General features: G+C 61.3%; 51 protein-coding genes and 2 tRNA genes (1 of these 53 cut by a window edge). 17 read left to right on the top strand and 36 right to left on the bottom strand.

Annotated features, from left to right (window positions below; translation table 11 throughout):
• Positions 1 to 130: 130 nt before the first annotated feature.
• The 4 genes from Q7C33_RS23575 to Q7C33_RS23560 form a co-directional block, all read right to left on the bottom strand.
• Positions 131 to 1,420: a virulence factor family protein gene (locus Q7C33_RS23575; protein ID WP_407684235.1), complete on the bottom strand. Its 1,290-nt coding sequence runs from the start codon at positions 1,418 to 1,420 to the stop codon at positions 131 to 133.
• Entirely contained in the window at positions 1,420 to 4,062 is a 2,643-nt protein-coding gene (mprF, locus tag Q7C33_RS23570) for a bifunctional lysylphosphatidylglycerol flippase/synthetase MprF (RefSeq protein WP_407684234.1), read from the bottom strand. The genes Q7C33_RS23575 and mprF overlap by 1 nt, the downstream gene beginning before the upstream one ends.
• Before the next feature lie 150 nt (positions 4,063 to 4,212).
• Positions 4,213 to 4,289, bottom strand: a tRNA-Met gene (locus Q7C33_RS23565).
• A gap of 207 nt (positions 4,290 to 4,496) precedes the next feature.
• A tRNA-Met gene (locus Q7C33_RS23560) sits at positions 4,497 to 4,573 on the bottom strand.
• Positions 4,574 to 4,855: 282 nt separating this feature from the next.
• On the opposite strand from Q7C33_RS23560, the gene dinB reads away from it, so the two are divergent.
• Complete coding sequence (gene dinB, locus Q7C33_RS23555; protein ID WP_407684233.1) at positions 4,856 to 5,923, top strand: DNA polymerase IV; 1,068 nt, start codon at positions 4,856 to 4,858, stop codon at positions 5,921 to 5,923.
• A gap of 202 nt (positions 5,924 to 6,125) precedes the next feature.
• On the opposite strand, the gene Q7C33_RS23550 is transcribed toward dinB, so the two are convergent.
• The 4 genes from Q7C33_RS23550 to Q7C33_RS23535 form a co-directional block, all read right to left on the bottom strand.
• Positions 6,126 to 7,079 carry a hypothetical protein gene (locus Q7C33_RS23550; protein WP_030139423.1) on the bottom strand — a complete coding sequence of 318 codons (954 nt, stop codon included), beginning with the start codon at positions 7,077 to 7,079 and terminating at the stop codon, positions 6,126 to 6,128.
• Between the two features lie 17 nt (positions 7,080 to 7,096).
• A complete protein-coding gene (locus tag Q7C33_RS23545) occupies positions 7,097 to 8,812 on the bottom strand; it encodes a proline--tRNA ligase (protein WP_030139422.1) in 1,716 nt (571 codons plus the stop codon).
• Between the two features lie 129 nt (positions 8,813 to 8,941).
• Entirely contained in the window at positions 8,942 to 10,513 is a 1,572-nt protein-coding gene (locus Q7C33_RS23540) for an AmpG family muropeptide MFS transporter (protein ID WP_030139421.1), read from the bottom strand.
• Between the two features lie 44 nt (positions 10,514 to 10,557).
• Positions 10,558 to 10,911, bottom strand: a complete 354-nt coding sequence (locus Q7C33_RS23535; protein ID WP_198797658.1) for an MGMT family protein — start codon at positions 10,909 to 10,911, stop codon at positions 10,558 to 10,560.
• Between the two features lie 157 nt (positions 10,912 to 11,068).
• Here Q7C33_RS23535 and Q7C33_RS23530 point away from each other — a divergent pair, with 157 nt between their 5' ends.
• Entirely contained in the window at positions 11,069 to 12,076 is a 1,008-nt protein-coding gene (locus Q7C33_RS23530; RefSeq protein ID WP_198797659.1) for a DUF481 domain-containing protein, read from the top strand.
• A 193-nt stretch (positions 12,077 to 12,269) separates the two neighbouring features.
• On the opposite strand, the gene Q7C33_RS23525 is transcribed toward Q7C33_RS23530, so the two are convergent.
• Positions 12,270 to 12,479: a cold-shock protein gene (locus Q7C33_RS23525; RefSeq protein WP_002554837.1), complete on the bottom strand. Its 210-nt coding sequence runs from the start codon at positions 12,477 to 12,479 to the stop codon at positions 12,270 to 12,272.
• 353 nt (positions 12,480 to 12,832) lie between these two features.
• On the opposite strand from Q7C33_RS23525, the gene dcd reads away from it, so the two are divergent.
• Both dcd and Q7C33_RS23515 read left to right on the top strand, forming a co-directional pair.
• Positions 12,833 to 13,399 (top strand): dCTP deaminase, encoded by a 567-nt coding sequence (gene dcd / locus Q7C33_RS23520; RefSeq protein WP_017126297.1) that lies wholly within the window; start codon positions 12,833 to 12,835, stop codon positions 13,397 to 13,399.
• Between the two features lie 103 nt (positions 13,400 to 13,502).
• Complete coding sequence (locus tag Q7C33_RS23515) at positions 13,503 to 13,709, top strand: hypothetical protein (RefSeq protein WP_030139418.1); 207 nt, start codon at positions 13,503 to 13,505, stop codon at positions 13,707 to 13,709.
• A 35-nt stretch (positions 13,710 to 13,744) separates the two neighbouring features.
• On the opposite strand, the gene pdeM is transcribed toward Q7C33_RS23515, so the two are convergent.
• The 10 genes from pdeM to Q7C33_RS23465 form a co-directional block, all read right to left on the bottom strand.
• Complete coding sequence (pdeM, locus tag Q7C33_RS23510; protein ID WP_030139417.1) at positions 13,745 to 14,401, bottom strand: ligase-associated DNA damage response endonuclease PdeM; 657 nt, start codon at positions 14,399 to 14,401, stop codon at positions 13,745 to 13,747.
• The gene (locus tag Q7C33_RS23505; RefSeq protein ID WP_030139416.1) at positions 14,401 to 16,887 is read right to left on the bottom strand and encodes a ligase-associated DNA damage response DEXH box helicase; all 2,487 of its coding nucleotides are present in this window, start codon (positions 16,885 to 16,887) and stop codon (positions 14,401 to 14,403) included. The genes pdeM and Q7C33_RS23505 overlap by 1 nt, the downstream gene beginning before the upstream one ends.
• 205 nt (positions 16,888 to 17,092) lie before the next feature.
• Entirely contained in the window at positions 17,093 to 17,857 is a 765-nt protein-coding gene (locus Q7C33_RS23500; RefSeq protein ID WP_181289279.1) for an ABC transporter ATP-binding protein, read from the bottom strand.
• Between the two features lie 13 nt (positions 17,858 to 17,870).
• Positions 17,871 to 18,989, bottom strand: a complete 1,119-nt coding sequence (locus tag Q7C33_RS23495) for a succinylglutamate desuccinylase/aspartoacylase family protein (protein WP_258648176.1) — start codon at positions 18,987 to 18,989, stop codon at positions 17,871 to 17,873.
• Between the two features lie 27 nt (positions 18,990 to 19,016).
• Positions 19,017 to 19,727, bottom strand: coding sequence for an ABC transporter permease (locus Q7C33_RS23490; RefSeq protein ID WP_198797661.1), 711 nt, complete (start codon positions 19,725 to 19,727; stop codon positions 19,017 to 19,019).
• Complete coding sequence (locus Q7C33_RS23485) at positions 19,724 to 20,452, bottom strand: ABC transporter permease (protein ID WP_198797662.1); 729 nt, start codon at positions 20,450 to 20,452, stop codon at positions 19,724 to 19,726. The genes Q7C33_RS23490 and Q7C33_RS23485 overlap by 4 nt, the downstream gene beginning before the upstream one ends.
• Positions 20,453 to 20,509: 57 nt before the next feature.
• Positions 20,510 to 21,292 (bottom strand): transporter substrate-binding domain-containing protein, encoded by a 783-nt coding sequence (locus tag Q7C33_RS23480; protein WP_198797663.1) that lies wholly within the window; start codon positions 21,290 to 21,292, stop codon positions 20,510 to 20,512.
• Positions 21,293 to 21,654: 362 nt separating this feature from the next.
• Positions 21,655 to 23,343, bottom strand: coding sequence for an ATP-dependent DNA ligase (locus Q7C33_RS23475; protein WP_030139410.1), 1,689 nt, complete (start codon positions 23,341 to 23,343; stop codon positions 21,655 to 21,657).
• The gene (locus Q7C33_RS23470) at positions 23,340 to 24,371 is read right to left on the bottom strand and encodes a ligase-associated DNA damage response exonuclease (protein ID WP_030139409.1); all 1,032 of its coding nucleotides are present in this window, start codon (positions 24,369 to 24,371) and stop codon (positions 23,340 to 23,342) included. Before Q7C33_RS23470 ends, Q7C33_RS23475 begins: the two co-directional genes overlap by 4 nt.
• A 235-nt stretch (positions 24,372 to 24,606) precedes the next feature.
• Positions 24,607 to 27,057: a penicillin acylase family protein gene (locus tag Q7C33_RS23465; RefSeq protein ID WP_407684232.1), complete on the bottom strand. Its 2,451-nt coding sequence runs from the start codon at positions 27,055 to 27,057 to the stop codon at positions 24,607 to 24,609.
• A 212-nt stretch (positions 27,058 to 27,269) separates the two neighbouring features.
• Between Q7C33_RS23465 and Q7C33_RS23460 the strand changes: the two genes are divergently transcribed.
• Positions 27,270 to 27,827 (top strand): cysteine hydrolase family protein, encoded by a 558-nt coding sequence (locus Q7C33_RS23460; RefSeq protein WP_030139407.1) that lies wholly within the window; start codon positions 27,270 to 27,272, stop codon positions 27,825 to 27,827.
• Positions 27,828 to 27,963: 136 nt separating this feature from the next.
• Here the strand turns inward: Q7C33_RS23460 and Q7C33_RS23455 are convergent, their stop codons facing one another.
• The 4 genes from Q7C33_RS23455 to Q7C33_RS23440 form a co-directional block, all read right to left on the bottom strand.
• Positions 27,964 to 28,167, bottom strand: a complete 204-nt coding sequence (locus tag Q7C33_RS23455) for an SEC-C metal-binding domain-containing protein (protein WP_030139406.1) — start codon at positions 28,165 to 28,167, stop codon at positions 27,964 to 27,966.
• A 5-nt stretch (positions 28,168 to 28,172) separates the two neighbouring features.
• A complete protein-coding gene (locus tag Q7C33_RS23450) occupies positions 28,173 to 28,658 on the bottom strand; it encodes an LEA type 2 family protein (protein WP_030139405.1) in 486 nt (161 codons plus the stop codon).
• A 69-nt stretch (positions 28,659 to 28,727) separates the two neighbouring features.
• A complete protein-coding gene (locus Q7C33_RS23445) occupies positions 28,728 to 29,204 on the bottom strand; it encodes a YchJ family protein (protein WP_217862087.1) in 477 nt (158 codons plus the stop codon).
• A gap of 14 nt (positions 29,205 to 29,218) precedes the next feature.
• Positions 29,219 to 29,716, bottom strand: coding sequence for a DUF6231 family protein (locus Q7C33_RS23440; protein WP_030139403.1), 498 nt, complete (start codon positions 29,714 to 29,716; stop codon positions 29,219 to 29,221).
• 193 nt (positions 29,717 to 29,909) lie between these two features.
• Between Q7C33_RS23440 and Q7C33_RS23435 the strand changes: the two genes are divergently transcribed.
• The 4 genes from Q7C33_RS23435 (at position 29,910) to Q7C33_RS23420 (ending at position 32,601) form a co-directional block, all read left to right on the top strand.
• Positions 29,910 to 30,605 carry an OmpA family protein gene (locus Q7C33_RS23435; RefSeq protein ID WP_030139402.1) on the top strand — a complete coding sequence of 232 codons (696 nt, stop codon included), beginning with the start codon at positions 29,910 to 29,912 and terminating at the stop codon, positions 30,603 to 30,605.
• A 90-nt stretch (positions 30,606 to 30,695) separates the two neighbouring features.
• Complete coding sequence (locus Q7C33_RS23430) at positions 30,696 to 31,421, top strand: OmpA family protein (protein ID WP_030139401.1); 726 nt, start codon at positions 30,696 to 30,698, stop codon at positions 31,419 to 31,421.
• Between the two features lie 156 nt (positions 31,422 to 31,577).
• Positions 31,578 to 31,850, top strand: a complete 273-nt coding sequence (locus Q7C33_RS23425) for a DUF1145 domain-containing protein (RefSeq protein ID WP_030139400.1) — start codon at positions 31,578 to 31,580, stop codon at positions 31,848 to 31,850.
• Entirely contained in the window at positions 31,843 to 32,601 is a 759-nt protein-coding gene (locus Q7C33_RS23420; RefSeq protein ID WP_030139399.1) for a hypothetical protein, read from the top strand. Before Q7C33_RS23425 ends, Q7C33_RS23420 begins: the two co-directional genes overlap by 8 nt.
• A gap of 137 nt (positions 32,602 to 32,738) precedes the next feature.
• On the opposite strand, the gene Q7C33_RS23415 is transcribed toward Q7C33_RS23420, so the two are convergent.
• Positions 32,739 to 33,203 carry a CopD family protein gene (locus Q7C33_RS23415; protein ID WP_030139398.1) on the bottom strand — a complete coding sequence of 155 codons (465 nt, stop codon included), beginning with the start codon at positions 33,201 to 33,203 and terminating at the stop codon, positions 32,739 to 32,741.
• Between the two features lie 99 nt (positions 33,204 to 33,302).
• Here Q7C33_RS23415 and dinG point away from each other — a divergent pair, with 99 nt between their 5' ends.
• From dinG to pdxH, 4 genes are all read left to right on the top strand, one after another.
• Entirely contained in the window at positions 33,303 to 35,447 is a 2,145-nt protein-coding gene (gene dinG, locus Q7C33_RS23410; RefSeq protein ID WP_030139397.1) for an ATP-dependent DNA helicase DinG, read from the top strand.
• A 103-nt stretch (positions 35,448 to 35,550) separates the two neighbouring features.
• Positions 35,551 to 36,696: a serine hydrolase domain-containing protein gene (locus Q7C33_RS23405; protein ID WP_407684231.1), complete on the top strand. Its 1,146-nt coding sequence runs from the start codon at positions 35,551 to 35,553 to the stop codon at positions 36,694 to 36,696.
• A gap of 119 nt (positions 36,697 to 36,815) precedes the next feature.
• Positions 36,816 to 37,808, top strand: a complete 993-nt coding sequence (locus Q7C33_RS23400; protein WP_258648171.1) for an OmpA family protein — start codon at positions 36,816 to 36,818, stop codon at positions 37,806 to 37,808.
• A gap of 24 nt (positions 37,809 to 37,832) precedes the next feature.
• On the top strand, positions 37,833 to 38,480 hold the full coding sequence (pdxH, locus tag Q7C33_RS23395) for a pyridoxamine 5'-phosphate oxidase (protein WP_030139394.1): 648 nt from the start codon (positions 37,833 to 37,835) through the stop codon (positions 38,478 to 38,480).
• On the opposite strand, the gene Q7C33_RS23390 is transcribed toward pdxH, so the two are convergent.
• A complete protein-coding gene (locus Q7C33_RS23390) occupies positions 38,428 to 38,712 on the bottom strand; it encodes a hypothetical protein (protein ID WP_051065943.1) in 285 nt (94 codons plus the stop codon). The two genes, pdxH and Q7C33_RS23390, sit on opposite strands and share 53 nt — an antisense overlap.
• A 169-nt stretch (positions 38,713 to 38,881) precedes the next feature.
• Here Q7C33_RS23390 and Q7C33_RS23385 point away from each other — a divergent pair, with 169 nt between their 5' ends.
• On the top strand, positions 38,882 to 39,346 hold the full coding sequence (locus Q7C33_RS23385) for a glycine zipper 2TM domain-containing protein (RefSeq protein ID WP_024776354.1): 465 nt from the start codon (positions 38,882 to 38,884) through the stop codon (positions 39,344 to 39,346).
• A 783-nt stretch (positions 39,347 to 40,129) separates the two neighbouring features.
• Here the strand turns inward: Q7C33_RS23385 and nhaA are convergent.
• Complete coding sequence (gene nhaA, locus Q7C33_RS23380; RefSeq protein ID WP_030139392.1) at positions 40,130 to 41,317, bottom strand: Na+/H+ antiporter NhaA; 1,188 nt, start codon at positions 41,315 to 41,317, stop codon at positions 40,130 to 40,132.
• A gap of 269 nt (positions 41,318 to 41,586) precedes the next feature.
• Between nhaA and Q7C33_RS23375 the strand changes: the two genes are divergently transcribed.
• Positions 41,587 to 42,681 (top strand): PLP-dependent cysteine synthase family protein, encoded by a 1,095-nt coding sequence (locus Q7C33_RS23375; RefSeq protein ID WP_217860203.1) that lies wholly within the window; start codon positions 41,587 to 41,589, stop codon positions 42,679 to 42,681.
• Between the two features lie 114 nt (positions 42,682 to 42,795).
• On the opposite strand, the gene Q7C33_RS23370 is transcribed toward Q7C33_RS23375, so the two are convergent.
• The 3 genes from Q7C33_RS23370 to Q7C33_RS23360 all read right to left on the bottom strand — a co-directional run bounded on the left by Q7C33_RS23370 (position 42,796) and on the right by Q7C33_RS23360 (position 45,853).
• Complete coding sequence (locus Q7C33_RS23370; RefSeq protein ID WP_030139390.1) at positions 42,796 to 44,409, bottom strand: NAD(P)/FAD-dependent oxidoreductase; 1,614 nt, start codon at positions 44,407 to 44,409, stop codon at positions 42,796 to 42,798.
• A 108-nt stretch (positions 44,410 to 44,517) separates the two neighbouring features.
• On the bottom strand, positions 44,518 to 45,192 hold the full coding sequence (locus tag Q7C33_RS23365) for a COG3650 family protein (protein ID WP_217860202.1): 675 nt from the start codon (positions 45,190 to 45,192) through the stop codon (positions 44,518 to 44,520).
• Positions 45,193 to 45,253: 61 nt separating this feature from the next.
• On the bottom strand, positions 45,254 to 45,853 hold the full coding sequence (locus Q7C33_RS23360) for a short chain dehydrogenase (RefSeq protein ID WP_030139388.1): 600 nt from the start codon (positions 45,851 to 45,853) through the stop codon (positions 45,254 to 45,256).
• Between the two features lie 105 nt (positions 45,854 to 45,958).
• Between Q7C33_RS23360 and Q7C33_RS23355 the strand changes: the two genes are divergently transcribed.
• The gene (locus Q7C33_RS23355) at positions 45,959 to 46,867 is read left to right on the top strand and encodes a LysR family transcriptional regulator (protein ID WP_030139387.1); all 909 of its coding nucleotides are present in this window, start codon (positions 45,959 to 45,961) and stop codon (positions 46,865 to 46,867) included.
• A 219-nt stretch (positions 46,868 to 47,086) separates the two neighbouring features.
• On the opposite strand, the gene Q7C33_RS23350 is transcribed toward Q7C33_RS23355, so the two are convergent.
• The 6 genes from Q7C33_RS23350 to Q7C33_RS23325 form a co-directional block, all read right to left on the bottom strand.
• Positions 47,087 to 47,788, bottom strand: coding sequence for an ABC transporter ATP-binding protein (locus Q7C33_RS23350; RefSeq protein WP_003184675.1), 702 nt, complete (start codon positions 47,786 to 47,788; stop codon positions 47,087 to 47,089).
• Entirely contained in the window at positions 47,789 to 48,556 is a 768-nt protein-coding gene (gene livG / locus Q7C33_RS23345) for a high-affinity branched-chain amino acid ABC transporter ATP-binding protein LivG (RefSeq protein WP_030139386.1), read from the bottom strand.
• Positions 48,553 to 49,809, bottom strand: coding sequence for a high-affinity branched-chain amino acid ABC transporter permease LivM (locus Q7C33_RS23340; RefSeq protein WP_030139385.1), 1,257 nt, complete (start codon positions 49,807 to 49,809; stop codon positions 48,553 to 48,555). The genes livG and Q7C33_RS23340 overlap by 4 nt, the downstream gene beginning before the upstream one ends.
• The gene (gene livH, locus Q7C33_RS23335; protein WP_014336891.1) at positions 49,806 to 50,729 is read right to left on the bottom strand and encodes a high-affinity branched-chain amino acid ABC transporter permease LivH; all 924 of its coding nucleotides are present in this window, start codon (positions 50,727 to 50,729) and stop codon (positions 49,806 to 49,808) included. The genes Q7C33_RS23340 and livH overlap by 4 nt, the downstream gene beginning before the upstream one ends.
• A 229-nt stretch (positions 50,730 to 50,958) precedes the next feature.
• Positions 50,959 to 52,086, bottom strand: coding sequence for a branched-chain amino acid ABC transporter substrate-binding protein (locus Q7C33_RS23330; protein WP_030139384.1), 1,128 nt, complete (start codon positions 52,084 to 52,086; stop codon positions 50,959 to 50,961).
• A gap of 60 nt (positions 52,087 to 52,146) precedes the next feature.
• On the bottom strand, positions 52,147 to 52,395 hold the full coding sequence (locus tag Q7C33_RS23325; RefSeq protein WP_187293311.1) for a hypothetical protein: 249 nt from the start codon (positions 52,393 to 52,395) through the stop codon (positions 52,147 to 52,149).
• Positions 52,396 to 52,425: 30 nt separating this feature from the next.
• Here Q7C33_RS23325 and Q7C33_RS23320 point away from each other — a divergent pair, with 30 nt between their 5' ends.
• Positions 52,426 to 52,731: a DUF2288 domain-containing protein gene (locus Q7C33_RS23320; protein ID WP_030139383.1), complete on the top strand. Its 306-nt coding sequence runs from the start codon at positions 52,426 to 52,428 to the stop codon at positions 52,729 to 52,731.
• A 290-nt stretch (positions 52,732 to 53,021) separates the two neighbouring features.
• Here Q7C33_RS23320 and Q7C33_RS23315 read toward each other — a convergent pair whose 3' ends face one another.
• Positions 53,022 to 54,113, bottom strand: partial view of a hypothetical protein gene (locus Q7C33_RS23315; RefSeq protein WP_198797675.1) — the 3' portion only. 1,083 nt of this gene lie beyond the right edge of the window; the window shows 1,092 of its 2,175 coding nt (coding positions 1,084–2,175); the start codon falls outside the window, past its right edge; its stop codon occupies positions 53,022 to 53,024.

Genomic DNA, 54,113 nt, shown 5'->3' with positions numbered 1-54,113 from the left:
GCGATTATGTCGACTGACACGCCGCCTTCGCGAGCAAGCCCGCTCCCACAGGGTGTTGTGCAGGTCGAGCTGGCACAAAAAAGCCCCGGCAACCGTAAGGCTGCCGGGGCTTTGTCTGGCTCGCACCCGCTTACTGCTCGGCAGGCTTGCTCTGCCGCTTGTTGATCTCATCGATCAACCGCTTGGCCAGGGCCGGGTAGTTTTCATCGAAGTGGTGGCCGCCCGGCAATTTGATCGTCTCACCCACGGCGGTCTTGTCGGTGCAGCCACTTTCGTCGGCTTCTTCACCGCCGTAGATGCACACCACTTTCTCGGCGGGCAGCTTGGCCATTTCCGGGCCCGTGGCGGCTTCGGTGCCAGCGTTGCCGAGCCAGCCCTCGACCTCGATCTCGAAGCTGCCGGTACGGGCGAAGGCGAGCAGGATGATCGCATCGACCCGCTGTTGTTCGGTAGCGGGCAGGCGGTTGTAGATCGCCGGCAGCACATCGGCGCCGAAGGAGTAGCCGGTCAGGATGAAGCGCTTGGTGCCCCAGATCTGCCGGTAGTGCTGCATCAGTTCGGTCAGGTCGGTCGCGCTCTGTTCGGGGCTCTTGTGCTGCCAGTAGTAGCGCAGGGTGTCGATGCCGACCACCGGGTAGCCGATCTTGGCCATTTCGTCGGCCACGTCGCGGTCCAGGTCACGCCAGCCACCGTCACCGGAAAGGAACAGCGTCACGGTATCCCGCGTTTGGCTGGCAGGCACTTCCACCACCGGGATGCTCAAGCCGCCCTTGCCCTTTTCGGTACCGACCAGAATCTTGCGCAACTCGTTGTTCAGCACCTGCGGCAAGTTGATGTCGTAGTCGCTGATGCTGGTTTCGGCGTTGTGCTGGTCCCGCACGAAACCGGCACTGGTGTCGTCGGGGTTGTCGTTCCAGGCCACCAGCCAGCGACCGTGGGCGGCGCTTTTCGGCAGCAGGTGCGTGCAGCCGGGTTTTTCCAGGGCCAGGTCCACCGAAACGGCCTGGGCCTTGTCGTCCTTCTGTTCCGCCAACCAGCGCCAGGCCAGCACGGCGCCAGGGCCGATGCCGCTGACCAGCGTGGCCGGCCCATGAAGCTGTCTCAGGCCAGCCTGCAAGGCGCGGCCTTGCAACATGCAGTCCTTGGGCAAGATCACCTGGACGATCTCTGCCGAGCCGCTGCGGCTGAGGGTCGTCAGTTGGGTGTCGCTGAGCTTCTGGTCTTCATTGACCGCCACCAGCACATGGGCACGCGACTTGGTGCCAGGAATGACCCGGGTCATCGCCACGCCGTCGGCAGGCTCCAGTTGTTCCAGGGTCGGTTGCGGGGCGGGGCGGTTCCAGTACCAGTAGCCGCCACCAAGAATCACCGCCAGCACCAGCAGGCTGGCTACCAGGTATCGCCAAAAGCGTTGCGTCATCAGCGTTTCACCAATCCAGTCAGGCCGCCTGCAATCAGGGCGGCGGTATCGGCCAGCGCGACCAGCGGATCGAGTCCGGCGGGCACGGCCATGTAACGAGGTTCCCAGTCAGGCTGGAATTTGTCTTTGAAACGGCGCAGCCCCTGGAAATTGTAGAGCTGCTCGCCACGGCGAAACACCATCGAACCCAGGCGTTGGGTCAGCGGTGCGCCACGACGCGGTTGCAGGCCCGAGAGTGGGACCATGCCGAGGCTGAAGCGTGCGTAGTCATGGTTTTTATAATGTTGGATCAGGCCGACCATCATGAACTCCATGGTCAGTTTCGGGGCGTCGGGGTGGGCGCGCATCAGGTCGAGGCTGGCCAGTTCATGGCTGTGGGTTTCCAACAGGTTGGCGAACGCCACCGGCTTGCCCTCGAAACGAATCACCGCGATGCGGAAATGCTTGAGGTAGTCGTCGCTGAAGCGGCCCAGGGAAAACCCTTTTTCCCGTACGTTCTTGCCGGTCAGCCAGGCATCGGAAATGACCTTGAGCTCATCCATCGGCGCCTGCCCCGGCTCGTGGATCTCCAGCGACAGGCCATCCCGGGTGCCGCGGTTCCAGGTGTAACGCAGGTCCTTCATCTCCTTGCCCTTGGCCTCGAGGTCGAAACGCTTGAGGTTGACCCGCGCTTCTTCGCCCAGCTTGATCGCGGTCAGGCCGATGTCCATGTAGTACGGCAGGTTTTCGGCACGTACCTGATAAAACACCGGGCGAGCATGATGAATGTCGCAAAGGTCGCGGAACTGCCAGATCATTTCCGCCCGTTGCTGGGTCGGTCCGATCGGATCATACAGTGCCACCAGGCTGCGGCCGCGACGCGCGTACATCAGGAACGCTTCGTCGTTAGGGTGAAACAGCAGCGCCTTGTCACCGGTCAGGGCCAAGCCACCGTCCGGTTGCGAGGACGCCATGAGAATGGTCTTGGCACGCTCCAGCTCTTCCGCCGTGGGCTGATGGATCACGGGGCGCGCCGTGCGCAGCAGCCAGGTCAGGGAAACCACCACCAGCAGGACGGCGGCGCCCAACAACGAGCGCAGGCCTCGGGGGGCATCGGCATCCAGGGTGAACTGCCACCACAATTGGTGACTGTAGGGCACGTCCTGATAGGCAAACAGCAACAGCCAGATCGATGCGCCCAGCACGCAGAGGCTGGCGATAAGGAACAAAGGCGAAAACGGCAGTTCGGTCAGGCGACTCGGACGGTAGAAAGAGCGCCGGAACACTGCCAGCAGGGCAGCGGTCAGGGTCAGCAGCGTGGCTTCTTCCCAGTCAAAGCCCTTGAGCAGCGAGAGCAGGGCGCCCACCAGCAGCAAAACCGTGGTCAGCATCCAGGCGGCGGACAGGCGCCGGCGCAGGCCTTGGGCCAGCAACAGGCAGAGCACGCCCACCAGGCTCGCGCCGAAGTGCGAGGCGTCCACCAGTCGATGGGGAATCAGGAAGCCGATGTGCTCCAGGCGTGTGTCGATCTCGGGGGTGACACCGGAAAACAGCAGCACCACGCCAGACAGGAATACCAGTACGGCCAGGATCGGCGCCGCAAAACCTGACGCCGCACGCAGGGTCTGGCGCGTCTGGAACAGCCGTTGCGCCTCGTTGATCAGCAGCAGCACGCAGGCCACCAGCATCGGCAGCAGCACGTAGATCAAGCGATACAGCAACAGGGCGGCGGCAAGCGGTGCGGCGCCCAGCTTGTCGGCAAACGCGGCCAGCAGGATCGCCTCGAACACCCCGACGCCACCCGGCACATGGCTGAGTACGCCGGCGGCCAGCGCGAGCAGATACACCAGCAGGAATGGACCGAACGGTGGCGCTTCCGGCAACAGCAGATAAAGCACTGTGGCGGCCGCTGCGACATCCAGCGCCGTGATGACTAATTGCAGGAATGTCAGGCGCCGGCCCGGCAGGCGCAGCGTACGGCGACCGGCCTTGACCAGCAGGCTGTCCCGGTAGGGTTGCTCAGGCAACCGACGACGATAGATGCCAACGGCCAGCACGCTGGTGAGCAACAGGACCGCCACGGCGATCGAACCCAGCAAGACGGCGGGAAGGTGCAAGGCGGCAGACGCGGCGGGCAGGTTGCTCAGGGTTGCCAGCGCGGCCAAGGGGGGCAGCGCGCAGCCCAGGGACAGGCTGGCGAACAAGGTCATATGGGCGACGTCGGCTGCTCCCAGGCCATGCCGCGCATACAAGCGATAACGAACCGAGCCGCCCGACAGCAATGAGAGGCCGATGGCATTGCCAATGGCAAACGCAGTGAAACCGCCGAGGACCATGGTTTGAGGCGGCAGCGTTACGCCCGCGTAGCGGGTGGCGGACCATTCATAACCCAGCAGAATCACGAAGCCGGCGACGGTGGCGACAATTGCGCCGAGCAGCGCCGGCCTCGGCACGTCGAGGATCGAGTCATGCAAGGCGTAAAGATCGAGCTCGCTCAGGAGGTGGCGACAGGCGATCAACGCGATCGCAAACAGCAGCAGCGTGACGGCGAGACCGATAGGTTGGCGGTACTGGCTGATCCGGTCCAGCCAACGCAGTCGCTCGGCCTTGATCGGTTGTGTCGCAGTAACGGGGTCTTGCGGGTCAGACGAGTGGGCGCGCATCAATCACCTCTTGAGCTATGCGCGACAGGATGGGGGTATCCAGCCAAGTTACCAATCCCTGCGGCGGAAAATAATTACAAAATATTTGTAATGCGGCTTTTTCGACAGACACAAAAAAGGCCACTCTTTCGAGCAGCCTTTCTTGATATTTGGTTGCGGGAGCCGGATTTGAACCGACGACCTTCGGGTTATGAGCCCGACGAGCTACCAGACTGCTCCATCCCGCGTCTGTGTGGCGGCATTCTACAGGCGAACGCCAGAGTGTCAACCGTTAATAAGGCAAAGGGGCAAATTAACGGTCGTTCGCCTAAATGCTCGAAAAACAAAAGGAAATTGTCCTACAACTCAGGGCGCCTAGCGGCGACGTCTGTCGGTTGGTATAAAACTGGCGCCCACAAAAAAGGCCACTCTTTCGAGTAGCCTTTCTTGATGTTTGGTTGCGGGAGCCGGATTTGAACCGACGACCTTCGGGTTATGAGCCCGACGAGCTACCAGACTGCTCCATCCCGCGTCTGTGTGGCGGCATTCTACAGAGGATTGGCGCACTGTCAATCCCTTATCCGGAAAAACCTGTTCCGCTTCAATTGGTTAGCCTTCCGAAAGGTAATATGACAGCGCTGTGACGCACGGCTGGCAAGGGTTCGCGCTCTATTACCGGGTTCGGTGCGATTGAGGAAATAAATTTACGTAGGCTTTTTCCAGGTCTGCTGCAGGATATTTCAAACTACTGGTGCTATATACAGGTCCGAATGCGATACTGGCGCTCCGATTGGTCCCATATGCCGCTTCTTTTATGACGCAACGCAAAATCATCCACGTCGACTGCGACTGTTTCTATGCCGCTATCGAAATGCGCGATGATCCACGGCTGGCCGGCAAGCCCCTGGCAGTTGGCGGTTCGGCGGACCGGCGAGGCGTGATCGCTACTTGCAACTACGAAGCGCGGGCCTACGGCGTGCGTTCGGCCATGTCTTCCGGCCATGCCCTGAAACTCTGCCCTGACCTGACCATCGTCAAGCCGAGGATGGAGGCCTATCGGGAGGCGTCGAAGGAAATCCACACAATCTTCAGCGATTACACTGACCTGATCGAGCCGCTGTCCCTGGACGAGGCGTACCTGGACGTCTCCGCCAGCGCGCATTTTGGCGGCAGCGCCACGCGTATCGCCCAGGACATTCGTCGGCGTGTGTCCAATCAACTGCACATCACCGTCTCCGCAGGCGTCGCGCCGAACAAGTTTCTCGCCAAGATCGCCAGCGACTGGAAGAAACCCAACGGCTTGTTCGTCATAACCCCCGATCAGGTGGACGATTTCGTCTCGGCGCTACCAGTGAGCAAGCTCCACGGGGTCGGCAAGGTCACCGCCGATAAACTGAACAGGCTGGGTATCGTTGATTGCCTGCACTTGCGCCAATGGGACAAGCTCGCGCTGGTGCGCGAATTCGGCAGTTTCGGTGAGAGGCTCTGGAGTCTTGCCCGTGGGATCGACGAGCGCCTGGTGCAGAACGACAGCCGGCGACAGTCCATCAGTGTGGAAAACACTTACGACGTCGATTTGCCCGACTTGAAAAGCTGTCTCGACAAGCTGCCGGAGCTGATGCAGACCCTCAGTGGGCGGATGGCGCGGATCGACAGCAGTTACCGGCCGGGCAAGCCGTTCGTTAAAGTGAAATTCCATGACTTTACCCAGACCACCCTGGAGCAAGCAGGAGCAGGAGCAGGACGGGACTTGGGCAGTTACCAGTTGCTGTTGACCCAGGCATTCAACCGGGGCGGCAAGCCGGTGAGATTATTGGGGATAGGGGTACGGTTGGAGGATTTGCGGGGCGGGTTTGAGCAGTTGGAGTTGTTCGAGCGTTGAGCGCTCGCCAAAGGGTAACGCTGTTCATTAAGGTCCTCTGGACCCTTGTGGCGAGGGAGCTTGCTCCCGCTCGGCTGCGAAGCAGCCGTGAACCGGCGAGTGCGGTGTATCTGGAGCTCCGCATTCGGCAGTTTTTTGGGGGTCGCTTCGCGGCCCAGCGGGAGCAAGCTCCCTCGCCACGGGGGGAGCATCCGAACTGGAGTCAATTGGCGCCAGGATCCGCCACCAACCGCCCGCCATCCTTGGTCAAGGCTTTCATGAACTCGGTCTGCAGCTCCGGATCGTTGCGGGTCAGCTCGATCAGGCTCTGTTCCAGCTCGCTGGCTTCTTCTTCAAGCCCCAGTTCCGACAGGCGTTTGACCCGGTGGACCCACTGGCTCACTTCGTCATCTTCCAAATCGTCGTAGATCAGCCCATGGGCCTCCACCAACTTGCTGCGCAGCGTGCTGCTGATACTCAGGGATGAATCGGTGTGCACCTCGTCCTGGGCATCGGTCACGCTGATCTGCAATTTCCCGAATTGGCTCAGGTCATGTTCGGCGAAGGGGCTTTCCAGCAAGTTCAAGCGCAACACGCCATTGCGGTCTGTGCTCATCTCGAACGTCTGGCGAGCGGCTTTCACTTCGACCGGGCGCTCGCTCCAGGGCAGGCTCGAGTGTTCCGTGCGCTTGTCACGCTGGACTTCGTCGATACCGGCAAGGTTCTGTTGCGCCCGACCGTTGGAAGGTACGTTCATGAACGGGTTCAGCCCGGCGAAACCGTAGCTGATCCAGTCGCGGGTCGCGGAGTCGGGGAGGCTGCCCAAGGCGAATACGTTGACCACGTTCGCGCCGACGCCAGCGACCACCGCTACCGCGCCCAGCGGGATCTCGTAGATCTCCCGCCAAGGCTGGTAGGGCGTGTAGCGATCGTAGTGGCGGGTGACTTCGAATTCGGTGACTTCGAAAGTCTTCTGCTCATTGATCCGTACCCGACGCTGCGGCAGATCGAGCACCTTGGGTTCGCCCACATCGATCTGCAGGCTATGGTCGAGCAGCTTTCGCTCGATCCGTTCTTCGTGCTCGTTGCGTTGCGACATCTGGTTGGCGCAGCCGCTGACCAGCAGGGCGCCGCACAGTGCGGCGCCCCCGAGGCCTAAGGTGTTTCGCTTGAACATGACGTCTCTATCTGGTCTCAGCGGCGGATACGGGCCTGGAGGAAGGACAGCACGTCGGCGACCGGCAGCGCTTGCGGCTCGGCCTCGGTACGGCTCTTGTATTCCAGGTTGCCTTCGGCCAGGCCTCGGTCGCTGACCACGATCCGGTGCGGGATGCCGATCAGCTCCATGTCGGCGAACTTGATGCCGGGGCTGGTTTTCTTGTCGCGATCGTCCAGCAGCACCTCGAAGCCGGCGGCCGTCAATTCGGCGTAGAGCTTGTCGGTGGCTTCGCGAACCTGTTCGGTTTCATAACGCAGCGGCACCAGGGCGATCTGGAACGGCGCGAGTGTGTCGCTCCAGATGATCCCGTTCTCGTCGTTGTTCTGCTCGATGGCGGCGGCCACCACGCGGGACACGCCAATGCCATAGCAACCCATCTGCAGGGTGACTGGCTTGCCGTTCTCGCCCAGCACTTCGCATTTCATCGCCTTGCTGTACTTGTCGCCCAGCTGGAAGATGTGACCGACTTCGATGCCGCGCTTGATTTCCAGGGTGCCCTTGCCGTCCGGGCTTGGATCGCCGGCCACGACGTTGCGCAGGTCCGCGACGGTTGGAACCGGCAGGTCGCGCTCCCAGTTCACGCCGAAATAATGCTTGTCATCGATGTTGGCACCGATGGCGAAGTCGCTCATCAATTCCACGGAGCGGTCGATGATGATCGGCAGCGGCAGGTTCAGCGGGCCGAGGGAGCCGGCGCCAGCGCCGATGGCGTCGCGCAGCTCGGCATCGGTGGCCATGACCAGCGGGCTGGCGACGCCAGGCTGGTTGGCGGCCTTGATTTCATTCAGCTCATGATCGCCACGGATGATCAGGGCAATCAGCTTGCCTTCTTCTTCCGCACGCACGATCAGTGTCTTGATGGTGCGCTCGATGGGCAGGTTGTAGCCTTCCACCAATTGGGCAATGGTCTTGGTGTTCGGCGTGTCCACCAGGCGCAATTCTTCGGCCGGCGCGGCGCGGGATGTTTCCCGTGGCACGGCTTCGGCTTTCTCGATGTTTGCGGCGTAATCGGAGCCGTTGCTGAAGACAATGTCGTCTTCGCCGGATTCGGCCAGGACATGGAATTCATGCGAGCCGGCACCGCCGATGGAGCCGTTGTCGGCTTCTACAGGACGGAACTTCAGGCCCAGGCGAGTGAACACGTTGCAATACGCCTGGTGCATGCGGTCGTAAGTGACCTGCAACGATGCCAGGTCGGCATGGAACGAGTAGGAGTCCTTCATGATGAACTCGCGACCGCGCATCAGGCCGAAACGCGGACGGATCTCGTCACGGAACTTGGTCTGGATCTGGTACAGGTTGATCGGCAACTGCTTGTAGCTGCTCAACTCGTTGCGCATCAGGTCGGTGATCACTTCTTCGTGGGTCGGGCCTGCACAGAAGTCGCGACCATGACGGTCCTTGATGCGCAGCAGCTCGGGGCCGTATTCCTCCCAGCGCCCCGACTCCTGCCACAGCTCGGCCGGTTGGGTGCTCGGCATCAACACTTCCAGGGAGCCGGCGGCGTCCATCTCTTCGCGAACGATGGCTTCGACCTTGCGCATCACCCGCAGGCCCATCGGCAGCCAGGTGTACAGGCCGGAGGCGAGTTTGCGGATCATGCCGGCACGCAGCATCAGCTGATGGCTGATCACGACGGCGTCGGAAGGCGTTTCTTTCTGTGTGGCGAGCAAAAATTGACTGGTGCGCATGGTTGGCCGTTGTCGGTTGCTGATGACGAGAAGTGACGCAGCATTGTACGGGCGAGATGCCCTGGCGTACAGGCGCGTGGCCTGTTGCCGGATCCAGGCGCCGGTTTCTTCGGCGCCTGCTGAGCTTTCCTACGACTCTTGGGCGGGCCGGGTTGGCGTTGATTCCGGCTCCGACTCCGATTCTGGCGTCGGGCCTTGGCGACTATTTTCCTGGTACCAATGCAAGGCGATCAGGAGCAAGGTCGGCACGCCGAGCAGGGCGGTGATCAGGAAGAAATCGTGATAGCCGAATTTCTCCACCATCACCCCTGAGTAGCCGCCAATCAGGCGTGGCAGCAGCAGCATGATCGAGCTGAGCAGGGCATATTGGGTGGCCGAGAATTTCAGGTTGGTCAGGCTCGACAGGTAGGCGACGAATGCCGAGGTGGCCAGGCCTGAGCTGAAGTTGTCGAGGGAAATCGTGACAATCAGCATCTTCAGGTTCGGGCCCATGTCGGTGAGCATCAGGAACAGGATGTTGGTGGCGGCCGAGGAAACACCGCCGATGAACAGGATCGGCAGGATTCCGAAACGCACGATCAGCAGGCCGCCCATGCCGGCGCCGACCAGTGTCATGATCAGCCCGAAGATCTTGCTGACGCTGGCGATCTGGTCCTTGGTAAAGCCTTGGTCGATGTAGAACACATTGGCCATGACGCCCATGACCGTGTCGGACATCCGGTAGGTGGCGATCAGTCCCAGCAGCAGGAGCGCCTGCCAGCGGTAGCGCAGGATGAAGTCGTTGACGGGCGTCAGTACCGGCGCCAGGCCTCGACGCCCCATGGACGACAGGCACAGGGCGGTCAGGAGGATGTAGAGGATGGCCCGCAGGAACGCGCGATCTTCGAGCAGCAGGTCGAGCAGGCTGACGCCTTCGAACAATACGCTGGCGAAGTCAGTGTTGTAGAGCTGGGTGAACATCGCCGGAACCGAAACCAGCAGCACGATCAGCACGAAGACCGAGGCCAGTTGGTGAACGAAGGTATAGCGCCCGGCCTGTAACTGGGTGCGCAGCGGTACGGGGGGTTCGCGCATCAAGAGTGAAGTCAGCAAGGCTGGCACCATCAGCACGCCAAACAGAAGGTACGTTCCGGCCCAGGCCGAATGCTTGTAGCTGAACCCGGTGGAGCCAAACCCTTCGGCGAAGAACAGCGCGCCGGCCGTGGCGAGCAGTGCGGCGACCCGATAGCCAGACATATAGCTGGCGGCCAACGCGGCCTGGCGGGTGTCTTCGACGATTTCCAGGCGATAGGCATCGACGGCGATGTCCTGGGTGGCTGAGGCAAAGGCGACTATGACGGCAATCGCGATCAACCAGGACAGGTGCTTTTGCGGGTCGCAGAAGCTCATCCCGACCAGGCCGAGAATCACCAGGCCTTGGGAAAGCACCAACCATGAGCGCCGACGCCCCAGTTTGCCCAGCAACGGAAGGCGCCATTGGTCGAGCAACGGCGACCACACCCATTTGAAGGCATAGGCCAGGCCGATCAGGCTCGCGTAACCGATGGTCTCGCGGGCCACGCCGGCCTCGCGCAACCAGACCGAGAGTGTGGAAAACACCAGCATGTACGGCAAGCCGGCGGCGAAGCCAAGCAGCAACAGCACGAGCGTCGAAGGACTGGCATAGGCGGCGAGGGCGGCGCGCCAGGTTTTACGGGGCATGGGCTGGAGTCTGCCTCAAAAATTGCGAAAACAAAGCGCGCACTCTAACCGCTGTGCTCTACCGGGCGCCAGCCATGGCGCTGAATATCAACACGATTATTCAGGACACTGATCCCTTCCATGCGCAAGCGTGCGCGTTGTTCATCCCCCGAGGCGCTGCCCGCCGGCAGGCTGATCCGACCGCCGGCCGCCAGCACTCGATGCCAGGGCAGCTTGGTGTCGTTCGGCAATTGGCTGAGCGTGCGTCCGACCCAGCGGGCCGCGCGGCCCAGGCCGGCCATATCGGCAAGCTGACCATAAGTGACGACTTTGCCTTCCGGTACCTGCGCCAGGGTCAGGTAGAGCGTGGTTCGTCGGACTTGGGCTGGATTTTCGGGAGGCGCTGGGGTGTCAGTCACGGGGGTTGTTCCTGGAAATAGGTCCGTCTGTAGATTAATTCCTACGGATCGTGTTGATAAGTGAACTCATCACCCGTACGCGGGTCAGTCGTTGCTGAGGTGTCATCCTGGGGGATAATGCCGCCTTTTCACCGAAAACTTGAGCCCATTATCGCTTATGTTGTCCAGAACCCTGCTGTGCCTAGCTGTTACGAGCGCCTCCATGCCATTGCTTGCCGATACCGTCTGGTTGAAGAACGGCGACAAGCTCAGCGGCAAGATTACCGTTTTCGATGGCGGCAAACTGTTGATCCAGACCGATTACGCCGGCGCGGTCCCTATTGACTGGAAGCAGGTCAAGACACTTGAAAGCGACCAGCAATTGTTGGTCAAGCAGGACGCTTATTCTGGCGAAAAGGCCAAGGCCCTGCAGCCTGCGGAAGAGGGCAAGGTGACTTTGGCCAATGGTGATGCGCCCAAGACCGTTGAGCTGGCGAGTATCCAGCAGATCCTCAAGCCCAAGCCGGTGGTCGAGGACTTGGTCTGGAAAGGCAATATCGACGCCGCGCTGGATTACCAGCGCGCAGAAGCTGATACCGACGATTACGACATCGATTTCAAGACCTCTGCGCGCCACGGCAGGTGGCGGCACACTGCTGAAGGCGAGTACAACCGTGAATTCCAGGATGACGTGGTGTCGGCGGACAATTGGCGGCTGGAATACTCCCTCGACCGGTTTATCACCGACAAATGGTTCTGGCAAGGTCGCCTCAATTACAAGCGCGACAAAGTCGAAGACCTGGCCCGCCAGCGCGTAGTCGGTACCGGTCCGGGCTACCAATTCTGGGATGACGAGCTGGGAGCGTTCTCCCTGGGTTCGTTGCTCAACCGCACGGATTACGAATATCGCGATGGGGGCAAGGACAACTTCTATTCCGTCGCCATGAAGTGGGATTACAACCGCTACCTGATTGGCAAGCGCGTTGAGTTCTTCACCAATGGCGAGGTGGGCAAGCCGCTATCCGATGTCGCCGACTACGCCTATGACGCGGAAGTCGGGTTGCGCTACAAGGTGACCGACTGGGCGTCGCTCAACCTCAAGGCCGAGAAGGACGTGATCGAAGGGACTGAAGACAGCGACCTGAGCAAGACGCGCTACACGGCTGGGTTTGGCGTGACCTGGTAATCCCAGGCTAACCAACAAACCAATGTGGGAGCGAGCTCGCTCGCGATAGCGGTGGATCAGCAACATCTACGTTGACTGACAGATCGCTATCGCGAGCAAGCTCGCTCCCACAGTTTTTTTGTGCCTGAAAAATCGACAGGCACAAAAAAGCCCCGCTTTTAAGGGCGGGGCTTCTTACTAAAGCAAGGACAAGTTAGATAACTTGAACTTCTTCAGCTTGCATGCCTTTCTGACCGCGGGTAGCGATGAAAGAAACCTGTTGGCCTTCTTTCAGGCTTTTGAAGCCGTCGGATTGGATAGCTTTGAAGTGAACGAACAGGTCGTCACCGGATTGTGGAGTGATGAAGCCGAAGCCTTTTTCATCGTTGAACCACTTAACGGTACCGGTTTGGCGATTAGACATGGTGTAACTCCTTGAACAAAGATAACTGCGACTCAGGAAGAACCCTGGCCGAGACTGAGTGCAAAGAGCAGGAAAAATTCTTGTAGATGGTTGGATCGAAATTCAACATATCGTGTAGAGATTCTCAGTGACACAAGCAGCACAGTGACGCCACCTTAACCCTTTTTCCGGAACGTGCCAATGGTCTTTGCGAAGGTTTCTCGGTTTTAATGACTGACGGCAAGCGCGATGGCCGCCGGGGGCCGGAAATCAAGGTGGATCGCCGAGATTTGCGTCCCGCACTTTGAACCCGACCCGTGCCCCGGTAAGATGCCGGACAGTTTTTTTCCACCTCGCTATTCAGGAAACCCGCCATGAGCATCAAATCGGACAAGTGGATTCGCCGCATGGCGCAAGAGCACGGCATGATCGAGCCTTTCGTCGAGCGCCAGATGCGTGGCGAAGGCGCCGACCGGCTGATTTCCTTCGGCGTTTCCAGCTACGGCTACGATGTGCGCTGCGCCGATGAATTCAAGGTGTTCACCAACATCAATTCCGCCACCGTCGACCCGAAGAATTTCGACGAGAAGAGCTTCGTCGACATCAAGAGCGATGTTTGCATCATTCCACCGAACTCCTTTGCCCTGGCCCGCACCGTGGAGTATTTCCGCATTCCGCGCAACGTATTGACTATCTGCCTGGGCAAAAGCACCTATGCCCGCTGTGGCATCATCGTCAACGTGACGCCGTTGGAACCTGAGTGGGAAGGCCATGTGACGCTGGAGTTCTCCAACACCACCACCCTGCCGGCGAAGATCTATGCCAACGAGGGTGTGGCGCAGATGCTGTTCCTCGAATCCGACGAGGAGTGCGAAGTGTCCTACAAGGATCGGGGTGGTAAATACCAGGGCCAGCGCGGCGTGACACTGCCGCGTACCTGATTCTGACGAGCTGTTGGAATTCCTGAGCGGGCAGGCACTCTATGAAGTGTACTGCCCGTTTTTTTGCGTCAGCCCCAATGGGCCTTCGCTCAGGAGTAGCTCTATGAAGATCGATCCGCGAATCAGTGCCGAACTGGCAAGGCTTGAGCCCAATCAGATCGGCGTCCTGGCTTGGTCACTGCTGGCCCATCCTGTCGAAGCGGCGGGTGGGATTCCCGGTGACCCCGATCCTGATCCCAACCCCACGGAACCCACCGAACCCGGTGAGCCGACGCTTCCGGACGAGCCACCTCCTGCTCCCGTAGCCTGATCCGAATATGGCCCGTCAGATGAAGCGCAAATGCTTCAACTGACGGGCCATATTTCGTTGTCGCCGATGACAAAGATCTTGCAATCGTTCCCTTGCTCGACCCGATAGCCTCCCGTGAACGCGCCAAAGGCCGGCAGCAGGCTGATGTCGCTGCCGAGGCGAAAGCACGGCAGGCGCAGCCGCTGCCGACCTTTGCCACTGAGATGGTATACCGGGTGCACGTGGCCGGCCAGAACGTGCCGGCTCGAATGCGGGTGCGGTTCGTGTTGCACGGCGAAAGGACCCAGCAGCAGCGGCTCGGGGACGACGCGGATATTCAGGCCCGGCGGCGGGTCGCCGGCACGCTTGTCGTGATTGCCGCGTATGAGCGTCATGGCCAGGGACGGGTGTCGCGCACGCCAGTCCGCCAAGGCCCTTAAGGTTCCCGGTGCATGGGAGCCGGGCCCATGGAGAAAATCCCCAAGGAAAATCAGCAGTCGGCAGGGCAGGCTCGCCAGCAATGCATCGAGCGCCGCGATGTTGCTCGCTGTCGTGCCATGGGGAACCGGCTGGCCGAGGCTGCGGTACGCAGCGGCTTTGCCGAAATGTACATCCGCCACCATCAACGTTTCCTGGGCGGGCCAGTACAGGGCTTTTTGCGGGAGCAGCCAGAGCTCTTCCCCGGCGAGGTTGACGGGATAGGGCGCGGCCATCAGGCGGTCCCCCGATCGGCGGTTCTTTCCAGTTCGCTGACCATTCGGCGAATGCGGTCGGCGAGCTTTTCCGAACTCATGCTTTCGCGGAACCGCTCCACCAGCAATGGGAAACCCAGCGGGGTCGGGCGCTTGATGACATGCAGGTCGAGCTTCAAGGTATCGAGGCGTTCCAAGGTCTGCTCCAATCGGCGTATATCCAGTTCTTCGCGCAGGACTTCCTCGCCGGCCTGGGCCAGCAGCAGGTTGTCGGCGTCGTATTGCTTGAACACCTGGAAGAACAAGCCGCTGGACGCCTGGACTTGCCGAGTGCTCTTCGGCGCGCCGGGATAGCCGGCGAACACCAGCCCGGCGATCCGGGCGATCTCTCGGAAGCGGCGCAAGGCCAGTTCGCCGGCGTTCAGGCTGGCAAGGACGTCGTCCAGCAAGTGGTCGGTGCGCAACAGCGTCGGGTTCAGGTGTGCCGACCAATCCAGCTCGGTGGCGCTGAGCAATTCCAGGCCGTAGTCGTTGACCGCAATGGAAAACGTCACCGGTTGCCGTTGGCTGACGCGCCAGGCCAGCAAGCTGGCGAGTCCCAGGTGAACCTGGCGTCCGGCGAATGGATACAGGAACAAGTGCCAACCTTCCCGGGATTTGAGGGTTTCGGCCAGCAACGTGCCTTGCGTGGGCAAACCGGACCAGCGCAGTTGCGTGCTCAACATGGGCTGCGCCGCTTGCATTTCCGGGCCGTCGAAATGACCGGCGGCGGCTTCGCTCAGGCGCGCCACGACAGCTGCGGCGAGCTCGCTGGAAAGCGGCATGCGCCCACCGTTCCAGCGCGGTACGGCGGCTTTCTTCGCCTGGCTGCGCCGCACGTAGGCGGTCATGTCCTCCACCCGGACCAGCTCTAGCAGCCGGCCGGCAAACAGGAAACCATCGCCGGGCCGCAGGCGTGCGATGAAACCTTCTTCCACGCTGCCCAGGGTCTTGCCGCCACCGCCCTTGCTCCAGAACTTCAGTTGCAGGCTGGCGTCGCTGACGATGGTGCCGATGCTCATGCGATGACGCCTGGCCAGGCGGGCGTCGGGGACGCGCCAGATGCCGTGTTCGTCCGGTTCGACCCGTCGGTAGTCGGGGTAGGCCGTCAGCGACAACCCGCCGTGACGAACGAACGCCAGGGCCCAGGCCCATTCAGCCAGGTTCAGGTTGCGGTAGGCCCAGGCGCTACGGACCTCGTCGAACAGCTCATCGGGAGTGAAACCGCCGCCCAGGGCCATGCTGACCAGGTGCTGGACCAGGACATCCAAGGGTTTGTCGGGCGATTCCCGCGGTTCGATGCGTCGCTGTGCCGCGGCGTCCTGGGCAGCGGCAGCCTCGACGAGCTCCAGGCTATGGGTGGGCACCAGGGTTATCCGCGAGGTCCGTCCCGGCGCATGGCCGGAGCGCCCGGCGCGTTGCATCAGTCGCGCAACGCCTTTGGCCGAGCCGATCTGCATCACGCGTTCGACGGGAAGGAAATCCACGCCGAGGTCCAGGCTGGACGTGCACACGACGGCCTTGAGCTGGCCGTCCTTCAACGCTCGCTCCACCCAGTCGCGGGTATCACGGGACAACGAGCTGTGGTGCAGCGCAATCAGCCCGGCCCAATCCGGTCGCGCATCGAGAATGGCCTGGTACCAGATTTCCGATTGCGCGCGGGTGTTGGTGAAGACCAGGCAACTGCCGCTGGCGTCAATTTCGGCGACAACCTGAGGCAGCATTTTCAAGCCGATGTGCCCGGCCCATGGAAAGCGCTCGAGGGTCGGTGGCAACAGCGTATCGACCTGTAGGGCTTTGCCGTTGGCGCCCTGCACGCTGACCCCATTGCCTTGCGGGATAAGGACTTGCTCGGCGTGTGCCTGATTACCCAAGGTCGCGGATACGCCCCACACAATCAGCCCGGGATGCCAGCGTCGCAGGCGCGCCAACGCCAATTGCAACTGGACGCCACGCTTGTTGCCGAGCAGTTCGTGCCATTCATCCACCACGACCATGCGCAGGGTCGAGACGGCGGTTTGCGCATCGGCACGGGCCAGCATCAGCGTCAGGCTTTCCGGTGTGGTGATCAGCGCAGTGGGCAGGCGCCGGCCTTGGCGGGCGCGCTCGCTGGCGCTGGTGTCGCCAGTGCGCAGGCCGACGCTCCATGGGATTTGCAACGGCGTGAGCGGCGCTTCGAGGGCTTTGGCGGTGTCGGCGGCCAAGGCCCGCATGGGCGTGATCCACAAGACCGTCAACGGCTCGGCCGGCGGTTTGCGTTTGCGCGGCTTATCCGGCGGCGGCACTGAGCGCGCGAAACGATTGAGGGCGGCAAACCAGACGGCGTAGGTCTTGCCGGCGCCGGTGCTGGCATGCAGCAGCCCCGACTCGCCGCGCTTGACGGCGGCCCACACGTGTTTTTGAAAAGCGAACGGCTTCCAGCCCCGGGCGTCGAACCACTGTTTCGCGAAGTTGCTGGATGTCGCCATGGGTGCCGTGCATGCCCTGAAAGTCCTTCTTCAGAGACCACGGCGGCGGGTGAAAGGTTTTATGACTTGGTTGTGGCGGGCGCGCTGTTGTGGCGAGGGAGCTTGCTCCCGCTGGAGGCGCAGCCTCCCCAGCAGCGTGTCAGCCAAGGCCAGGGGGCCGCTTCAGCCCAGCGGGAGCAAGCTCCCTCGCCACGGGGGCGGGGAGTTATTTAAGATTGCCACTGAGGAATTGCTTGAGCCGTTCGCTCTTCGGATTGCCCAATACGTCTTCCGGCGCGCCTTCTTCTTCCACCAGGCCCTGGTGCAGGAACAGTACCTGGTTGGACACCTTGCGAGCGAAGCTCATTTCGTGGGTCACCATGATCATGGTCCGGCCTTCTTCGGCCAGGCCCTGGATGACCTTCAACACTTCGCCTACCAGTTCCGGGTCCAGGGCCGACGTCGGCTCGTCGAACAGCATGACTTCCGGCTCCATCGCCAATGCGCGGGCAATCGCGACGCGCTGTTGCTGGCCGCCGGAGAGGAACGCCGGGTATTGCTCGGCAACGCGGGCCGGCAGGCCGACCTTGTCGAGGTAGCGGCGGGCGCGGTCGTCGGCTTCCTGCTTGCTGACACCGAGTACCCGGCGCGGCGCCATGGTGATGTTTTCCAGCACCGTCATGTGGCTCCACAGGTTGAAGTGCTGGAACACCATGGCCAGGCGCGTGCGGATGCGCTGCAACTCGTCGGCGTCGGCCACGCGCATGCCGTGGTGATCCTTGATCATCTGGATCGACTGGCCGTCCAGGCTCATGGCGCCGTCGTTGGGTTGTTCGAGGAAATTGATGCAACGCAGGAAGGTACTTTTGCCCGAGCCGCTGGCGCCGATCAGGCTGATCACGTCGCCGGTCCTGGCCTTGAGCGAAACCCCTTTGAGCACCTCATGCTGGCCGTAGCTCTTGTGCAGGCCTTCAATGGTCAGTTTGTACATGGAGCAGGCATCCTCAAGGCGAAAGTAGGTAACCACTGCGGTAGGCTTCGGTCCCGGCGACATGGGCGATGACCATGCCGGCAGTGGCCATGCGACGCAGCGAGCGGGCGTATAGCAGCCCGGCATTACGGCAATGGACGGGGGTGACGGTGTCGTTGACCGGGTCGATGATCTCGGCGATCTGTTGCCCGGCCTCCATGTACTCGCCGGGCAGGGCGCTGTACACCAGCAGGCCGCCGACCGGCGTCGCCACCGGTTCGACGGCGGCCAACGGCGTGGCTGGGTAGGGCAGGTCGGGCAACGGCACCGGTTCGCCGTCGATGGCGCCGAAGCGGATCAGGTATTCGATCAAGGCCTGGCAGTCGAGGCTCGCCAGGCCATGGTTGACGTCACCCTGGCCGCGCAATTCGACGGTGACCGAAAAGCTTCCCAGGGGGATTTCGAATCGTTCTCCAAAACGCTCCTTGAGTTGCCACCAGAGCAGTGTGAAACACTCATCGAAGGATTGGCCGCCCGAGTCGGTGGCCAACAGGCTGGCCTCGGCACCGATGTAGCGTGCCAGCGGCTCGACCTGGGGCCAGGCTTCGGGCGTGGTGTAGAGGTGGGCCACGGCTTCGAAGTCGCAATGCAAGTCGAGCACCATGTCGGCGTCGCAGGCCAGTCGTTGCAGGACCAGGCGCTGGGATTGCAGTTGAGTGCCGGCGGTCTGCCGACTCAGGGCATCACGCAGGCTGGTGCGGATGAGCAACAGGTTGTGCTGCGGATCGTCGGTGAGCAGCTCTTCGATTTCGTTACCGATCTCTTCGCTCAGGTCGACGAAGCGGCGATTGAAATTCTGCCCACTCTCCAGTTCGTAGCGGCCCAGGGGCACATCCATCAATACCTGTTCAAGGCCGATGGGGTTGGCGACAGGCACCAGCACGATTTCGTACCGCAGGTGGCCGGACGCCTCGAGTTCGGCCAGGCGCTGCTTGAGGTGCCAGGCCACGAGCATGCCGGGCAGCTCATCGGCGTGCAGGGACGACTGGATATAGATTTTGCCCTCGGCTTTTTCCGGGCCGAAGTGGAAGCTGTGGATCTTGCGTGCGGTCCCCGGCAGCGGGGCCAGCAGGTCATGGATCTGGTGGCGCATTTACGTGTATGTCCTGGAACGGAAGCCTTAGTGGGTTGGGCCGAGAAAGGCCAGCCAGCGGCGTTCGGCGAGACGGAAGAGGCCCACCAGTGCAAACGTGACGGTCAGGTAGATCAACGCGGCGATCCCGAACGACTGGAACGTCAGGAATGTGGCCGAGTTGGCGTCTCGCGCGACTTTCAGTACATCGGGAACGGTAGCGGTGAACGCCACGGTCGTCGAGTGCAGCATCAGAATCACTTCGTTGCTGTAATACGGCAGTGAACGACGCAGGGCCGACGGCATGATCACGTAGGCGTAGAGCTTCCAGCCGGTCAAGCCGTAAGCCTTGGCCGCTTCGACCTCGCCATGGTTCATGCTGCGGATTGCCCCGGCAAAAATCTCCGTGGTGTACGCGCAAGTGTTCAAGGCGAAGGCCAGGATCGTGCAGTTCATCGCGTCGCGAAAGAAACTGTCGAGCACGGGTTGGGCGCGTACCGCCTCGATGCTGTAGATGCCGGTGTAGCAGATCAGCAGTTGGATGTAGAGCGGCGTGCCACGGAACAGGTAGGTATAGAACTGCACGGGCCAGCGGACGTAGAACTTGGATGAAACCCGGGCGATGGACAGCGGGATCGACACCACGAAGCCGATCAGCAACGAAGCGCTGAGCAGCCACAGGGTCATCGCCAGGCCCGTGATGTGGACGCCGTCGCTGTAGAGGAACGGTCGCCAGTATTCCTGCAGGAGTTCGATCATCGCACGGCCTCCCGGGCTCCGGCGGCGTAGCGGCGTTCGAGCCAGCGCAGGATGACATTGGATGCGCTGGTGATCAGCAGGTAGATCAACGCTGCCAGCACCAGGAAGTAGAACAGCTGGTAGGTGCTCTTGCCCGCGTCCTGTGCCGCCTTGACCAGGTCGGCCAGGCCGATGATCGACACCAGTGCGGTGGCCTTGAGCATCACCATCCAATTGTTGCCGATGCCCGGCAGGGCAAAGCGCATCATTTGCGGGAACACCACGTAGCGGAAACGCTGGCCACGCTTGAGGCCATAAGCCGTGGCCGCTTCGACCTGCCCGCGAGGCACCGCGAGGATCGCGCCGCGAAAGGTTTCGGTGAAGTACGCGCCATAAATGAAGCCCAGGGTGATGACCCCAGCGCCGAATGGGTTGATCTCGATGTATTCCCATTCCATGAAATCAGTAAAAGAAGTCAGCCAGGTTTGCAGGCTGTAGAAGATCAGCAGCATCAGCACCAGGTCGGGTACGCCGCGAATCAGCGTGGTGTAGAGCTGGGCTGGAATACGCAGCAGCTTGACGCTGGACAACTTGGCGCTGGCGCCCAGCAGGCCGAGCAAGACGCTTAACAGCAACGACAGGGCAGAGAGCTTGATCGTCATCCAGGTGCCTTGCATCAGCAGCGGGCCGAAGCCCTGCAGGCTGAAGGCCGAGAGCCCCAGATTTTGTAGGAGTTGTTCGAACATGGAAGGTGCCTTTGGCAGAAAAAAAGTGCCCACCCGAAACCGGGTGGGCACCGCACATTATTTGCCGCTGTACAGATTCAGATCGCCAAAGTGTTTTTTCTGGATTTCGGCGTACTTGCCGTCGTCGTGTAACGCTTTGATACCTTTATCCAAAAGTGCCTTCAGCTCTTTGTTACCTTTCTTGATACCGATAGCGGTCTTGGATGGCAGCAGTTCGCTGTCCACCGGCTTGCTGACTTCATAGCCTTCGCCTTTTGGCGATTTCAGGAAGCCCAGTTCGGCCTGGAGCATGTCCTGGATCGCGGCGTCGAGGCGGCCGGAGGTCAGGTCGGCGTAGACTTGGTCCTGGTTCTGGTAGGCCTGGGTCTTGACGCCGGCCTTGTCCAGCACGGCCTTGGCGTAGGCTTCCTGGATGGTGCCTTGCTCGTAGCCGACGGTCTTGCCCTTGAGCGAGGCAACATCTTCGCTCAGGCCCGAACCTTTCTTGAATACATAAGCCGTTGGGCCGGAGAACAGCTCGCTGGAGAAGTCGATGGCTTTTTCGCGGGCTGGGGTCACCGTCATGGACGAGATCACACCGTCGAATTTATTGGCCTTGAGGCCCGGGATCATGCCGTCGAAATCGCTTTCGACCCATTTGCATTTGACCTTCAGTTCTTCGCAGATCGCGTTGCCCAGGTCGATGTCGAAACCGACCAGGCTGCCGTCGGCGGCCTTGGATTCGAACGGGGCGTAGGACGGGTCGACACCAAAACGCAGTTCCTTGTATTCCTTGGCCGTGGCAGCGCCAGCAGCCATGCACAATGCCAGTGCAGAAAGGGTCAGCAGTGCTTTTTTCATTATCGAGTCCCTAAAACCAATTTGAGCGCTTGTGGCGCGTTGGATTGTTACCGGTGAAGGTCTGAACGGTATGACGGCATAAAGGTAGCAATTTCCGAACCATAGTGCCGAACAAGTGTTTTAAAAGCACTGGCGGCGGGTGACGGAACGCGATGGTGCGCGAGGGGGAGCGTACATCAAAAAGCGCACCGGGATGGAGCGTGCTGTTCGTTGGCTCTGCGCTTTTGTGGCGAGGGAGCTTGCTCCCGCTGGAGGCGCAGCCTCCCCACGCGGTGTGGCATACAGAACCAGAGGGCCGCTTCGCGCTGGAGCGCCAGCCCGGCCCAGCGGGAGCAAGCTCCCTCGCCACAAAGGGAGCGGTGTTATTTCAGCAGGTCCTGAAGTGTTGCCAGGGTGTCGGCCTCTTCGACGGTTTTATCCTGGCGCCAACGCAACATCCGTGGAAAGCGCACCGCGATCCCGCTCTTGTGGCGCTTGGACAAGGCGATGCCTTCGAAGCCCAATTCGAACACCAGGGTCGGCGTGACGCTGCTCACCGGGCCGAATTTTTCTACCGTGGTCTTGCGCACGATGCTGTCGACCTGGCGCATTTCCGCATCGGTCAGCCCTGAATAGGCCTTGGCGAACGGCACCAGGGTGCGCTCACGACTGCCCGGCGGGTTGTCCCACACGGCGAAGGTGTAGTCGCTGTACAGGCTGGCGCGTCGGCCATGGCCGCGTTGGGCATAGATCAATACCGCATCGACGCTGAACGGGTCGATTTTCCACTTCCACCACACCCCCATGTCTTTGGTCCGGCCCACCCCATACAGGGCGTTACGGGCCTTGAGCATCATGCCTTCGACGCCCAGGCTACGGGAGGCTTCGCGCTGGTGGGCGAGGTCGAGCCAGTCCCGGCCGGTCACGACGGGCGACGGCAACAACACCGGGCTGTGGCAGCGGGCGACCAGGGTTTCCAGCTGCTCGCGGCGCTCGGCCTGGGGCCGGCTGCGCCAGTCCTCGCCTTGCCATTCCAGCAGGTCGTAGGCCATCACCACCACGGGGGCGTCTTCAAGGATTTTCTTGCCCAGGGTCTTGCGACCGATACGTTGCTGCAACAAGGCGAAGGGCTGCACCGCCGGTTGTAGCGGCGCCTCCGGGTCGAAGGCGTCCTCGGTGACTGATTGCGGGGCTTTCCAGACCACGATTTCGCCATCGATCACCGTACCGTCGGGCAACGCCTGGGCCAGGGGATGCAATTCCGGAAAGCGTTCAGTCACCAAGTCCTCGCCTCGCGACCACACCCACAAATGTCCGTCGCGCTTGATCACCTGGGCGCGGATCCCGTCCCATTTCCATTCCACCTGCCAATCACTGGCCGGCCCCAGCAGTGAGTCGAATTGATCCACTGGCGCAGACAACGCATGGGCCAGGAAGAACGGATAAGGCTGGCCGCCGCGCTGGGCATGTTCGTCAGCGGATTCGATAGCGATCAGCTTGAGATAGCTGGCCGCTGTCGGTCGATGGGACAAATCGGTGTAGCCCACCAGCCGCTGAGCCACCCGTTTGCTGTCCAGGCCGGCCATGGCGGCGAGCGCCCGGGTCACCAACAGCTTGGACACGCCGACGCGGAAACTGCCGGTGATGAGTTTGATGCACAGCATCAGGCTTGGTCGGTCGAGCTGCGACCATAGCACCGGCAGTCGTTCGGCCAGTACTTCAGGCGACTCGCCGCGTAACGGCAGCAGCTTTTCTTCGATCCACCGCGCCAGGCCTTCGTCGGAACTGTGGGGCGACTCCGGCAACACCAGCGAGATGGTTTCGGCCAGGTCGCCCACGGCCTGGTAACTTTCCTCGAACAGCCACAACGACAAGCCGGACACCTGGACCGCCACCTCCCGAAGGATTTTCACTGGCACCAATTGCCGTGGCCGGCCGCCGGACAGGAAATACACCGCCCAGGCGGCGTCCTCGGCTGGCGCCTTGGCGAAATAATTCTGCATGGCGGCCAGCTTGGCGTTGCTGGAAGTGGTGGCGTCCAGTTCGGCGTACAGCTCGGCAAAGGCTTTCATGAAGCCTCCTCACCTGTGCCGACCGCCGAGGCGGCGTCTTCTTCATCGTCGCCGTACTCCGTGGTGAAGCCTTGGGCGTCGAGGCCTTGCTCGCGCAGGTGGCGCACCAGCACGGCAACCGACCCATGGGTCACCATGACCCGCTCCGCACCGGTCTGTTCAATCGCCCAGAGCAGGCCTGGCCAGTCGGCGTGGTCGGACAATACGAAGCCCCGGTCCACGCCACGGCGCCGACGCGTACCGCGCAAGCGCATCCAGCCGCTGGCAAACGCATCGCTGTAATCGCCGAACCGACGCATCCAGGTGCTGCCGCCGGCGGAGGGCGGGGCGATGACCAGGGCCTGGCCCATGATCGGATCGTTCTTTTTGACGTCGCCGGCGTAGAGCGTTGGCGGCAAATGCACCCCGGCTTCGCGATAGACCCGGTTTAGCGGCTCCACCGCACCGTGGGCGAGGATCGGCCCGAGGCTTGCGTCGATGCCATGGAGAATTCGCTGGGCCTTGCCGAAGGAATAGCAGAGCAACACGCTGGCCCGGCCAGCGGCAATGTTTTCGCGCCACCACTGGTTGATCTCATCGAAGACCTGTGCCTGGGGTTGCCAGCGATAGATCGGCAGGCCGAAGGTGGATTCGGTAATGAACGTATGACATTTCACTGGTTCGAACGGCGCACAGGTGCCGTCGGGCTCGACCTTGTAGTCGCCGGACGCCACCCACACTTCGCCTTGATACTCCAGCCGCACCTGGGCTGAGCCCAGCACATGGCCTGCAGGGTGAAAGCTCAAGGTGACGCCGTGATGTTGCAGGCGCTCGCCGTAGGGCAGGATTTGCAGATTGATGTCCTGGCCCAGTCGGGAGCGCAGGATGCCTTCGCCGGGTGCCGCTGCCAGGTAGTGCTGGTTGCCGCCGCGCGCATGGTCACCGTGGGCGTGGGTAATGACCGAACGTTCCACTGGGCGCCAGGGATCGATGTAGAAATCTCCCGGCGGACAATACAGGCCTTCGGGGCGGGCAATGACAAGATCCATGCGGTTACCGGGGCGATGGGCTTGTCTGGTAGAGGTGGGGGCGAGGGGAGAAGTTCGATTGGGTTTCGGTGGGGAACAAGCGACAGCATGGGCAACTGTGGCGAGGGGATTCATCCCCGTTGGGCTGCGAAGCAGACCTCGAGACACCCAGCCCATTTTTGATACACCGAATGGTCTGGCTTTAGGGCTGCTCCGCAGCCCAACGGGGATAAATCCCCTCGCCACAATGGGAAATCTATTTACCGGGCACCAACGTCAACCGTGTCTTGCCATACGCCCGGTCGAAGTTCTGCGGTTGCAACGGCACGCTCTGGTATTGCCCCTTAATCCACGGATCAACACCGTTCAGGTAGCTCGGGCTGGCCGGGTTGCCCGACTGGCCTGCGCCGCCCTGGAGCGTCAATGGCTCGGGTTGGCTGAAGTCAACGAGAAAACGCGTGGCCGGCGCCACGGTCGTGTTGAAGTCCTGGCCCCAGGCGAACGCGGCAGTGTTGAGCGTGGTGGCGTCACCACCCGCCGCCAGCGGCCCCCGTACGACCTGGCCGCTGGCATTTGTCCACTCATAACGATGCAGTTTGCCCCACTGCCAGGCGGTGTGATCGCTGCCCAACTGGCTGTCGCCGATGCTGATGGCCGCCGCGAGGCTACGGGCCAGGATCGCCGCCTTGTCTTCTTTCTGCGGCGTGCGGACGTCGTCCCAGAATGGGCTGTCCTCGCGACCGAGCAGATGATCGGCCTGCGCCGAGTAGGACAACTGGCCGTTGGCAACCAGCGCTTTCCACGCCGGGCTGCTTTCCGGACCCAATTCGTCGAGGAAAACCTGCTTCATGCTTTCTTGCAGGAACAGCTCATAGATCGCCGCGTCGGTGGAAACCGGACTGAGCCTGCCGTCGAACGCCATCAGCCGGGTATAGGCCTCGCGAGCCTTGGCCCGGTCCGCCACCGGCAGGGCTTCGATCGCCTGTTTCAGCGGCTGGGCCATGCCCGGGGCTTCGAAGGTTTTCTTGAGTTTGGCCGCGAAGGTCGTGGTCTGGTCATATTGCATGGCGCTCAGGCTGCGAACGTCGTGCTTGCCCGCACCGGCCAGTTCGGCGAGGCGCTCGCCACGCTCCGGCGTCGCCCAGGAATTGGACAACTGCATGCCGTAGCCGTGAGGGATGACGCGCTGGTTGGCGGTGCCAAGCCACCCCTGGGCTGGATCCTGGTCGTACGGGTGCAGCATCGGGTCGGCATAGCCGTCCCAATCATAGCGCCCGTCCCAGCCCGGCGACGGCAGCAGGCCCTCGCCTTCGCGACGGTTCGGATAACGGCCGGTGACTTGCCAGCCAATGTTGCGCGCGTCGGCAAACACCATGTTCACCGCCAACGCGCGGATTTCCCGGCTGGCATCCGAGGCTTTCTCGACGTTTTTCGAGCGCGACAGATCAAAGAGCGCGTCCAGGGTCTTGTCGTCGGTGAAACTCGGCAGTTGCAAGGCCAGCCCCAGGCCGTTGGCCATGGCCGGACCCTGGGCACTGTTGAGCAGGGACCCGTGGCGGGTTTCATAGACGGCTTCGCGAATAGACCGTTGGCCCTTGATGAAATAGGTTTCGTTGCGCACGGCTACCGGCTGCCATTTGCTATTGACTTCGTAGGACAGGCCGTTACCTTGGCGTCGGATTTTTTCCAGGAACAGATCCTGGTTGTCACCAAGAACGCTGCTCATGCTCCACGCCACGTTACCGTTGAAACCCGCCAGGATGAGCGGAATACCTGCTATGGATAGCCCGGCCGCCTGATACTTGGGCGCGCGGATCTGCACCGGGCTCCAGAGCGACGGCACGCCCAGCGGACCATGACTGTCACTGGCCAACAGGCTTTTGCCATTGCGACTGCGTTGTGGGGCGATGGCCCAGTTGCTTGAAAACGCTGAGCCCATCAGATTCAGATCGGCCAACTGGGCGCCAGCCTTGCTGATTTCAGCCAGGCCTGGAACCTGGCCGTTGAGCCGGACACCTTGAAGCTTCTCGCCTTCCGCCTGCGGCAAGGGTTCATCCGGGTAGGACGGGCTCAGCCAGGCCAGTTTGTCGTTGGTCACGCCCTGGGCCAGCACCAAGGTCGAGATTTCTTCCGGCAAGTTGGCCGATTGGCTGAAATTCAGCAGGCAGAACAGCAGCGCCGAGTCTTCCGGTTTCCAGTATTCAGGCTTGTAGCCAGTGGCAGCCAGGTCCGAGGGCAGCTTGTCGCGATAGCGGAACAGGTAGGCGTTGACGCCCCGCGCATAGACTTCAAAGAAACGCTTGATGCGTGGCGATGATGCCTTGTACAGCTCGTCGGCACTTTTCTTCAGGTTCACCGCACGCATGTAGCGGTCGATATCCAACCGTTCGGCACCGGACATTTCCGCCAATCGGCCCTGGGCAAGCAGGCGCAGGGTGGCCATTTGCGTGATCCGGTCGCTGGCATGGACATAGCCGAGGGCGAACAGGGCGTCGTGGAAGCTGTTGCTCTCGATCAGCGGCATGCCCGTGGCGTTGCGCCGAACCGAGACATTTTGCGCCAGCCCCTTGAGCGGTTGTACGCCGGTGGTGGGCGGGACAGTGTCCTGGGTATTCCAGGCCTGGCAACCGCTCAAGCCGAGCACGCTGGCCACTGCTGCGGCAACGCCGAGCTTGGGGATGAAGGAAATCGAGGCTGGCGAGGCCATGGCAAAGCTCCTGCGGGAGGGGGTGGCACAATAAAGGCGCTACGTTAGTGAGCAGGAGGAGGGCGCGCAAGCCGGTGGTGGGGTTATTTGTTGATTTGGCGATGAAAGCCCGGAATGGCCTGTGACTTCACGGGACGATTGATGACTTGCTTGTATGAAAAGGTGATGTTCAAGTGTTGGAAAACCCAACGATTGAGCATGAGAAAACCGGCATGGAGCTAAGAGAAAACGCAGCGCTTGTCCTCATTGACCAACAAAAAGGCATCCTCCACCCCAAGCTCGGCCCTCGCAACAATCCCGAAGCGGAGTTGCGTATGTTGGAATTGCTTGCCCGCTGGCGAGATTCGGCGCGGCCAGTCGTCCACGTCCATCACCTTTCCCGCTCCGAGGATTCGGTTTTCTGGCCTGGGCAATCTGGCGTGGAGGTCCAGGAGCGGTTCGAGCCGATAGCTGGGGAGCGATTGATTCAGAAGCAAGTGCCGGATTCCTTTTGCGGCACGACCCTGGAGGCAGATTTGCGCGGTGCCGGAATCGGACAGTTAGTGATCGTTGGCGTGGCGACGAACAACTCGGTGGAGTCCACCGCTCGCACGGCGGGCAATCTGGGATTCGACACCTGGGTGGCCGAAGATGCCTGTTTCACTTTCGACAAGGCCGATTACTTTGGCATTGCCCGTTCGGCTGCCGAGGTGCACGCAATGTCATTGGCGAATCTGCACGGGGAATACGCGACGGTGGTAAGTGTGGAGCGGATCTTGCGGGCGGGCTGAAACGCGGGTATTGGATGTTCCGGCCTCATCGCGAGCAAGCTCGCTCCCACTGGTTCTGTGACGTTCACAAATCCCTGTGGGAGCGAGCTTGCTCGCGATGGCGGTCTGACAGACTAAAAATCTTCAGTTCGGAGCATCAAGCCCCGTGGCACTTCTTGAATTTCTTGCCATTGCCACATGGGCAAGGGTCGTTGCGGCCGACGTCCTTCAGGGCGTTGCGCACGGGTTCCTGGTGGGCGTGGCCGCAGTTCGGGCCGTGGACGTGGCCATGGTCGTGATGGTGGTCATGGTCGTGATCGTGATTGCAATCAGGGCCGTGGACGTGGGGTTGTTGGGTCATCGGGGTTACTCCGCAATAAAATCGGCGGCGATTATCACGCCATTGCGCTCCAGGTGCACGTAGTCGGCGATGAATAAACCGGTTTCCAGCTCCCCCTCCAGGCGATAGGGGATCTGTTGTCGTGGTTTTTCCAACAATTTCACCACTTCCCGGACTTGCGGCCACAGGTTGGTACGGATCGGCACCTTAAAATAGGCGCTGTGCCGCGGAGTCACGGTGAACCAATGCTCATGCTCTCCTTCGGTCAGCAAGAGATCGCCCAGGTGGATCCGATAAGTCAGGCCGCGCACGGTGAGGTCGCTGTCGCCGGGATTGTCGACGCGAAAGTGCAGCATGAACTTCTGCTCCAGCAGTCGTGCCCGCACCACCTCGACCTTGACCAGATGCACTTGCGGTTCAGGCGCCTCCTCACCTCGCCAGGACGCGCAACCGCCGAGCCCGACGAACAACAGCAGGCAAGTGATGCGGAGCAAGCGTGATGTCTGGGTCATGTCCGTACCTCGGGTTTATCCCCAGTCTAGTCCCCCTGGCCTGAGGATGAGCGTCGGACGTTTCCGAAATCAGCGATTGAAATAGCCGGCGCAGCACTTCTTGAATTTATGCCCGCTGCCGCACGGGCAACTGTCGTTGCGGCCAGTCTTGACCGGCACGGTGGGGTCGATGAAGTACCATCGCCCGCCGTTCTGCACGAACGAAGACTGCTCCCGATGGCTGTGCTCGCCCTGGCTGTCGTGCCAGCGAGCGGTAAACGTGACGAAGGCATGTTCGGGTTGACCACCGAATACCTCGCTGCTTTCCACTTCCAGCCCCAGCCAGGTGCTGCTGGCACTCCATTCGCCGATAGCTTGGCGATCGAGGCCATCCTGCTGGGCCGGGAGCGTGGTGCCGACAAGGTAATCCACCAGGCCCAACACATAGGCGCTGTAGCGCGAGCGCATCAAGGCTTCGGCACAAGGCGCCGGATGACCGTCGTGGTAATGGCCACAGCAGGCGTCCAGCGCGTTGCCGCTGCCGCAGGGGCAAATGGTTGTGTGCAGGCTTGTATCCACAGCTACCACCAGTATTTTCCAAAATTTTCAGGGTTGGCCCAGAAGCGTGAGTTGAGCCAGTCGGGCACCTGTTTGTATTCAAGCAGATCGTAGGTGAACAGGGTCAGCACCTGGTCCTCGCGCTGAAAGCGCTCGCTGGCCTGCAGGGCCAGGGAAAAAAAATCCGTCTCTTGCCAGCCACAGGCGTTGAGATCTGCCAGCACCGCGATCCGGCTGGCGTTGAGATTGCGAATGCCGCCCAGCAGGTTCAGACCGTCGCGCTTGGGCAAATGCTCCAGACAATCGAGCGCCAAGGCCAGGTCAAAACGCTGCGCCGCCACGTCCGCCGGCAATGCGCCGGGGCCGGCGTGGACCACTTCGGTTGTGGGATGGGCCTGCTGGAACGCCTCCAGGGCAGGAAAACTGCTGGCGCCGATCAACAACAGCCTTTGCGGGGCGTAACGGTCAAGCACGGAGGCCAGTGCTTGCTGGGGCGTGCGCGAAGAGATGGCTACGGTCATCGAAGTTCCTCAATCAGAACCGCCACGATAGCGTGCGCTGGGATCACGGCCTAGAGCGGTTGTCATTAAAACTCATCGAAGCGCCGCAAACACGGACCCAAACCGGATATGGCCGGTTGCTGGCGCAGATCGGCAGTCGGGTCTTTACTCCCCTGAATCGGCGCAAAAGCCGATCCTTCAAGGAGAAAACCCGATGAGCATAGTTCGGACAGCGTTACCCCTGGTGCTGCTAACCAGTGTGTTGACTGGTTGCGCAGGTTTGCAGAAAACCGACTGGCCGACCTGTGCGGCCGTCGGGGGGGCAATTGGTGCGGGATTAGGCGCCATAGAAAGCACTTCGTGGGCTGGCGGCGGCGCTTTGTACGTAGGCGGCATGGCGGCGGCTTATTGCTGGGTGCATGGCGACGGCGACGAGGACGGCGATGGTGTCCCGGACAGCCGCGACAAGTGCCCAGGCACGCCGAAGGGCGTGCAAGTCGATGCCGACGGCTGCCCACCGCCCGCTCCGGCGCCAATGGCCGAGGAGCCTGTGGTGGTCAAGGAAGAAACCATCGTGGTTCGCGATGTGCACTTCGAATTCAACAAGGCCACGCTGACGCCGGCCGACAAGGACGTGCTCAGCACCATCGCGACCCGGTTGAAGCAGGAAAGCTCCACCGCGCAACTGCGCGTGACTGGCCACACCGACAGCGTTGGCAGCGATGCCTACAACCAGAAGCTGTCGGAAAAACGGGCCAATTCAGTGGTTCAATACCTGGTCGACAGCGGTGTGCCTCGCGCCAGTTTCGTCTCCGTGGCGGGCGCCGGGGAAAGCCAGCCGGTCGCGGATAACAAAACCGCCGATGGACGCGCGATGAACCGCCGTACCGAAATCAAGATAAACCGCTGAAACCCTTGTCATCCGCGGCTTGTACAGTCGCGGATGCGGGTCTTTACTCCTGTGTGACCGGTATGGGCCGGTGACACAGGAGCATTCATCATGAAGGTTCTCATCAGGGTTGCCTTACCGGTACTGCTGGCCAGCGGTCTGTTGTCCGGTTGCGCCACTCACAGCGACGGCAGCGCACCTCTCAACCAGCGCACCTGGCCGATCTGCAGCTTGATCGGTGGGTTGGTCGGCGGCGGGCTGGGCGCCATCGAAAGCAGCGGCTGGGCCGCTGGCGGCGCGGCGTTGGGTCTGCTCGGCGGCGGCTTGATCTGTTACGCCCAGGATGGCGATGAAGACGGCGACGGTGTATTCGATCGCCGCGACCGCTGTCCCGATACACCGGCCGACACGCCTGTCGAACACCATGGTTGCCCGCTGCCGCAATATCCGGCCAGCGCCCCACCGGTCGAACCGCAAGCGCCGGCCAGTGAAGTCATTACCCTTAATGACGCAGGCAAGGTGCTGTTTGATTTTGATAGATCCGATCTCACGGCGGCAGCGCGAAGTCAGCTCGATGGGCTGATGGGCAAGCTGAGCCATGCCAATGTCGCCAGCATCCGCGTGGTCGGCCATACCGACAGCGTCGGTACCGATGCCTATAACGAAGGGCTGTCCGAGCGTCGGGCCAGCAGCGTCGTGGAATATTTGCTGACCCAGGGCCTGGCTCCGGAAAAACTCACCAGCGAGGGCAAGGGCGAAAGCGAACCGGTGGCCGACAACGAGACCGAGGAAGGGCGCGCCCAGAACCGTCGCGTGGAGTTGCATATTCAGCGTTGAGTCCATGGATTGCGTTGACACAGCACCGCCGAGTCGTGATGCGAGCGACTCGGCGGACGCCGGTCGACGCCAGGATTAAATTTGTCCCGCCCTCTGGCTTATCCAGCGCGCAAGCCGTTAATGTGCGCCAAACAATAATGTCCGTCGGAGGGCCATATGAAGGTGTTTTGGGGGCTGGGGCGTTTACTGACGCTGCTGTTCTGGCTGGTGGTGCTGGTTAACCTGATCATGCCATTCGTCCATCCGCTGCATCTGTTGGTCAATTTCGCCGGTGCGTTTTTACTGGTTCTCCATGTGCTTGAACTGCTGTGGTTCAGGGCCAGCTTTCGTGGCCGTCCCGCCCCTGGTCGTGATCGCCTCCGAGTGTTGATGTTCGGCATCTTCCACCTGCAAACCCTTCCGACCGCGCCAGAGGCTTCCCATGCGTAAATTGTGTCTGCTTGCAGCATTTGTGTGCCCAATGGCGAGCGCTCAAGTGGTCCAGGTCGAAAGCAACTCATTGGTGCGCCTGCCCAACACCACCAGTTCGCTGACGCTGGAGCGCTTGGACGTCGCTGATTTCGGCACGTTGCTCGTGCCCTCGAACGTTACGGAACTGTCCGTCGGACAATTGCACCTGGGGCGCGAGGCGCGGATTGCGATCGTGCCGGCGCAACAGGCGTTGGAATTGAAAGTGGCCCAGGCCGAATTGGCCGAGGGAAGCCAGATCGCGGCTCGCGGCGCGCCGGGCACCTATACGAAGGCGGCGCGGCCGGGGCGCAATCTCAATTTGCGCTTCAATGCGTTGAACGCGCCCCTGCTGTCGGTGGACGCGCGGGGTGGAACGGGGGCGCCAGGTTACGTGGGCCTGGACGGCGCCAACGGACAGGCGCCAGGGTGCACCTGGGGGTCGGCTGGCCGCGGTGCCGACGGCAGCAATGGCGGTGATGGCCAGCCGGGCGCGGCCGGCGCGCTGGTTCGACTTGAGTTGCCCCGGGCCTACCCGGACGAGCAAATCAAGGTGACGGTGGACGGTGGCGCCGGTGGCCCGGCCGGTCACGGTGGCAAACCCGGCGCAGGCGGCAAGGCCAAGGGTTGCCTGGTCTATACCGCCGACGGCGGCAAGAGCGGCCGTCCTGGCGCCGATGGCCAGCCTGGGCCTGCCGGAGCGGAAGGCGCGGTGACGGTGCAGCGGTTCTAAAGAAACATCCTGATTCAGACCTGTGAAAGACCTGTGGGAGCGAGCTTGCTCGCGATAGCGTTGTTTAAGTCGATGAAGTATCCTCTGATACACCGTCATCGCGAGCAAGCTCGCTCCCACAGGGCTATATGTGATTTTCAGAACATTGGCCGCGCCGCGCCAATCGCCACCACCAGCAAGCCAATCAACAAATTGATCCCCACCAATCGCCGAATCTTCCCCAGTACCGCCGCACCCGTTGGCCAGTCCTGCGCCGTCACCGCGTTACGCAATGCGGGCAGTTGCAAGCCCTGGATACGAATGAACAGCGCCGTCATCACCACGTACAAGCCCATCATCACCTGGACATAACGTGGCGCGGTTTCGAAACCGGCGAAGCGCATGTGGATCAGGCCCACGCCGCTGATCGGCAGCAGCACCACGGCGATCCAGACCCAGACAAAAAAACGCTGAAACACTTCTACCCACAATTTCAGCCGGGCAGGGCCTTCAAGCGCCGTGATTGCGGCGGGACGCAGGACCATCCAGGCGAAAAACATGCCGCCGACCCAGACCAGGGCCGCCAGTAAATGCAGGGTGTAGACAAGGGCAAAGGGTGTCATTGGGTCACTCCGTTCTGCGCAGGATTCATTAGCGGGGTATGATAGCCGCCGATCCGAACCACTGAAAATTTATCCAGCGTTTTTTGCGCCCGACCATTCATGATCAGCACCGAACTCAAAACCACGATCCAGGGCGCCTATTCGCGTTTTCTCGAAGCCAAGAGCCTCAAACCGCGATATGGCCAGCGCCTGATGATTGCCGAAGTGGCAAAAGTCCTGGGTGACATCGACACCGACGACGAAGGCCGGCGCAGTGGCGAACCGGCCGTCGTGGCGGTGGAGGCCGGCACCGGTACTGGCAAGACCGTGGCCTACAGCCTGGCGGCCATTCCTACCGCCAAGGCTGCCGGCAAGCGCCTGGTCATCGCCACGGCCACTGTCGCCCTGCAGGAGCAGATCGTCTACAAGGACCTGCCTGACCTGATGCGCAACAGCGGGCTGAACTTCAGCTTCGCCCTGGCCAAGGGCCGCGGCCGATACATGTGCCTGTCCAAGCTCGACATGTTGCTCCAGGAAGGCCATGCGCAGACCGCCACGGCCCAGTTGTTCGAAGAAGAAGGCTTCAAGATCGAAGTTGATGAAGCCAGCCAGAAGCTGTTCACCAGCATGATCGAGAAACTCGCCGGCAATAAATGGGACGGCGACCGCGACAGTTGGTCTACGGCCCTGGAAGATGCCGACTGGTCCCGCCTGACCACCGACCATAGCCAGTGCACCAACCGCCATTGCCCGAACTTCGGCCAGTGCGCCTTCTACAAGGCCCGCGAAGGCATGGGCAAGGTCGACGTCATCGTCACCAACCACGACATGGTCCTGGCCGACCTGGCCCTTGGCGGCGGTGCGGTGCTGCCGGACCCGCGCGACACGATCTACGTGTTCGACGAAGGCCATCACCTGCCGGACAAGGCGATCGGGCATTTCGCCCATTACACCCGGCTGCGTTCCACCGCCGACTGGCTGGAAACCACCGCCAAGAACCTCACCAAACTGCTGGCCCAGCATCCGTTGCCGGGTGACCTGGGCAAGTTCATCGAGCAGGTGCCGGAGCTGGCGCGGGAGATCAAGACGAACCAGCAGTTCATGTTCACTGCCTGTGAACAGGTTGCGGACTTCAAGCCCGGCGAAGACGTCGAGGGCCGCGAGCGGCCACGGCATCGGTTTGTCGGCGGGGTGATCCCCGAGCATATGCGTGAAATGGGCATCGAACTCAAGAAAGGCTTTGCCCGCTTGACCGACCTGTTCACCCGCCTGACCGACCTGCTCAAGGAGGGCATGGATGGCGAGGTCAACATCGGGATCGCCAGCAACCAGGCCGAGGAGTGGTACCCGCTGTTTGGCAGCCTGCTGTCCCGCTCGCAGGGCAACTGGGAACTGTGGACGGCTTTCACCACGGAAGACCCGGAAGACAATCCGCCGATGGCGCGTTGGCTGACCCTGGCCGAAAGCGGTTCGCTGTTCGACATCGAGGTCAATGCCAGCCCGATCCTGGCGGCGGAGATGCTGCGTCGCAACCTGTGGAACGTGGCCTACGGCGCGCTGGTGACATCCGCTACGCTGACTGCCCTGGGCACGTTCGACCGCTTCCGCATGCGCGCCGGGCTGCCGAAAAAAGCCGTGACCGCTGTGGTCCCGAGTCCATTCCATCATGCCGATGCCGGTGTGTTGCGGGTACCTGACCTCAAGGCCGATCCACGGGACGCCGCCGCCCATACGGCCGCGATCATTCGCGACCTGCCAGAGTTGGTGGAGGGATCGCGAGGCACCCTGGTGCTGTTTTCCTCGCGCAAGCAGATGCAGGACGTCTTCGATGGGCTTGACCGTGATTGGCGCAAGCAAGTGTTCATCCAGGGCAACCTGTCGAAGCAGGAAACCTTGAACAAGCACAAGGCGCGGGTCGATGGCGGCGATTCCAGCGTACTGTTTGGCCTGGCCAGCTTCGCCGAAGGGGTGGATTTGCCCGGCGCCTACTGCGAACACGTGGTGATCGCCAAGATTCCTTTCTCGGTCCCGGACGACCCGGTGGAAGCCGCATTGGCCGAATGGATCGAAGCCCGGGGCGGCAATCCGTTCATGGAAATTTCCGTGCCGGACGCTTCGCTGAAACTGGTCCAGGCCTGCGGTCGCCTGCTGCGTACCGAGGAAGACCGCGGCACCATCACCTTGCTTGACCGCAGGCTGGTGACCCAACGCTACGGCAAGGCAATCCTCAATGCGCTGCCGCCGTTTCGGCGGGAGATTTCCTGAATCCCGTTGCCACAACCAGCCGTCTCGGGAAGGTTCACAAAAACACCAATGGCTGAAACAATGCCAGCCACCTGAAAAAGTCTTTGTTTCAACGGAGTTGCGGGTGCAAATTCAAGGTCATTACGAGCTTCAGTTCGAGTCGGTGCGTGAAGCATTCGCCGCGCTGTTCGACGATCCCCAGGAACGTGGCGCTGCGTTGTGCATCCAGGTGGGTGGCCGCACCGTTATCGACATCTGGGCCGGCACCGCCGACAAGGATGGCAGTGAAGCCTGGCACAGCGACACCATCGCCAACCTGTTCTCCTGCACCAAGACATTCACCGCCGTCACGGCCCTGCAGTTGGTGGCCGAGGGCAAGTTGCAGCTGGATGCCCCGGTCGCGCGCTATTGGCCTGAATTCGCCGCGGCCGGCAAACAGTCCGTCACCCTGCGCCAGTTGCTCTGCCACCAGGCAGGTCTACCGGCGCTGAGAGAACTGCTGGCGCCAGAAGCACTTTATAACTGGCAGGTCATGGTCGATGTCCTAGCCGCTGAAGCACCTTGGTGGACGCCGGGCGAAGGCCACGGTTATGCCGCGATCACCTACGGCTGGCTGGTCGGCGAACTGCTGCGCAGGGCCGATGGCCGTGGGCCGGGGGAATCCATCGTGGCGCGGGTCGCCAAACCCTTGGGCCTGGATTTTCACGTTGGCCTGGCCGACGAAGAGTTTCATCGCGTGGCGCATATCGCCCGGGGCAAAGGCAACGTCGGCGACGCAGCGGCCCAGCGCCTGTTGCAAGTGACGATGCGCGAGCCCACGGCGATGACCACCCGGGCCTTCACCAACCCGCCATCGATCATGACCAGCACCAACAAGCCCGAATGGCGGCGTATGCAGCAACCGGCAGCGAATGGCCATGGCAACGCCCGCAGTCTCGCGGGATTCTACGCCGGCCTGCTCGACGGCAGCCTGCTGGAAGGTGAAATGCTCGACGAGCTGACCCGCCAGCACAGCTTCGGCGAGGACAAGACTTTATTGACCCAGACCCGCTTCGGCCTGGGCTGCATGCTCGATCAACCGGATGTGCCAAACGCGACCTTTGGCCTGGGCCCGCGAGCGTTTGGTCACCCTGGGGCGGGAGGCTCCCTCGGTTTTGCCGACCCGGAACATGACGTCGCGTTCGGTTTCGTGACCAATACACTCGGGCCCTATGTCTTGATGGATCCCCGTGCGCAGAACCTTGCGAAGGTGCTTGCCACTTGTCTATAAAGCGCCACTGAAGTGAGTGGATACAGGAACCTCGTGTTCCTTTCGGTTTCCAAGCGTCTGTTTATGCGGCCGGAACATGGCCTTTGTTTTTTCATTTAGATCATTTTGTGGATTATCCAATGTCATCGAACAAAACCCTCGCTCTGGCGCTGTGCTTCGCTATTACCGGTTGCGCACAAAATCCACAAAATGATGCCGAGGGCGGCAGCGGCTGGTGGCCTTTCGGGTCGTCCGACAAGGTTGCGAGCAAGGATCCGGCCCCGGAGACTCCTGTGAAACCCGCCGCTGTTGCACCTCAGGCGAAAGCCGAAGCCGAGAGCAACGGTAAATGGTGGTGGCCATTCGGCGGCAAGGATCAGGAAACCGCCAAGGCGGTGCCGATGCCTGACCCTAAAGTCACCCAGGCCTGGCTCGACGACTATGAGCCGAAGCTGCGCACCGCCATCAAGGACAGCAAGCTTGAGCTGGAGCGTCGCGATAACGTGCTGGTGGTCACGGCGCCCGTGGACGGCTCGTTCAACCCTGACCGTCCGGCCATGCTGCTACCGGTGACACTCGGCCCGTTCACCCGTGTCGCCAAGGTACTTGAAGCTGATCCGAAAACCGCCGTGCTGATCCTCGGCCACGCTGATACGTCCGGCGCGGCGCCAGCCAATCTGAAGCTCAGCCAGGAACGTGCCCAGTCCGTCGCTGCGATTTTCCGCCTCAGCGGACTGCAGCGCGATCGGCTGATGCTGCGCGGCATGGGCTCGGTGGCGCCACGTGCGGCCAACGACAGTGTTGAAGGTCGAGCCTTGAACCGTCGTGTGGAGCTGTTGGTCACCCCGGCAAATACCATGGTTGCCTTGCTGAGCAAATACAACATGCCGGCCCCTGCACCGGTGACGATGGTCGCAGCCCAGGATGTGAAGCCGGCGACCCCGGCCCCAGCCGTTGCGCCGAAAAAAGCCGCAGCCCCGGTCACCAAGAAAGCTGCGGCCAAGAAGGCTCCTGCGAAGACACCTGCGAAGAAAAGCCCGGCCAAGAAGGCCACCCCGGCGAAGAAACCAGAGCCGGCCAAGGCTGCGACCGATGCGAAAAAAGTCGCTGCCGCCGACACCCCAAAACAGTGATTGGCTGATCACAAGGAACGCGCCATGACCCAAGTGCTGGCTGATATGCGTCGTGACTACACCCGCGATGGCTTGACCGAGGCACAAGCCCCGGGCGAGCCGTTCGCGCTTTTCCACCAATGGTTCGCCGACGCGGTGAAAACCGAACAGGCCCCGGTGGAGGCCAACGCCATGACCCTGGCGACCGTGGATGCGGACGGTCGTCCCCACTGTCGGATCCTGCTGCTCAAGGGACTGGATGCCCAGGGCTTCACATTCTTCACCAACTACGACAGCGCCAAAGGGCAACAGATCGCCGCGAATCCATTCGCAGCCATGACGTTTTTCTGGCCGACCCTGGAGCGCCAGGTGCGCATCGAAGGCAAGGTTGTGAAAGTCTCTGCGCAGGAATCGGACGCGTACTACCAGGTTCGGCCGCTGGGCAGTCGCCTCGGTGCCTGGGCTTCACCCCAGAGCCGGGTAATCGCCGGACGCGGCGAGCTTGAGGACCTGCTCAAGGCCACCGAGCAGCGCTTCAGCGACAACCAACCCCATTGCCCCGAGCATTGGGGCGGTTATCGCCTGCTGCCCGAGCGTATCGAGTTCTGGCAGGGCCGCCCGAGCCGCCTTCACGACCGTCTCAACTACCGTCTTCAAGGGGCGGACTGGATTCGTGAGCGCCTGGCGCCGTGACATCCGGATAACCTGCCGCGGCGGCCTGGAGCCATTGCGGCAGGTCCCGCCGCTTGATTCGTTGTTCACCGGCGCGAGCCAATTGTTCCAACATGTAGCTTTTCTTCTGCTCGTCCTGCCCCGCCAGTGACAACGCCAGGTCACGGTCCGCCCAACGTTTGATGCGTACGTACAGCCACCAGTGGAAGTACAGGCCGGCCAAGGTGGTCGCGATAATGATGAAGTAATCCATGAAAAATCCTGGGTCGGTGACGCAGACTTTTGAAATTGGCGCTACTGTGTGATGAATTTTTTCGGGTGCGCCTGTATCCCACCTGAATGAAAGCAGATTTTCCCGGTGAAGCCGTGACAGGCGTCAAGCCGGGGAGTTTAATGGATCCCTGTCTTTTGGAGTTGATGCTATGCGTAAGTCTGTTTTGCTGGTTGCTTCCTTTTCCACGATGGCGATGTTGCTCACTGGCTGTCAGTCGAGCCTGACCGGTGACTCCTATTCCCGTGACGAAGCGCGTCGCGTCCAGACGATTCGTATGGGGACCATCGAATCCCTGCGCCCGGTCAAGATCGAAGGCACCAAGACCCCGATCGGCGGAGCTGCCGGTGCGGTGGTCGGCGGCGTAGGTGGCAGCGCCATCGGTGGTGGCCGCGGCAGCATCGTCGCCGCCGTCATCGGTGCAGTGGCCGGCGGCCTGATCGGCTCCGCCACTGAAGAAGGTTTGACCCGTACCCAGGGTGTTGAAATTACCGTTCGTGAAGATGACGGCAGCATGCGTGCCTATGTGCAGCAGGTTCAGGAGAATGAAGTGTTCCGCGTAGGTGAGCGGGTGCGGATTTCCACCGTGGGTGGCACGAGTCGCGTATCGCACTAAGTTGGTTTGTTTCGTAGGAGCCGGTATCTATAGAGCAGTGGCCATATCCGTTTCTTTGGTTACGCCTACTTAAGGTTCCGCTCTTACAGCGGGTCACTTTTGAGAAGCCCGGAAGCCGGCCCAGTCAAAAGTAACCCAAACGCTTTTGCCCCACCACTCGGTGCTTCGCTCCGGCCATCGTGGTTAACGGGGCGCCGAAATCTACGTCCATCCCGAGGCGGCCTTCGGGCCGACCTGGTTCTTGGTGGGGACCGCGTTTCCCCTGTGGGAGCGAGCCTGCTCGCGAAGGCGTTGTCACAGTCGATGATGATGTGGATGCACTGGCCTCTTCGCGAGCAGACTCGCTCCCACAGGGTTCTGCGGCGTATGTGCATCGGGTGGCTGCTGAAGATCCAATGTGGGAGCGAGCTTGCTCGCGATAGCGGTCGCTCAGCTACACATATCTGGCTGATGCCCGGCTGTTGCTGTTGCTGTTGCTGTTGCTGTTGCTCTGCTTTTGATCTTGATCTTGATCTTGATGCCCCGTTAAACCACGCTGGCCGAACGCAGGCATTGCGCAGTGGGCATCCCGGCATGGATGCCGGGATAGCCGCGCAGGGCCATGGATGGCCCATCGCGGCGGGCCCACGGAGCAATGCCGGAGTGAGGGCACACCGAGCCTAGGCGAGGTGCCGAGTGGTGGGGCAGAGCGTTTTTGCTTACTTTTGGCGCTCTTCCAAAAGTGAGCCGCCGTAAGGGCGGAACCCTAAGCGGCCGTGACCGCAGAGACGGATATGTACACCATCACGAAGCCGTCACAGGGGGCCTGCGACTGGCCATAGCCGTAACCCCATACCCAATCAACGCCGCCAGGATCGACCCGGTAAGAATCCCCATCCGATCCATGCCCGCGTACTCACTCACACCCGGCTCAAACGCCAGGGAACCCACGAACAGACTCATCGTAAAGCCGATCCCGCAAAGTATCGCCACCCCCAGCACCTGGCCCCAGTTCGCGCCGCTGGGCAGGCTGGCGATGCCGATCTTGACGGCCAGCCAGGTCAGGCCGAACACGCCGACGGTCTTGCCAAGCAACAGACCGATCGCAATGCCCATCGGCACATGGTGAGTGAAGCTCTCCACCGTGACGCCACTCAGCGACAGACCGGCGTTGGCGAAGGCAAACAACGGCAGGATGCCGTAGGCCACCCAGGGATGCAGGGCATGCTCCAGCGTCAACAACGGAGAGGTTTCGGCGTTCTTCGTGCGCAACGGAATACAGAACGCCAGGGTCACACCCGCCAGCGTGGCGTGGACGCCGCTCTTGAGCACGCAGACCCAAAGAATCAGCCCGACCACCATATAGGGGCCGAGCTTGACCACGCCCATCCGGTTCATCGCCACCAGGCCGGCTATGCACGCGGCCGCCAGTCCCAGCGACAAGGTCGACAAGGCACCCGAATAGAAGATCGCGATAATGATAATGGCGCCCAGGTCATCGATGATCGCCAGGGTCATCAGGAACAGCTTGAGCGATACGGGCACCCGTTTGCCGAGCAATGCCAGCACGCCCAGGGCGAAGGCAATATCGGTGGCCGTCGGAATGGCCCAGCCGGCAAGAGCGGCGGGATTGTCGCGGTTCAGGAACCAATAGATCAGTGCGGGCACCAGCATGCCACCGATCGCCGCTGCGCCTGGCAAGACGATTTGCGAAGGCTTCGACAGTTGCCCATCGAGTACCTCGCGCTTGACCTCCAGGCCAATCAGCAGGAAGAACAACGCCATCAAACCGTCGTTGATCCACAGCAGAAGGGGCTTGGCGATTTTCAGCGCACCGACTTGGGCAACCACGGGCGTGTCCAGCAAGCCGGCATAAAGCCAGGATAATGGCGAATTGTTGATGACCAGGGCCAGCACAGCGGCGGCGATCAGCAACAGGCCACTGGCCGCTTCGAGTTGGAAAAACCGTGACAAAGAATTACGTAGAGCCAAGGTTGCTCTCCATTCATCAATTTCAAAAAGATGGCACACCCTAACCCGTACGGTTGGTTGCTAAAACAAAAGTTATATTCTTTTTTGTTATATATCGTTACAAAGCGCCGTCCCAGGTGGTCAGGCAGTTCCGTGCCATATTGGACCTTAGCTGTACCTGTGCGGGATGTCGGTTTTTTCCTAAGCTTGCGTCTCGTATTTCCGAACCAGATCGTGCCCCACGGCCCTCGGTCTGCCTGTGTCGTACCGAGCCAATGAGAACACACACCATGAACGACCACCGCCAGTGGGCGCGCGAAGCCATTCGCATCATCGAGGCCGATTTCCAGCGCAGCGCCGATACGCACCTGATCCCGCTGCCGTTGCCTGGATTACCGGGCATCGAGCTGTATTTCAAGGATGAGTCGAGTCATCCCACCGGCAGCCTCAAGCATCGACTGGCCCGATCCCTGTTTCTCTACGCGTTGTGCAACGGCTGGCTCAAGCCCGGTGCGCCGGTGATCGAGGCGTCCAGCGGATCGACGGCGATCTCCGAGGCTTACTTCGCGAGATTGCTGGGCCTGCCATTCATCGCGGTGATGCCTGCGAGCACTTCGCGGGAAAAAATTGCACAGATCGCTTTTTATGGCGGCCAGAGCCATTTGGTCGATGATCCTACGCAGATTTACGCCGAGTCCGAGCGCCTGGCCCGTGAGCATGACGGGCATTTCATCGACCAATTCACCTACGCCGAGCGCGCCACGGACTGGCGAGCCAATAACAACATTGCCGAGTCGATCTTTCAGCAGATGCGCTTCGAGCAGCATCCAGAGCCGACTTGGCTGATTTCCAGTCCCGGCACCGGCGGTACGACTGCCACCCTGGGACGCTACGTACGCTACCGCCAGCATTGCACCCGGGTGCTGTGTGCCGATGCCGAGCGTTCGGTGTTCTTTGACTACTACCGCAGTGGCGATGCCAGTCTGCGCCTGGATTGCGGTTCGCGGATCGAAGGCATCGGCCGGCCACGGGTCGAAGCGTCATTCCTGCCCAAAGTCATCGATGCGATGGTCAAGGTGCCGGACGCCTTGTCCCTCGCGGCCATGCATTACCTGGCCCAACGCCTGGGACGACGGGTCGGAGGTTCCAGCGGCACCAACCTGATCGGCGCGCTGATTGCCGCAAAATGCATGGTGGACGCCAGCGAATCGGGCTCGATCGTGGCGATCTTGTGTGATGGCGGGGAGCGTTACGCCACGACTTATTACGATCCGGCGTGGCTCAAGGAGCAAGGGTATGAATTGGACGCGTTGATCAGCGCCGTGGCGGCATGTGTGGAGCGAGGCGAAGCGCTGCCGGAGAGTGTGTTGCGGGCCAATATTTGAATCACTGAGGCCTCTTGTGGGAGCGAGCTTGCTCGCGATAGCGGTGGATCAGTCAACAAGTGTGTTGAATGCCGGGCCGCCATCGCGAGCAAGCTCGCTCCCACAGGTCCGGTGTCAGGCCTCGAGGCCGAGCATGTCCCGCGCCACCGCCTCGGCAATCCGGATTCCATCGACGCCCGCCGAGAGGATCCCGCCCGCATAACCGGCACCTTCGCCCGCCGGGAACAAACCCTTCACATTCAGGCTCTGCAGCGTTTCGTTGCGGGTAATGCGCAGCGGCGACGACGTGCGGGTCTCGATCCCGGTCAGCACGGCGTCATGCAGCGAGTAGCCACGGATCTGCTTTTCGAACGCTGGCAACGCTTCACGAATGGCTTCGATGGCGAACTCCGGCAGGGCCAGGGCCAGGTCGCCCAAGGCAACCCCCGGTTTGTAGGACGGTTCGACGCTGCCCAGCGCCGTGGACGGTTTGCCGGCAATGAAGTCGCCCACCAGTTGCGCAGGGGCTTCGTAGTTGCTGCCGCCGAGCACGAAGGCGTGGGATTCCAGGCGCTCCTGCAACTCGATCCCTGCCAACGGACCACCCGGGTAATCCACTTCCGGGGTGATACCCACGACGATGCCGGAGTTGGCGTTGCGCTCGTTGCGCGAGTACTGGCTCATGCCGTTGGTCACGACCCGATTCGGCTCGGAGGTGGCTGCCACCACGGTGCCGCCCGGGCACATGCAGAAGCTGTATACCGAACGGCCATTCTTGGCGTGGTGCACCAGCTTGTAGTCCGCGGCGCCGAGTTTCGGGTGCCCGGCGTATTTGCCCAGGCGCGCGCTGTCGATCAACGATTGCGGGTGTTCGATACGGAAACCCACCGAGAACGGCTTGGCTTCCATGTACACGCCACGGCTGTGGAGCATGCGGAAGGTGTCCCGGGCGCTGTGGCCCAGGGCGAGAATCACGTGTTTGGAGTGGATCTGTTCTCCGCTGGCCAGCTCGACGCCGACCAGTTGGCCGTCCTCGATCAGCACATCGGTGACCCGCTGTCCGAAGCGCACTTCGCCGCCCAGGGCGCGAATCTGCTCACGCATGTTTTCCACGACGCCTGTCAGGCGGAACGTACCAATGTGTGGCTTGCTGACGTAGAGGATTTCTTCGGGCGCGCCGGCCTTGACGAACTCGTGCAGGACCTTGCGCCCGAGGAATTTCGGGTCCTTGATCTGGCTGTAGAGCTTGCCGTCGGAGAATGTCCCCGCGCCGCCCTCGCCAAATTGCACGTTGGATTCGGGGTTGAGCACGCTTTTGCGCCACAGGCCCCAGGTGTCCTTGGTGCGCTGGCGTACTTCCGGGCCGCGCTCGAGGATGATCGGCTTGAAGCCCATCTGCGCCAGCAGCATGGCGGCGAAGATGCCGCACGGGCCAAAGCCGACCACGATCGGCCGTTCGCCAAGGTCGGCTGGTGCGTGGCCAACCACCTTGTAGCTGATGTCCGGTGCTTCGTTGACGTTACGATCATCGGCAAATTTGCGCAGCACGCTGGCTTCATCACGCACCGTCAGGTCGATGGTGTAGATGAAGCACAGCTCGGAGGATTTCTTGCGTGCGTCGTAGCTGCGCTTGAACAAGGTGAAGTCGAGCAGGTCATCGCTGGCGATGCCCAGGCGTTGCACGATGGCGGGACGCAGGTCTTCTTCAGGATGGTCGATCGGCAGCTTGAGTTCGGTGATTCGTAACATGGCAGGATCCGGTTCGCGGGACGCACTACTGCGCCAGGGCGTATTTCAAACCGGCGATTATAAGCTGCAAACCCGCTTTCGGTGAGGTTTAAACAGCTTCCCGTCGGATCAGTCGTCGCGCGCGCCGCCGAAATAGGCGCAACCGCGCTGGACCTGGCCGTTGACCCGCAACTCCGCACTCATGTGTTGCACGCTGCCGGTGGCGCTGTCGACACAGCGCGCTGGCGTGACCCAGAGCTCGACTTTCTGGCCGTTGGCTTCGGTGCCGAGGTTGAAACGGCCGTCGCCCAGTTGCTCCTCGACGTAAGGCACCGCCAGTGGGGGCTGGCCTGCGCGGTCCAGCACCAGGCCTTTGCCGCTGGCCGTGAGGGCCCATTCTGGGCTGTGGCCCGCTGCACGCAGAATCACGCGCTTGAAGTCAGCGTTGTCGCAAGCGGTCGCCGAAGGTTCCAGGCGATACAGTTGCTCGACGTCCAACTGACTCTCGGTACCGGCCGACGCGCTGGAAACGATGCGACCGCGCAAGTCGGCGAACACCTTGCCGCTATCATCCGCCAAGGTGGCGGCTTGTTGCAGGACGCTGGTGCCGCCAGCGTCATTGACGATGTAGCGGCGCTGTTCCTGGCACGGCTGGAACACCAGCTTGCCATCCGCTGCCGTCAGTTCGCCTTGCATACGCGTTTGCCCGGCATGGGACACGCTCTGGCGCGGGGCTTCGAGCAACTGGCAGCCGGCGAACAGTGGAAGAAGGGCGACAAATAACAAGGAACGAGCGGCACGCATCATTGGGTCTCCAGACAAGTGCCGCCACGTTACTCAGACTGATCCTTCATCACAAGGGGGGTTAGCCCACATGAAAAGTCTGGCCGGTTTGTAGGCCTTCGACACTCTTGGCGTAGGCCAACGCCACATCAGCCGCAGGAACCGGCTTATAACCGCGGAAATACGGGGCATATTTGTCCATCGCTTCCAGCAGTACGTTCGGGCTCACCGAATTGACCCGTAACCCTCGCGGCAATTCGATTGCCGCCGCGCGTACAAAACTGTCGAGGGCGCCGTTCACCAGGGCTGCCGAGGCGCCACTCTTGATGGGGTCGTGACTGAGCACGCCGGTGGTGAAGGTAAAAGATGCGCCGTCGTTGGCAAATTCGCGGCCGATCAGCAGCAGGTTGACCTGGCCCATCAGTTTGTCCTTCAAGCCGAGGGCGAAGCTGTCCTCGGTCATGTCGCCCAGGGGCGCGAAGGTGACGTTGCCTGCGGCACAGACCAGCGCGTCGAAGCGCCCGGTCTTTTCGAACAGGGCGCGGATCGAGGCGCTGTCGCTGATGTCCACCTGCACGTCACCGCTGTGGCGGCCGATGCGCACGATTTCATGGCGCGGCGATAGCTCGTTATCGATGGCTGAACCGATGGTGCCGTTGGCACCGATCAACAGGATTTTCATGGGCTGTACCTCAGTAGGGTTGAACGAGGTTGAAGTCTAGAGTGGATTTTCCTGGGGATAAGCGTGCTAATGGGAAACCTTTGGTTTTCATTTGGAAACAATCCATTGAGCGAAATAGACGACCTCGCCGCGTTTGCCGTGCTGGTGGAGGCGGGAAGTTTCACCTTGGCGGCGCAGCAGTTGGGGTGCAGCAAGGGGCAACTGTCCAAGCGCATCAGTCTTCTGGAGGAACGGTTTTCGGTGCTGCTGCTCCAGCGCACGACACGACGCTTGAGTCTCACTGCGGCGGGCGCTGCGCTGTTGCCCCAGGCCCAGGCGTTGTTGGTCCAGGTGGAAAGGGCGCGTCAGGCATTGGCCCGCTTGAAGGGCGAAGTTTCCGGGCCGGTGCGTATGACGGTTCCGGTTTCGTTGGGCGAAACCTTCTTCGAGGGGCTGCTTACCGAGTTTGCCCATGCCTATCCCGACGTGCAGATCGAGCTGGAGCTCAACAACGGCTATCGCGATCTATCCCGCGATGGTTTCGACCTGGCGATCCGCTCCGATGCGGCGATCGATGAGCGATTGGTGGCTCGTCCGTTGCTGGCCTGGCATGAAATGACCTGCGCCAGCCCGGCTTATCTGGAGCGCTACGGCGAGCCGGAAACACCCCAGGCCCTGGCGGAGCACAAGTGCTTGCTCAACAGCCACTACAGCGGACGTGAGGAATGGCTGTACCACCAGCAACACGAATTGCTGCGGGTGCGAGTGTCCGGGCCGTTTGCCAGCAACCATTACAGCCTGTTGAAAAAAGCCGCCCTGGCGGGTGCCGGCATCGCCCGGTTACCGTCTTACCTGCTCAACGAGGAATTGGCTGACGGACGTCTGCGTTGGTTGCTGCGCGACTTCCAGACCCGGCGCATGCCGATGTACCTGGTGCACCCGTATCAGGGTGGGCTGCCCAAGCGCACGCAGGTGCTGGCTGATTATCTGATTGAGTGGTTCAAGAGGAGTGGGGAGGCGTTGGATCGGTTGTAGTAGTTACTGACGCTTACCCTTGTGGCGAGGGGATTTATCCCCGCTGGGCTGCAAAGCAGCCCTAATGATTACGCCGCTGTGTGTCAGGATAATCGAGTTGGCAGTTATGGGGGCTGCTGCGCAGCCCAGCGGGGATAAATCCCCTCGCCACAAGGGGTGCCCACTTGCGATCTGGGCGAAAAAAAAACGGCCCGAAGGCCGTTTTTTATTGCGAGAGAGTCAACCCCCCAAGTACGCCTCGCGCACTTTCGGGTCGGTCAGCAGCGCTTCACCGGTGCCTTGCATCACCACGCGACCGTTCTCCAGTACGTACGCCCGGTCTGCGATCTTCAGCGCCTGGTTGGCGTTCTGCTCCACCAGGAACACCGTCACGCCGTCCTTGCGCAGCTGTTCGATGATGTCGAAGATCTGCTGGATAATGATCGGCGCCAGGCCCAGGGAAGGCTCGTCGAGCAACAGCAGCTTGGGCTTGCTCATCAGCGCACGGCCGATGGCGAGCATTTGCTGTTCGCCGCCGGACATGGTGCCGCCGCGCTGGGTAAAACGCTCTTTCAGGCGTGGGAAAAGGTGCAGCACCTTGTCCATCTGTTCCTGATAGTCGCCCTTGTCGGTGAAGAACCCGCCCATGGCGAGGTTTTCTTCCACGGTCAGCCGGGCAAATACCCGACGACCTTCCGGCACCACCGCGATGCTCTTGCGCATGATGCGCGCCGAGTCCTGGCCCACCAATTCCTCACCCATGTAGCGGATGCTGCCGCTGTGGGCCTGGGGCGAACCGCAGAGCGTCATCAGCAGCGTGGACTTGCCGGCGCCGTTGGCACCGATCAGCGTGACGATTTCGCCCTGGCGGACCTCGACGTTGACGCTGTGCAGCGCCTGGATCTTGCCGTAGAAGGTGGAAACGTTTTCGAACTGCAGCATTTACGCTTCCCCCAGGTAGGCTTTGATCACTTCAGGATTGTCGCGGATCTGTTCCGGCGTGCCGTCGGCCAGGGGCGTGCCCTGGTTGATCACGACGATGTGGTCGGAAATGCTCATGACCAGCTTCATGTCGTGCTCGATCAGCAGCACGGTGACGTTGTGCTCCTCGCGCAACACGCTGATCAACGCCTTCAGGTCTTCGGTTTCCTTCGGGTTCAGGCCAGCGGCCGGTTCGTCGAGCATGAGGATCCGCGGACGGGTCATCATGCAGCGGGCGATCTCCAGGCGCCGTTGCTGACCGTAGGCCAGGGTGCCGGCGGTACGGTTGGCGAACTCGGTGAGGTTGACCTTGTCGAGCCAATACTCGGCGTACTCCATGGCCTCGCGTTCGCTCTTGCGGAACGCCGGGGTCTTGAACAGGCCGGCAAAGAAGTTGGTGTTCAGGTGACGGTGCTGGGCGATCAACAGGTTCTCGACCGCCGTCATGTCCTTGAACAGCCGCACGTTCTGGAAGGTCCGCACCACGCCCTTGCGGGCGATGTGGTGGCCGGCCAGGCCCTGGATCGGCTCGCCGTCCAGCAGGATGGTGCCGCCGGTGGGCTGGTAGAAGCCGGTCAGGCAGTTGAACACGGTGGTCTTGCCCGCGCCGTTCGGCCCGATCAAGGCAACCACTTGTTTTTCTTTTACGGTCAGGGCCACGCCGTTGACCGCCAGCAAGCCGCCAAAGCGCATGCTTAGGTTTTCAACCTTGAGGATCTCGCGGCTCATTTGCGCAGCTCCATGTGTGGGCGTTGCATCGGCAGCAGACCTTGAGGACGCCAGATCATCATCAGCACCATCAAGGCGCCGAACATCAACATGCGGTATTCACTGAATTCACGCATCATTTCGGGAAGCAGGATCATTACGATCGCCGCCAGGATCACACCCAACTGCGAGCCCATCCCGCCCAGCACGACGATGGCGAGAATGATCGCCGACTCGATGAAGGTGAAGGACTCGGGCGTCACCAGGCCTTGGCGGGCGGCAAAGAAGCTACCGGCGAAACCGGCAAACGCAGCGCCCAGGGTAAACGCCGACAGCTTGATCACGGTCGGGTTGAGACCCAGCGCACGGCAGGCGATTTCGTCTTCACGCAATGCCTCCCAGGCGCGGCCGATCGGCATGCGCAGCAGGCGGTTGATGACGAACAGCGCGGCCAGGGCCAGCAACAGGGCAACCAGATAGAGGAAGATCACCTTGTTGATCGAGTTGTATTGCAGGCCGAAGTACTCGTGGAAGGTCTGCAGGCCTTCGGCGGCCTTGCGCTCGAAGGTCAGGCCGAAGAACGTCGGTTTCTCGATGTTGCTGATGCCGTTCGGGCCACCGGTGATGTCGGTCAGGTTGCGCAGGAACAGACGGATGATCTCGCCAAAACCCAGGGTCACGATCGCCAGGTAGTCACCGCGCAAGCGCAGGACCGGGAAACCCAGCAGGAAACCGAAGGTGGCGGCCATCATCCCGGCGATCGGCAGGCAGATCCAGAAGCTCAGGCCGAAGTAGTGGGACAGCAGCGCGTAGCTGTAGGCGCCGACGGCATAGAAACCGACGTAGCCCAGGTCCAGCAGCCCGGCCAGGCCTACGACGATGTTCAGGCCCAGGCCCAGCATCACGTAGATCAGGATCAGCGTGGCGATATCTACCGCGCCGCGCGAACCGAAGAACGGCCACACCAGGGCCACGACGATCAGGCCCAGCACGATCCAGCGCTGGGTCGACGGCAGGGTCAGGAAGTTGCTGGCCTTGGCCGGGATCACCGGCACGCCGGGCGATGCTTTCCATGCAGCGCTGATCTGCGTGCTGAACAGCACGCGCAGGAACATCAGCACAGAGCAGATCGCGATGGTGGCAAGGATGGCCGGGCTGGTGCCGTGCACTTCCAGGTTGATGCCGACGATGGTCAGTTTGAGACCGAGTACCGGGTAGGCCACGGCCCAGACCAGCAGGGCGCTGAAAAGCGCCGATTTGAGATGCCTAGTCATACTTTTTCAACCTCCGGGCGGCCCAGGATGCCGGTCGGCCGGAATAACAGAACCAGAACCAACAAGCCGAACGCCACGACGTCCTTGTACTGGTCGCCGAAGATGTCGGCGCCAAAGGCTTCCGCCACGCCCAGCACCAGCCCGCCGAGCATTGCCCCGGGGATGCTGCCGATGCCGCCCAGTACCGCGGCGGTAAAGGCCTTCAGGCCGACGAGGAAGCCGGCGTTGGGGTTGATTACGCCGTATTGCATGCTCAACAGCACCGCGGCGATGGCCGCCAGGGCCGCACCGATGACGAAGGTCAGGGCGATGATGTTGTTGGTGTTGATGCCCAGCAGGTTGGCCATCTTGATGTCCTCGGCGCAGGCGCGGCAGGCGCGGCCCAGGCGGGAACGGGAGATGAACAAGGTGAGGCCGAGCATGGCGACCAGGGTCACCACGAACACCACGATTTGCATGTAGGAAATCAGCACTTCATGTGCCCCACCTGGCCCGATGGCAAAGTTGCCCGGAATCAGGTTGGGAATGGATTTGTCCTTGGAGTCTTGCGAAAGCAGTACCGTGTTCTGCAGGAAAATCGACATGCCGATGGCGGAAATCAGCGGGATCAGACGGTTGCTGCCGCGCAGGGGGCGATAGGCAATCCGTTCGATGCTGTAGCCATAGGAACTGGTGACCACGATGCTCGCGATGAAAGCCGCGGTCATCAACAGCGGGACACTGTCGAGTCCCATCATGGCCAGCCCGGCGATGGCGATGAACGCCACGTAGGAGCCGATCATGTACACCTCGCCGTGGGCGAAGTTGATCATTCCAATGATGCCGTAGACCATCGTATAGCCGATGGCGATCAGGGCATACGTGCTGCCAACGGTCAGGCCGTTAACCAGCTGCTGGAAGAAGTGATAGATGTCAGGCATTACAACGCTCCTAAAAACCTGATACGCATTTCACTGGTGGAGTCATTTTCCCGCCCGGCCCCGTGGATCTTCATCCACTTCGAACGCGGGTTTTGCCAGCGAACCGCTGATGACGGTTTTGAGATTTTCAGGTGGGGAGACTGGCGGATCACGCCAGCGCGGCCCAATACATTCAAAACAAAGCCCACGGCACGCCGTGGGCTTTATTGGCAGTCAGTCAGGCAGGGCCTTACTGAGGCGAAGCTTCGGTTTTAGGTTTGCCGAAATGCCACTCGTAAACCACGAACTTGAAGTCTTTCAGGTCGCCGTTCTTGTCGAAGCTCAGGTCACCGGTCGGCGTCTTGAAGGTGCCGGCGTGGATGGCTTCAGCCACTTTTTCCGGGTCTTCGCTCTTGGTGGAGGTGATGGCCTGGGCGATCACTTGCACAGCGGAGTAGGACGGGAATACGAACGGACCGCTCGGGTCTTCTTTCTTGGCCTTGAACGCGTCAGCCAGGGCGACGTTGGCCGGATCCTGGTCGAAGGATTTCGGCAGGGTCACCAGCAGGCCTTCGGAAGCTTCCTTGGCGATTTGCGAGATCGAGTCGTTACCCACGCCTTCCGGACCCATGAACTTGGCCTTCAGGCCTTTTTCCTGGGCTTGACGCAGGATCAGGCCCAGCTCCGGGTGGTAGCCGCCGTAGTAGACGAAGTCGACGTTGGCTTGCTTGAGCTTGGCGATCATCGAGGAGAAGTCCTTGTCGCCGGCGTTTACGCCTTCGAACACGGCAACCTTGGTGCCTTTCTTCTCGAGGGTGGCTTTCACCGCGCTCGCGATGCCTTCACCGTACTGCTGCTTGTCGTGCAGGACCGCAACGATCTTCGGCTTGACGTGGTCGGCGATGTAGTTGCCGGCCGCTGGGCCTTGGGCGCTGTCCAGGCCGATGGTGCGGAAGATCATCTTGTAGCCACGAGCGGTGATGTCCGGGCTGGTGGCCGCTGGCGTGATCATGATCACGCCTTCGTCTTCGTAGATGTCCGAAGCGGGCTGGGTAGAGCTGGAGCACAGGTGGCCGACCACGAACTTGACGCCGTCGTTGACGACCTTGTTCGCGACCGCGACCGCTTGTTTTGGATCGCAGGCGTCGTCGTATTCAACGGCGACCAGTTGCTTGCCGTTGACGCCGCCCTTGGCGTTGATCTGCTCGATCGCCATCTTGGAGCCGCTGAACTGCATGTCGCCGTATTGGGCTACAGGGCCGGTTTTCGGGCCGGCGATGCCGATCTTGATGGTGTCGGCGGCAAACGAATGGCTGGCAACCCCGGCCAGAACCATAGCGGCAAACAGTTTGGAAATCTGCTTAGTAGCCTTAGTCATAGTGCTCCACTCATGCTGTTGTAGTTTTTATAGTCCTGGCGCCGTAGCAGCAGAACCGGGTCAGATATCTTGGATATCCTCGCGGAAAATGCCCCCGGCAACTGTACCGGTACAGTGTAGAGCGCCGATTGTTGGCAAGGGAAGCTGGCGCTTGGGGGCAAAACCTGAGGGTGTCGCTTTATTGAAAGAAAAAGACAGATTCGCGGCGGGGTTTGTCCGGTCAAATCGGCAATCCTTGGCTTTGCTGCGCTTTTCAATCGGTGCTGCAATTGCAACCGGGTTTTTCTGCCAGACCACCGACGTTATCATTCGCGCCGATTTCTTTTCCGGACAGCTCCCATGAATCAAGAACCTAGCACCCTCTATGCCAAATTGCTCGGTGAAACCGCATCTATCACTTGGAAGGAGCTGGAGCCGTTCTTTGCCAAGGGTGCCCTATTGTGGGTCGACCCGGCACTGGATCTGATCGCAGCCGCCGAGGCCCTTGCCCAGGACGAAGGTACCAAAGTCGCCGCCTGGCTGGGCGCCGGGCAGGTCGCCAAGCTGTCTGAAACGCGGGCGCTGGATTTTTTCGAGCGCGATCCAGAACTCTGGGCCGTGGTGGTTTCGCCGTGGATCATGATCCAGGAAAGGGCATCGAATTGATCGGTGCACCAAATTGGTTCTCGCTTGGACCTGCTGGAAAGTGTGTAGGCGAGTAGCGTGATGGCAGCCTGCCGTGGCGAAACGCCACAAGGGAGGGTGACGTATACGTAACGGGAACAGTTTATTGAGCAGCCTTTTGGCTGCTCAATTGTTTCTGGATGTTGTTCGGGGGAGAGATATTCGAGACCGCTATCGCGAGCAAGCTCGCTCCCACAATGGGCCTGCGTGCACAAAACCCTGTGGGAGCGAGCTTGCTCGCGATTGAAGGCGACACGGTGTCAAGGCTTACCTCAATACGTCCGGCCAGTATGGTTATTAAGCGAAATAACCTTGGTCTTGCCGATCCGGTGACGGTAAATCTCGCGCAAATACTTGATGGACTTCTTCACGCAATCCCGGGACAGGCGAATGTCGTTGATCGAGACGAACTTCTCCTTGTCGCTGATCAGCTCGCGGTATTTCTTCTCGTACATCGGCTTGATCGCGTACCAGTTGGTGTCGAGGATCTTCGCCGGGTTCTCGAATTCGTTGAGCAGATCGTCGATACGCGCCTCGTCGAATTCTTCGTTGATGATGAAGTCCAGGATCGAATTGTCGAGGGTCTCGTCGAAGCGGTACGGCGTACGGGCGAAGCAGCGCTTGATGAACGCCACGATCAGCGTCAGGAAATCGTCCGACAGGCACGGGCTCTTGGCGATCAGGGTGGTCAGCGACAGGTTCGCCGAGGCGCCGATCACCAAGGCGTAGCGCTTGAGCGTGGTGTTGGGGAACAGGCTGTTGAGGTGGGTCTTGAGCCGGTTCAGGTCCATGTAGGACAGCTTGTAGTCCTTCGGCAACGAGACGATCGATACCACCGACGAGCAGTTCTTGAAGAAGTGCAGGTCATGCAGGGCCGCAGCGTCGTAGCCAGAGTTCTTGTATTGCTCCAGCGAGGCGCGGTAACGCTTGGACTCGATGGGCAGCAGGCTGATGCCTTCGATGGCCTGGGTGACCTTGTTGAAGTGCGGCAGGTCGATGGAGCGGAAGAACAGGTCGTCGATGTTCAGGCGCGGCGGCTCTTTTTCGAACACCTTGAACTTGTCGCCGCTCGGCGCCGGGGTTTCCGGGACGACAGACTCGGCGTAGGCAATCGCCACCGGACCGGCCAGACTCATGAACAGGTCGTTGGCGTCCAGGCGAATGGTTTCGCCGATGTCGATGCCGGCGCGACGGAAGTAGTTCTGGTCGTAGTCGGTCGTTACGGCCTGGGCCGTCAGGATGTTGAAGATCTGCTGGGAAATGTACTGGTTGGCGTGCTTTTCCATGGCATTGACATCAATGTTCTGGATGTTGCCGTCATCGCTTTCTTCGGCGTAGCGCATGATGTCGTTGGAGATCAGCAT

The organism is Pseudomonas sp. BP11-1-1, assembly GCF_052112105.1.
In the GTDB taxonomy this organism is placed as follows: domain Bacteria; phylum Pseudomonadota; class Gammaproteobacteria; order Pseudomonadales; family Pseudomonadaceae; genus Aquipseudomonas; species Aquipseudomonas alvandae.
The sequence above is the reverse complement of the archived record's forward strand: the minus strand, read 5'-3'. Positions and strand labels throughout refer to the sequence as shown.

What these genes read in the sequence shown, in the direction of transcription:
- Q7C33_RS23575 (WP_407684235.1), bottom strand. Translation starts at nt 1,420, where the DNA reads ATGACGCAACGCTTTTGGCGATACCTGGTAGCCAGCCTGCTGGTGCTG.
- mprF (WP_407684234.1), bottom strand. Translation starts at nt 4,062, where the DNA reads ATGCGCGCCCACTCGTCTGACCCGCAAGACCCCGTTACTGCGACACAA.
- dinB (WP_407684233.1), top strand. Translation starts at nt 4,856, where the DNA reads ATGACGCAACGCAAAATCATCCACGTCGACTGCGACTGTTTCTATGCC.
- Q7C33_RS23550 (WP_030139423.1), bottom strand. Translation starts at nt 7,079, where the DNA reads ATGTTCAAGCGAAACACCTTAGGCCTCGGGGGCGCCGCACTGTGCGGC.
- Q7C33_RS23545 (WP_030139422.1), bottom strand. Translation starts at nt 8,812, where the DNA reads ATGCGCACCAGTCAATTTTTGCTCGCCACACAGAAAGAAACGCCTTCC.
- Q7C33_RS23540 (WP_030139421.1), bottom strand. Translation starts at nt 10,513, where the DNA reads ATGCCCCGTAAAACCTGGCGCGCCGCCCTCGCCGCCTATGCCAGTCCT.
- Q7C33_RS23530 (WP_198797659.1), top strand. Translation starts at nt 11,069, where the DNA reads ATGTTGTCCAGAACCCTGCTGTGCCTAGCTGTTACGAGCGCCTCCATG.
- Q7C33_RS23525 (WP_002554837.1), bottom strand. Translation starts at nt 12,479, where the DNA reads ATGTCTAATCGCCAAACCGGTACCGTTAAGTGGTTCAACGATGAAAAA.
- dcd (WP_017126297.1), top strand. Translation starts at nt 12,833, where the DNA reads ATGAGCATCAAATCGGACAAGTGGATTCGCCGCATGGCGCAAGAGCAC.
- Q7C33_RS23515 (WP_030139418.1), top strand. Translation starts at nt 13,503, where the DNA reads ATGAAGATCGATCCGCGAATCAGTGCCGAACTGGCAAGGCTTGAGCCC.
- pdeM (WP_030139417.1), bottom strand. Translation starts at nt 14,401, where the DNA reads ATGGCCGCGCCCTATCCCGTCAACCTCGCCGGGGAAGAGCTCTGGCTG.
- Q7C33_RS23505 (WP_030139416.1), bottom strand. Translation starts at nt 16,887, where the DNA reads ATGGCGACATCCAGCAACTTCGCGAAACAGTGGTTCGACGCCCGGGGC.
- Q7C33_RS23500 (WP_181289279.1), bottom strand. Translation starts at nt 17,857, where the DNA reads ATGTACAAACTGACCATTGAAGGCCTGCACAAGAGCTACGGCCAGCAT.
- Q7C33_RS23495 (WP_258648176.1), bottom strand. Translation starts at nt 18,989, where the DNA reads ATGCGCCACCAGATCCATGACCTGCTGGCCCCGCTGCCGGGGACCGCA.
- Q7C33_RS23490 (WP_198797661.1), bottom strand. Translation starts at nt 19,727, where the DNA reads ATGATCGAACTCCTGCAGGAATACTGGCGACCGTTCCTCTACAGCGAC.
- Q7C33_RS23485 (WP_198797662.1), bottom strand. Translation starts at nt 20,452, where the DNA reads ATGTTCGAACAACTCCTACAAAATCTGGGGCTCTCGGCCTTCAGCCTG.
- Q7C33_RS23480 (WP_198797663.1), bottom strand. Translation starts at nt 21,292, where the DNA reads ATGAAAAAAGCACTGCTGACCCTTTCTGCACTGGCATTGTGCATGGCT.
- Q7C33_RS23475 (WP_030139410.1), bottom strand. Translation starts at nt 23,343, where the DNA reads ATGAAAGCCTTTGCCGAGCTGTACGCCGAACTGGACGCCACCACTTCC.
- Q7C33_RS23470 (WP_030139409.1), bottom strand. Translation starts at nt 24,371, where the DNA reads ATGGATCTTGTCATTGCCCGCCCCGAAGGCCTGTATTGTCCGCCGGGA.
- Q7C33_RS23465 (WP_407684232.1), bottom strand. Translation starts at nt 27,057, where the DNA reads ATGGCCTCGCCAGCCTCGATTTCCTTCATCCCCAAGCTCGGCGTTGCC.
- Q7C33_RS23460 (WP_030139407.1), top strand. Translation starts at nt 27,270, where the DNA reads ATGGAGCTAAGAGAAAACGCAGCGCTTGTCCTCATTGACCAACAAAAA.
- Q7C33_RS23455 (WP_030139406.1), bottom strand. Translation starts at nt 28,167, where the DNA reads ATGACCCAACAACCCCACGTCCACGGCCCTGATTGCAATCACGATCAC.
- Q7C33_RS23450 (WP_030139405.1), bottom strand. Translation starts at nt 28,658, where the DNA reads ATGACCCAGACATCACGCTTGCTCCGCATCACTTGCCTGCTGTTGTTC.
- Q7C33_RS23440 (WP_030139403.1), bottom strand. Translation starts at nt 29,716, where the DNA reads ATGACCGTAGCCATCTCTTCGCGCACGCCCCAGCAAGCACTGGCCTCC.
- Q7C33_RS23435 (WP_030139402.1), top strand. Translation starts at nt 29,910, where the DNA reads ATGAGCATAGTTCGGACAGCGTTACCCCTGGTGCTGCTAACCAGTGTG.
- Q7C33_RS23430 (WP_030139401.1), top strand. Translation starts at nt 30,696, where the DNA reads ATGAAGGTTCTCATCAGGGTTGCCTTACCGGTACTGCTGGCCAGCGGT.
- Q7C33_RS23425 (WP_030139400.1), top strand. Translation starts at nt 31,578, where the DNA reads ATGAAGGTGTTTTGGGGGCTGGGGCGTTTACTGACGCTGCTGTTCTGG.
- Q7C33_RS23420 (WP_030139399.1), top strand. Translation starts at nt 31,843, where the DNA reads ATGCGTAAATTGTGTCTGCTTGCAGCATTTGTGTGCCCAATGGCGAGC.
- Q7C33_RS23415 (WP_030139398.1), bottom strand. Translation starts at nt 33,203, where the DNA reads ATGACACCCTTTGCCCTTGTCTACACCCTGCATTTACTGGCGGCCCTG.
- dinG (WP_030139397.1), top strand. Translation starts at nt 33,303, where the DNA reads ATGATCAGCACCGAACTCAAAACCACGATCCAGGGCGCCTATTCGCGT.
- Q7C33_RS23400 (WP_258648171.1), top strand. Translation starts at nt 36,816, where the DNA reads ATGTCATCGAACAAAACCCTCGCTCTGGCGCTGTGCTTCGCTATTACC.
- pdxH (WP_030139394.1), top strand. Translation starts at nt 37,833, where the DNA reads ATGACCCAAGTGCTGGCTGATATGCGTCGTGACTACACCCGCGATGGC.
- Q7C33_RS23390 (WP_051065943.1), bottom strand. Translation starts at nt 38,712, where the DNA reads ATGGATTACTTCATCATTATCGCGACCACCTTGGCCGGCCTGTACTTC.
- Q7C33_RS23385 (WP_024776354.1), top strand. Translation starts at nt 38,882, where the DNA reads ATGCGTAAGTCTGTTTTGCTGGTTGCTTCCTTTTCCACGATGGCGATG.
- Q7C33_RS23375 (WP_217860203.1), top strand. Translation starts at nt 41,587, where the DNA reads ATGAACGACCACCGCCAGTGGGCGCGCGAAGCCATTCGCATCATCGAG.
- Q7C33_RS23370 (WP_030139390.1), bottom strand. Translation starts at nt 44,409, where the DNA reads ATGTTACGAATCACCGAACTCAAGCTGCCGATCGACCATCCTGAAGAA.
- Q7C33_RS23365 (WP_217860202.1), bottom strand. Translation starts at nt 45,192, where the DNA reads ATGCGTGCCGCTCGTTCCTTGTTATTTGTCGCCCTTCTTCCACTGTTC.
- Q7C33_RS23360 (WP_030139388.1), bottom strand. Translation starts at nt 45,853, where the DNA reads ATGAAAATCCTGTTGATCGGTGCCAACGGCACCATCGGTTCAGCCATC.
- Q7C33_RS23350 (WP_003184675.1), bottom strand. Translation starts at nt 47,788, where the DNA reads ATGCTGCAGTTCGAAAACGTTTCCACCTTCTACGGCAAGATCCAGGCG.
- livG (WP_030139386.1), bottom strand. Translation starts at nt 48,556, where the DNA reads ATGAGCCGCGAGATCCTCAAGGTTGAAAACCTAAGCATGCGCTTTGGC.
- Q7C33_RS23340 (WP_030139385.1), bottom strand. Translation starts at nt 49,809, where the DNA reads ATGACTAGGCATCTCAAATCGGCGCTTTTCAGCGCCCTGCTGGTCTGG.
- livH (WP_014336891.1), bottom strand. Translation starts at nt 50,729, where the DNA reads ATGCCTGACATCTATCACTTCTTCCAGCAGCTGGTTAACGGCCTGACC.
- Q7C33_RS23330 (WP_030139384.1), bottom strand. Translation starts at nt 52,086, where the DNA reads ATGACTAAGGCTACTAAGCAGATTTCCAAACTGTTTGCCGCTATGGTT.
- Q7C33_RS23325 (WP_187293311.1), bottom strand. Translation starts at nt 52,395, where the DNA reads ATGATAACGTCGGTGGTCTGGCAGAAAAACCCGGTTGCAATTGCAGCA.
- Q7C33_RS23320 (WP_030139383.1), top strand. Translation starts at nt 52,426, where the DNA reads ATGAATCAAGAACCTAGCACCCTCTATGCCAAATTGCTCGGTGAAACC.